Consider the following 44,961-nt stretch of genomic DNA (forward strand, 5'->3'; position numbering starts at 1 on the left):
GCGTCCGCTCGGGATACGTCTCACCAGCTATGTGCCCGCTCGCCACAAGATCAGGACCCTACCCGACCAAGATCACACTACGGAAGCGACGTTGGCCCTCGGCCAGAGACCGGCTGGCCACGATGATGGCCGCCCCGCTGATGACCTGCTCGGCCCGGTTGCCGGTCTATGTGCTGCTCATCGGCCTGCTGGTGGACCCGTCCGACCGGATCGGGCCGTTCGGTGCCCAGGGCCTGATCATGTTCGGCCTCTACTTCCTCGGCGCCGTCTCCGCGATGGTGGCCGCCTGGGCCTTCAAGAGGTTCGGCGACCGTCACGGCCCGGCGATGCCCTTCTTCATGGAGATGCCGCCCTACCGGCTGCCCGCCCCCCGCGCGGTGCTGGTGGCGGTGTGGTCCTCCGCGCGCGCCTTCCTGCGCAAGTGCTCGACCGTCATCGTCGCCACCAGCGTCGTCCTGTGGATGCTGCTGAACCTGCCCCTGCACACGGACAGCGGCCTGCGCGCGGCCGGTGTCGACCCCACCGACTCCGTCGCCGTGTCCGCCTACACCGTCGATCACAGCTACGCCGCCGGCCTGGGACGCACGGTCGCCCCCGTCTTCGAGCCGCTCGGCTTCGACTGGCGTGTCAACGTCGGTGTGCTCTCGGCGCAGGGGGCCCGCGAGACCTTCGTCGCGACCCTCGGACAGGTCGCCTCCGCCGAGGACCCCGAACAACCGGCCCGAGCGCTGCGGGAGATGACCCACTCCGACGGTCCCCGCGCCGGTGAGCCGGTGTTCACCCCGCCCACCGTCGCCGCGCTGCTGGTCTACTTCGTCTACGCACTGCAGTGCATGGCCACCGTCGCGGTCCTGCGCCGCGAGACCGGCACCTGGCGGTGGCCGGCCATCGCCCTCGCCTATCTGACCGCGCTGGCCTGGCTGATGGCCTACCTGGCCCGCACCGTCACCGCCCTGCTGAGCGGGTGACGGCCGCCATGATCCCCACGCACCCCCAGACGGTTCCCGGCCGGCCCGGCCGGCTGCGCTGGATCGTCCCCACCGGGACCCTCAGCGGTACGGGTCCGCTCGTGGACGTGCCCGCGCCGCTGGCCGCACTGCTCGCCGACGGCACCCTCGCCCGGATCACGCTGGAGCCCACGGCCGTCGTCACCTGCCTCGCCCCGGACCGCACCTGGGCCGCCGAGGGCGCCAGGGTCCGCACCGCCCTGCACACCGCGCTGGAGGACCCCGCCGCCTGGACGACCGCCCCGGACCCCGGCGGCCTCGGCGAGGACGCGCTGCTGTACGCCGCGGCCCAGGAGGTCCTCGACGGGGAAGTGGGCGCCTTCGCCCGCTCGCACGGCGGCACGATCGACCTCGTCGACGTGACGGACGGCGTCGTCACCGTCCGCCTCGGCGGTACCTGCCACGGCTGCCCCGCCTCCTGGTTCACACTGCACCAGCGACTGGAGCACCGGCTGCGCCGGCGCCACCCGGCCCTGCGGGCGGTGCGCAACGTCACCTCCTCGGCCGCCTCCGGCTGAACGCCCCACACCACGGCCGGGCGGCTCCGGAGAACCCGGAGCCGCCCGGTCGGACGGGACAGCGCGCACACGCGATCGTGCCGGGCGCGCCGGGACGGGATTCAGCCCGCCCCACGACCGCTGTCGGCCTCACGGGCCCAGCGGGCGGCGAGGCCACCGGCGCGGCGGGCCGCGTCGGCCACCGTCTGCGGGCCACCGCCCGCGCGGCCCGCCGCGTACCCGACCAGGAAGGTGGTCAGCGGCGCCGCGGGCCGGGCGACACCGTGGGCGGCGTCGCCCGCGAGGGCGAGCAGGAGGTCGCGGTCGACCTCGACGTCGACACCCAGCTCGTCCCGCACCGCTGCCGTCCAGGCCGCCAGTACGTCGTCCATTCGCGTCTCCTTCACCTGATTCTTGTGAGGATGCTCCGGCGTTCACGCCGGGGAGGAATCGCATCCGGGTATGGCGACGCGGAGCGTCGCCGGCGTCGGGTTCCGGGCGCGGAGCGCGGGTACTGCTGCCACCACAGCAGAGGTGATGCGAACGTGTGTGCATGGTGTCGCTGGTCGGGGTGGGGGTTGCGGGATCGGCGGGTGTGTGTGCGGCTGTCGTACATATGGTCCTGCACAGGGCTCGGGACGGCACGTGCCTGGCCGCGAACCGTGGAAAGGGGAGAGTGGGATGGCGCGGGTGGGGACGGAGGAGAAGGCCGGGCATGCCCGGTACACCTACCGGTTGCGTGTATCGTCCACGGCCCGTGCCCTGCTGGTGGCGGAGTGGGACCGGTGCCGCTGGGTCTGGAACGAGGCCGTGGCCAAGTCCCGCCAGGTGCACGCCCACAACAAGGCGCACCCCGAGGACACGTTGACGTGCGGCCCTGCCCAGCTCGACAGGATGCTGACCGAGGCCCGCGCCGCGACGCCGTGGCTGCGCGACGGTGCCTCGGTGGCTCAGCAGCAGACCATCCGGGACTTCGCCACCTCCCGCTCCAAGGCCCTGAAGGACATCGGCAAGCGGCTGCCCATGCGGCAGCGCGCCGGGATGCCCAAGCCGAAAAAGAAGCGGGACGCGCTCCCCACACTGAACTACACCGTGCGGGGATTCCGGCTGAAGGACGGCCGCCTCCACCTCGCGGGCGGCATCGTCCTGACGGTGGTGTGGTCCCGCGAGCTGCCCTGCGCGCCGTCCTCGGTGCGCGTCCACCGCGACGCGGTGGGGCACTGGTACGCCTCCTTCGTCGTCGCCGCGCAGGTGCAGCCGCTCCCCGCCACGGGCCGTGTCCTCGGTGTCGACTGGGGCGTCAGGGAAACCGCCACCACCACATCCGACGCGCACGACCTCCCGCACGCCCAGCCTGGCCGTAAGGCGCAGGCGAAGCTGACCGGCTACCAGCGGATGATGGCCCGCCGCCGCCCGGCCAGGGGGCAGGCCGCGTCCCAGGGCTACCGCGAAGCGCAGCGGCAGACCGCCAGGCTGCACAAGAAGGTCGCCCGGCAGCGGCAGGACACCGCCCGCAAGTGGGCCAAGCGCGTCGTGACCGACCACGACGTGATCGCCGTCGAGGACTTCCGGCCGCGCTTCCTCGCCAGGACCACCATGGCCCGCAAAGCCGCGGACGCAGCGATCGGCGCAACCAAACAGGCCCTGATCGAGATGGGCCGCAAACACGGGCGGGACATCCGCCTCGTGCATCCCGCGCACACCACCATGGACTGTGCGCAGTGCGGAGCGAGAACCAAGCACGCACTCCCCCTCTCCGAACGTACCTACACCTGCACCGCCTGCACAGCCGCATCCCCACGGGACAAGAACTCCGCACGCGTCATGCTCGTCCGGGCTGGTCTCAACCCGGCTGGCGTCGAGGGCACAAGACCCCCGGGAGCGCCGCTCCAGGTGGCAGCCTGAGCCAGGAATCCCCTTCCCTTCAGGGAGGGGAGGATTCAAAGCAGGCTGCTCCAGTAGTCCCAGAAACGGGTGAGCACGAGCAGCGCGATCACCGCGTACCAGGCGGCGAGCAGCATCCAGTGGGTGTCCCGGACGATGTCGTGGACACCCCGGGGCAGCCGCAGCACACCCTTTTCCAGGCAGTGCAGGATGAGGAACCAGAACAGGGCGATGGTCACGATCCAGACGACGACGCAGTACGGGCAGAGCTTGTTGAGCTCGTAGAGCGACTGCACGATCAGCCAGTGGACGAACACCACCCCGGCGAACGCGCCGGCGGCCAGCGCGAGCCACAGCCGGTGGTGCAGCCGCGCCCCCGAGAGCACGGCGACGCCCAGGGCCGCCACGGCGGCGAACGCCCCCAGCCCCACCAGCATGTTGGGAAAGCCGAACAGGCTGCCCTGCGGGCTGGACATGACGCTGCCGCAGCTGACGACCGGACTGAGATTGCAGGCCGGTACGTACGACGGGTCCTGGAGCGTCCGCCAGTCGTCCAGGGTGAGCTGGAACGAGGCCAGCCAGCCGATGATCCCGGTGACCAGCATGGCCCAGCCGGCCCGCCGGCCCGTGCCGGGGGGCCCGGCCGGGCCGGTGGACACCGCCGGTGCGGCGGTGTCCGGTTCGCGGTTCACGCCTTGCGCCCCGAGGCCCGGGTGCGGGACGGCCCGGTGCCCGGAGCCACGGTGGCCACCGGCCGATGGGTGCGGCGGCGGTAGACCACGTACGGGCGGGCGAGGTAGCCGACCGGCGCGCTCCACACGTGCACCAGGCGGGTGAACGGCCAGACCGCGAAGAGCAGGCAGGCGGTCAGCGCGTGGAGCTGGAACAGCAGCGGGGCACCGGCGATCGCCGCGGGCTCGGGGCTGAGGCTGAACAGGCCGCGGAACCACACGGAGACGGTGGAGCGGTAGTCGTAGCCGGCGCCGAAGACGTAGTGTGCGGCGGTGGCGACGATGCCCAGCAGGACCGTCGCCGACAGCAGCGGGAAGAGCACCTTGTCGCTGCTGTCGGTGGTGCGGCGGATGCGTGGGGCCAGCAGCCGGCGGGCGGACAGCATGCCGAGACCGGTGACCATGGCGATCCCGGCAACCGAACCCGCCCATACGGCGGTGGTGTGGTACGTGTGCTCGTCGATGCCCACCGCCTCGGTCCAGGAGGCCGGCACCGCGAGACCGACGGCATGTCCGCCGATCACCATGAACGCGCCGAGGTGGAACAGCGGGCTGCCCCAGCGCAGCCAGCGGTGCTCCAGGAGCTGGCTGGTGCGGGAGGTCCAGCCGAACTGGTCCTGCCGGTACCGCCAGACGTGTCCCACGGCGAACACCGCGAGGCAGATGTAGGGGACGGCGACCCAGAGGAGCAGGTCGGCTCCGGAGGTGTTCATCGACGGCCTTCCTGAGGGTGCGCGGCGGAGGGTGGGGCGAGGGTGGGCGGTGCCTGCTCGGGCGGGACGAAGGCGCCCGGAGGAGCGAACTCGCCCTCGCCGTACGGGTCGAGCCCGACGTCCTCGTTCGGCGGGCCCTGGGCGGCCAGTTCGGCCACCGCCCGCTGGTCGGCCGCGGTCGCCGGCGGCAGCAGCTCGATCAGCGCGGCGAGGACGTGCCGGTAGGGGGAGTCCGCGTCGGTCAGGGCGTGGTGGATCAGTTCGATGCCGCGCCGGTGCTGGCGCAACGGGGCCTCGCCCTTGCCGGGGCCGGTCAGTGCGGCGAACTCGAGCACGACCGGGAGGTGGTCGGGCAGTTCGCTGCCGTCGGTGTCCCAGCCGGCCGCCCGGTAACGCTGGGCGAGGGTGAGCAGCGCCATGCCGCGGCGGCGGGTGTCGCCGTGCAGGTAGTAGGTGAGGTAGAGGCCGCTGCGGCGGCGCAGGTCGAACGTCTCGACGTAGTGCCGCTCCAGGGTGTCCGGGTCCTGCCCGGTGAACCAGGCGGTGAACTCGGCCAGATGGCCGGCCGCGGGCGATGCCGGCAGTGCCTCGACGGTGCTGGCGATCACCCGGCGGGCGGCGGCGAGTTCGGCGTCGGGGTACTGCAGCAGCAGGGACATCAGCCGCAGCAGCAGCGCCCGCTGTTCCGCCTCCTCGGGGGTGAGCGGGGTGGTGCGGGAGGCCCGGTCCGGGCGGCGCAGCGCGGCCCGGACCTTGGTGCGGACGAGGCCGGGCACGGTGGTCGGCAGGGGGGTCACAGGTGGCCTCCGGCGGGTGTGTCGGTCGTACGGCGGCGCAGGGTGGGGATGCCGAGCATGACGCGGCGGCCGTCACCGGCCTCCGCCTCGCCCGAGGTCTCCACGGGGCAGCGGTCCTCCATGGCGGAGAGCGCCGCGGCGTCCTCCTTGTGGGCGGCGGGAACGACGTAGCGGTCCTCGTACTTGGCGACGGCCAGCAGCCGGTGCAGGTCCTCCGCCTCCCGTGCGGTGAGCCCGACGGCCTTGAGCGCCGCCTCGTCGCCCTCCTCACCGAGGGTGCGCTCCCGCATGTACGAGCGCAGCGCGGTGAGCTTCATCAGCACGCCGGCGACCACATCGGTGTCCCCGGCGCTGAACAGCTCCGCCAGGTACTCCAGCGGGATGCGCAGCCGGGTGACGGCGGCGAACACATGGTCGGGGTCGTCCTGGTTGCCGCCGGCCGCGTCCACCGCGTCGAGCACGGGGGAGAGCGGCGGCACGTACCAGACCATCGGCAGGGTGCGGTACTCCGGGTGCAGCGGCAGCGCCACCTTGTACTTCGACACCAGCGCGTGGATCGGGGAGCGGCGGGCCGCGTCCAGCCAGTCCTCGGGAATGCCACAGGCGCGGGCGGCCGCGATCACCTCGGGGTCGAACGGGTCCAGGAACACGGCACGCTGGGCGTCCAGCAGGTCCTGCTCGTCCGGGGTGGCCGCGGCCTCACCGACGCGGTCGGCGTCGTACAGCACCAGACCGAGGTAGCGCAGCCGGCCGACGCAGGTCTCGGAGCAGACGGTGGGCTGTCCGGCCTCGATGCGCGGGAAGCAGAAGGTGCACTTCTCGGCCTTGCCGGTGGCGTGGTTGACGTACACCTTCTTGTACGGGCACGCCGTCACGCACATCCGCCAGCCGCGGCACTTGTCCTGGTCGACGAGGACGATGCCGTCCTCGACCCGCTTGTACATGGCGCCCGACGGGCAGGCGGAGACACAGGCGGGGTTGAGGCAGTGCTCGCACAGCCGGGGCAGGTGGAAGAGGAAGGTCTGCTCGAACTCGAACTTGACCTTCTCGGCCCACTCGCCCGACAGGTTGGGGTCGGCGCCGGCGTTCTCCGGGGCGCCGCCGAGGCCGTCCTCCCAGTTGGCGCCCCAGGTGATCTCGGTGGGCTTGCCGGTGAGGACCGAGCGGGGCCGGGCGACGGGCATGTCCGGTCCGGCGGGGGCGCTGATGAGGTTGTCGTAGTCGTAGGTGACCGGTTCGTAGTAGTCCTCGAGGGACGGCAGGTCGGGGTTGGAGAACAGCGACAGCAGCCGCTTGACCCGGCCCCCGGAGCGCAGCACCAGCCGGCCGCGCTTGTCGAGCATCCAGCCGCCCTTCCACTGCTCCTGGTCCTCGTAGCGGCGGGGGTAGCCGACACCGGGCTTGGTCTCGACGTTGTTGAACCAGGCGTACTCGACACCGGTGCGGTTGGTCCACGTCTGCTTGCAGGTGACCGAGCAGGTGTGGCAGCCGATGCACTTGTCGAGGTTCATCACCATCGCCATCTGTGCCATGACCCTCATGTCAGTACTCCACTCGCTGGCCGCGGCGCCGGATGACCGTGACCTCGTCACGCTGGTTGCCGGTCGGGCCGTAGTAGTTGAAGGCGTAGGTGAACTGCGCGTAGCCGCCGGCCAGATGGGTCGGCTTCAGCAGCAGTCGGGTCAGCGAGTTGTGCATGCCGCCCCGCTTGCCGCTGACCTCGGTCTTCGGCACATTGATGTTGCGGTCCTGGGCGTGGTACATGTACACGGTTCCCTCGGGCATGCGGTGGGTCACCACGGCCCGGCAGGCGACGACACCGTTGCGGTTGTACGCCTCGATCCACTCGTTGTCCTTGACGCCGATCTTCTCGGCGTCCTCCAGCGACATCCAGATGACCGGGCCGCCGCGGGACAGGTCGAGCATGTACTTGTTGTCCTGGTAGTTCGAGTGGATGGACCACTTCGAGTGCGGGGTCAGGTAGCGGACCGTGACCTCGGCCCGGCCGTCCTCGTGCAACTGCTCGTCGCCGTAGTGCCGAGGAGTGTTCAACGGCGGCCGGTAGACGGGAAGTTGCTCACCCAGCTCGGTCATCCAGTCGTGCTGGACGAAGAAGTGCTGGCGTCCGGTGAGGGTGTGCCAGGGCTTCTTGTGCTCGGTGTTGATGACGAACGGGGAGTAGCGGCGCCCGCCGGTCTCCGAGCCCGACCACTCGTAGGAGGTCATCACCGAGCGCGGCTGGGTGCGGGTGTCGGCGAACGTGATCCGCTCGGCCTCGCGTTCGGAGGCGAGCTCCACCAGGCCCTTGCTGCCGGTCTGGCGCTCGAGCTCGCGGAAGCCCTCGGTGGCCAGGCGGCCGTTGGTGGTGCCGGACAGGGCCAGGATCGCCTCGCACATGTCGGAGGCGGTGGCCAGCGACGGCCGGCCGGCGGCCACTCCCTCACGGACGGTGCCGCAGCGGTGGCGCAGGTCCTCGATCTCCCGGTCGGGGTGGACGGTGACGCCCTTGGTGGTGGTGCCCAGGGTGTCCAGCAGCGGGCCGATGGCCCGCATCTTCTGTGCGACGGCCGCGTAGTCCCGCTCGACGACCACCAGCTTGGGCATGGTCCGCCCGGGGACCGGCTCGCACTCGCCGGTCTTCCAGTCCCGTACCACCCCGCCCGGCTGGGCGAGTTCGTCGGGGGTGTCGTGCAGCAGGGGCACGGTCATGACGTCGGTCCGTGTGCCCAGGTGTTCGGCGGCCAGGTCGCTGAACCTGTCGGCGATGGCGAGGAAGGTGTCGTAGTCGGTGCGGGCCTGCCAGGGAGGGGCGATGGCCGGGGTGAAGGCGTGCACGAAGGGGTGCATGTCCGTGCTGGACAGGTCGTCCTTCTCGTACCAGGTCGCGGCCGGCAGGACGACGTCGGAGAGCAGACCGGTGGAGGTCATCCGGAAGTCCATGGTGACCAGCAGGTCGAGCTTGCCCTCCGGCGCCTCGTCGTGCCAGACCACTTCCCGCGGACGTCCCTCGGGCGGGGTCTCCTCGGAGCGGACATCCGCGTCCGCGCCCAGCAGGTGCCGCAGGAAGTACTCGTTGCCCTTGCCGGAGGACCCCAGCAGGTTGGCCCGCCACACCGTCAGCACGCGCGGGAAGTTCTCGGGAGCGTCCGGGTCCTCGGTGGCGAACCGCAGCCGTCCCGACTTCAGTTCGTCCACGATGTGCTCGGTGACCGGCCGGCCCCGCTCCGCCGCCTCGTCGGCCAGGTCGAGGGGGTTGCGGTTGAAGCCGGGGTGACCGGGTGTCCAGCCCAGCCGCACGGCCTGCGCCAGGCAGTCCGCGAACGTCTTTCCGGTGAGCTTGCCCTTGCCCAGCGGGGAGGCCAGCTCGTCCGCCCCGAACGCCTCGTAGCGCCACTGGTCGGAGTTGAGGTACCAGTACGAGGTGCCCGTCATGTGCCGGGTGGGCCGCTGCCAGTCGAAGGCGAACGCGAGATGCTGGAACCCGGTCAGGGGACGGACCTTCTCCTGGCCGACGTAGTGCGCCCAGCCGCCGCCGTTGACGCCCTGGCAGCCGGTCATCGTGGTCAGCGCCAGGAACGCCCGGTAGATGGTGTCGGAGTGGAACCAGTGGTTGGTGCCGGCCCCCAGCGCGATCATGGAACGGCCGTTCGTGCGCTCCGCGTTGCGGGCGAACTCCCGGGCGATCCGGGCCGCCTGCTCGGCGGGGACCGAGGTGACCGTCTCCTGCCAGGCCGGGGTGTACGGCTGGGAGGCGTCGTCGTACGAGGACGGCCACTCGCCGGGCAGCCCCGGCCGCTCGACGCCGTACTGGGCCAGCATCAGGTCGAACACGGTGGTGACCGCACGTCCGCCGACGTGGCGCACGGGCACTCCGCGCACCATGGTCGAACCACCCTCGGTGGGGCCCTCGTCGAAGCGGGGGAGCATCACGGTGGCGGTCTCCCCGGCCCGCTGCAGCAGGCTGAGTTCGGGGACGACGTCACCGAGGTCGAGGTTCCAGCTGCCCGCGCCGGACTTCGCCCAGCGGAAGCCGAGGGAGCCGTTCGGGACGACGGGCTCGCCCGTGACCGAGTCCAGCAGAACCGTCTTGGAGTCCGCGTTCTCGTCCTTCCGCCCCAGGTCCGCGGCGGTCAGGAAGCCGTCGGGCACCAGGGCGTCGCCGTGCTCCCGCAACGTCACCAGGAACGGCGCGTCGGTGAACTTCCGCAGATAGTCCTGGAAGTACGGGACCTCGCGGTCCACCAGGAACTCGCGCAGGATGACATGTCCCATCGCCATCGCCAGGGCACCGTCGGTGCCCGGGTGCGGGGACACCCACTCGTCGGCGTGCTTGACGTTGTCGGCGTAGTCCGGGCTGACGGCGACGACCTTGGTGCCGTTGTAGCGGGTCTCGGTCAGGAAGTGGGCGTCGGGCGTACGGGTGACGGGGATGTTGGATCCCCACATGATCAGATAGCCGGCGTTCCACCAGTCCGCGGCCTCCGGCACGTCGGTCTGGTCACCGAAGACCTGCGGCGACGCCACCGGCAGGTCGGCGTACCAGTCGTAGAACGACAGCAGGGTGCCGCCGATCAGCGACATGAACCGCGAGCCGGCCGCGAACGAGGCCATCGACATCGCCGGGATCGGTGAGAAGCCGACCACACGGTCCGGACCGTACTGCTTGACGGTGTGCACATGGGCGGCGGCGACCAGCTCGGCCACCTCGTCCCAGTCGGCCCGTACCAGACCGCCCTTGCCGCGGGCCCGCTTGTAGGCGCGGGCCTTCGCCGGATCACCGGTGATCTCCGCCCAGGCCGCCACCGGGTCGCCCAGCCTGCGGCGCGCCTCCCGCCACATCTTCAGCAGCGTGCCCCTGACATACGGGTAGCGCACCCGGCTGGGCGAATAGGTGTACCAGGAGAACGACGCACCGCGGGGGCAGCCGCGCGGCTCGTACTCGGGGCAGTCGTTGCCGATGGACGGGTAGTCCGTGGCCTGGTGCTCCCAGGTGATGAGGCCGTCCTTGACGTACACCATCCAGGAACAGGAACCGGTGCAGTTCACACCGTGCGTGGAGCGCACCACCTTGTCGTGGGACCAGCGGTCCCGGTAGAAGCCCTCCCACTTCGGGTCGCCCTCGCCGAAGACCGCACGTCCGTCGGACGAGACCTCCCGGCGGTTCAGCAGTCTGCGCGCGGCCAGTGGCCAGGTCCCCTGAGCGGACTTCGGCCCCCGGCGTGCGCTCTGATCGTTCTCCATGGTCAGAAACCTAGGTTTCCACCGGGGCGGTGACCTTGGGCCGAACGGCCCTGGTCACCCGGCCTTCCGGCCCCGGCCTGGCCGGCCGCGGGTCCGGGTCCTCGGGTCCTCGGAGGCGCCGGGGACCCGGGGACCCGGGGACCCGGGGACCCGGGCCGCGGATCAGGTGAACAGGTCCGTGCTCAGATACCGTTCCCCGGTGTCGGGCAGGACGACCACGAACAGCGCGCCCCGGTGCCGCGGTGAACGCGCGAGGGCGGTGGCGGCGTGGAGGGCGGCACCGCCCGAGACACCGGCGAGGATGCCCTCGGTGCGGGCCAGGAGCCGGGCCGCCTCCTGGGCCTGGGGCAGCGACACGCGGCAGACGTCGTCGTAGACGGAGGTGTCCAGGACCTCGGGGACGAACCCGGCGCCCAGACCCTGGATGCGGTGCGGGCCGGGGGTGCCGCCGGAGAGCACCGCCGACTCGGCCGGCTCCACGGCCACCACCGTGACGTCCGGCTTCTTCTCCTTCAGTACCCGGCCGACGCCCGTGACGGTGCCGCCGGTGCCGACCCCGGCCACCAGGACGTCGACCTGCCCGTCGGTGTCCTGCCAGATCTCCTCGGCGGTGGTACGGCGGTGGGCATCGGGGTTGGCCGGGTTGGTGAACTGCTGCGGCATGAACCAGCCGTTTTGTTCCGCCAGTTCGGCGGCGCGGGCGACGGCACCGCGCATGCCCTCGGCGGCGGGGGTGAGGATCAGCTCGGCGCCGTAGGCGCGCAGCAGGGCCCGCCGCTCGAGGCTCATGCTCTCCGGCATGGTGAAGGTGACCGGGTGGCCTCCGGCGGCGGCCACCATGGCCAGGCCGATGCCGGTGTTGCCGCTGGTCGGCTCGACGATGTGGCCTCCGGGCCGGAGCGCTCCGCCGGCCAGGGCGTCCTCGATCATCGCCAGGGCGATGCGGTCCTTGACGCTGCCACCCGGATTGGCGGACTCCAGCTTGACCACCAGGCGAGCCGGCAGGCCGTCACCGTAGCGGTGCAGGGCCACCAGGGGAGTGCGGCCGATGAGTGAGGTGATCGAGGGATGTATCGCCGACATGGTGGTCCTTCGTGTTCGGTGCCGGCCGTGACACGGATTCCGGCGGGGTGGAGTACTGCGTGCCCGTGGCCCGGACACACGAGTGGGCGGGGACGTCGTGCAGGACGAGGGAGTGCGCGCTGACGAGCGTGTCGTGGCCGATCCGTACGGGGCCGAGGACACTCGCGCCGACGCCGAGGACGACCCGGTCGCCGATGGTGGGGTGCCGCCTGGCCGCCGGGGTGTCGGTCCACCAGCCGGTGCCGCCCAGGGTGACCCGGTGGTAGAGCATCACGTCGTCGCCGAGGACGGCGGTCTCGCCGATCACCACGCCCATGCCGTGGTCGATGAAGCAGCGACGGCCGATCACGGCGCCGGGATGGATCTCGATGCCGGTCAGGGCGCGACTGAGCTGGGACAGGGCCCGGGGGAGAAGCGGCAGGCCCAGCCGGTGCAGGCGGTGGGCCAGCCGGTGCGACCAGATCGCCCACAGCCCCGGGTACAGCAGCACCTCGACGATATGGACGCCGTGCAGGGCGGGGTCCTTGCGGCAGGCCGTCCGGAGGTCTTCCAGGATCATCGGGGTCCTTGTACGGGCGTGGTCCGCCGGTCCCCGGCGGACGGATGAGAGGCGGCCACGACGGCGGGGCTGCGGGGAAGCGAAGGAGGCGGCGGACAGGGACAGCGGGCGCGAGGAGGCCCCGGTGACGTGCGCCGGGCGAAACGACCGTACGGAACGGGATACGGGATGCCGGCGCTCGGCGCCTCAGGGGCGCTCCGCGCGCAGCCGGGGCGACCGTGGGACGGTCCCCCGGGCGTTCCGGGAGGTGCGTCGACCGGTCCGCCGCAGCGGTACCGCGACGTCCCGGTCCGAGGGGGACGGTGCGGGGTCGCCGACCGGGTTCGGCGTCAGCCCGTGTGACATCGGCGCCGCGCCCCCCGGAGGGGGAACGGGCGGGCTTGCCGGTCGTACCGACGCGCCCCGTCGGGGTGGCTGCCGTGGTCCATGAGAGCGGACACTAGAGGGCGCCGGACCCGCCCGCATGGGTCGAAGTACCCCCTCGGGACCAACCGTTCGGCCCTGTTCCGGGACCGTGGACGGGGGCCGGTCGGACACCGCCGCGGGCCCGCCCGGCCCAGGCGGCACCGCGACGGGCCGGGCGATTCTGTGGCGTGACCGACCGGAAAGCGACACGGACCGCCACGTCACCCTGCACGGCCACGTCTTCTCGTGTGCCACGGGCCGGGCAGCAGGCGGGGCGAGCTCCCGGACCGGTCATGGTCCGGCCGTTCCTCAGTCACGGCCGGACGGCGGTCCACCACGTCCCCGACCGGTGCCCCCGCGCCGGCCGCCCTGTGATCGGGTTGCGTCAGGGACGTGGCGGGCCGCGTTCTCCGCGGCGGCCGGGCCGCCCGGCCGTCCACCGCCGGTGACCTCTCGCTTTCCGGAGCGCGGCCCCGGATCCCGGCGGCTTCGGACCGGCCACCGCTGACACCCACCCTCCGTCTCCGAGACCGAAGGACGACTCACCATGAACGCTGCGCCCCGCCGGGCCCGCGCCCTGATCGGACTGGCCGGCCTCGCGCTGGGAGCCGCCGGGCCGGTGATGCTGCTGCGCGGCCGCGGTGGCCGCACGGAGATACGGGCGGAGCTGGCCGCGCAGCGGATCACCTTCCCGGACCACGGCCTGCCCGCGCACCTCGCGCGCTTCGCGGGCCGTCCCGTGGAGACCGGCGGCGAGGCCCACGCCTACGCCGAACTCATCAAGGACCATCTCGCCAAGGCCACCGGGGGCCGTACCTACGCGGAGATCTCCGAGGAACTGCACGCCGGTGGGGACGACACCGGGAAGCTCGCCGAGCTGCGTCAGACCGCCTTCATGGGCGAAACCCTGCGCGCCTCCCTGATGTCCGCGTACCAGGCGTGGCACCTCACCACCCTCGTCACCGGCCTCGGTGCCCTGCTGACCGGCACCGGCGCCGCTCTCGTCGCCACGGCGAACGCCCTGGGAGCGGACCGGAACCACTGCTGAACGCGACCGCCGGCTCACCGCGCCGCCCCCGACCGCCGCCCGCGGCCGGGGGCGGCGTACGCGTGGCGAGAGGCCGTCCGGCCCTGTGCGCAACACCGGAGCAGGGGACCAACGGCCCACCGGTTCAGGACTGGTCGGCCGCGGCGGGGCCCGGCCCGGTGGGACAGGCTGACACCGACCGAACCGGAGGTGTCCCGTGTACAACCGTCAACCGCATCCGTGCGGCTGTGTCCCCCGCCGATCCCCGTCACGGAGGCTGCGCACGGTCCGGGGCGGTCACCGGTCGGCCGCCCGGACCGTCTGTCCCGACTCCCGGACGGCCGGGCGAACGGTGCGCACGAGCCGCACCGGGGGCACCCGGTGAGCGGCGCACGGGCCATCCGGCGGCAGCACCAGGACGTCGCCGACCGGCCGTTCATCGTGATCTGGGAATCCACCCGGGCCTGCCCACTGGCCTGCCTGCACTGCCGGGCCGAGGCGGTACCCGACCGCGACCCGCGCGAACTGGACACGGCCGCGGCCAAGGACCTGCTGCGCCAGGTCGCCGCGTTCGGACAGCCCGCCCCGCTGTTCGTGATCACCGGTGGAGACCCGTTCCAGCGACCGGACCTCAACGAACTGATCGCCCACGGAAAGGAGGTGGGGGTCCGCGTCGCGGTATCGCCGTCCGGCACTCCCACGCTCACCCCGCAGCGGCTGCGGGAGGTGCACGCGGCGGGCGCGGTCGGCCTCTCCCTCAGCCTGGACGGCTCCACCGCCGAGCTGCACGACGGCTTCCGCGGTGTGCCCGGAGTGTTCCGGTGGACGCTCGACGCCTGGGACACCGCCCGCGCGATGGGCATGAAGGTACAGATCAACACCACCGTCGCCCGGCACAACCTGCACGACCTGCCGGACATCGTCCGTCTGGTCCGCGACCACGGGGCGATGCTGTGGAGCGCCTTCTTCCTGGTGCCCACAGGACGCGGCCGGCAGCTCGGTGAACTCACCCCCGCCGAGACCGAGGACGTACTGAACTTCGTGTACGACGTGGGACTGACCGTGCCCGCCAAGACCACCGAGGCCCACCACTTCCGCCGCGTCGCGCTCCAGCGCAAGATCCTCGCGGACACGGGTGACGACCATGTGGCCGTGCTGGGACTCGGGCCGCTGTACCGGGAGTTGTCGGAACGCTCCATCGGACTGGGCCTGTCCGAGGGAAACAGGCGGGCCCGGCGCCCTCCGCTGGACGTGAACGCCGCCCGCGGCTTCGCCTTCGTGTCGCACACCGGCACCGTGCACCCCAGTGGTTTCCTGCCGCTGGGTGCAGGCAACGTGCGGACCCGGCCGCTGGCCGAGATCTACCGTTCCTCGGAGCTGTTCACCGGACTGCGGGACGCCGACGGCCTGGGCGGCCGGTGCGGCCGGTGCGAGTTCCGTCAGGTCTGCGGAGGATCCCGGTCCCGCGCGTACGGCGTCACCGGCGATCCGTACGCCGAGGAACCCTGGTGCGGCTACCAGCCCGGATCCTTCCCCTACCAGCGGGAACTGTCGGCCCTGCTGCCCGGTGCGGGCCGGCCGCACCTGCCCGGTGCCCCGGAACCCGACGCTCCCGTCGTTCCGCGTCCCCCGGTGGGTGCACCCAGAAGTGCGGTGATCCAGGCAAGCGGGACGAGCCCGGCCGGCACAGCGGCAGGGGAGAGCGGCCGGGCCTGACGTCCCGTCACCTGCGCGCCCGCATCCGGGTGGTGCCGCCGACGTCCGTACCGCCCCGTACCGCCCCGGTCCCGGGGCGGTACGGACGTCGGCGGCCCTGTCATGCGCCGTGCCGGGGCCGGGGCGCACGGCACCGCGGAGGTGAGGCCCGGCGGGGGGACACCGCGGGGCCGTGGTCCCCGGTGATCCCGCCGCTGGCCGGCGCCTGCTCGCCCGAGGCCGAGGACCGTTTCTCCACCGGGGCGGGTCACCGCTTCGGACGCTCGCCGGCACGCCGTTCCTGCCCGTGCGGCTCGGCACGGGCATCGTCCCGGCCCGGCACCAGGGCGTCACGCGGACGAACGCCGCGGCCCCACACGGCGTCGTCCCTCGTGCCACCGCACCCGGTTCGCCCGCACCCCGCCGCCGGTTCCCCGGGCGTCGTCCTCCTCGCCCTCGCTCTCCCCCGCGATGTAGGTCACTCGGCGCCGGGCGAGGGGCCGAGTGGCCCTCGTCACGCTCCCGGCGGTCACCGAAGGTGGGGAATCAAGGGCAGTTCTCCTCCACACCGGAGGTTCCCGGACGGCGAGGGAGCCATGACGCACACCGACAAGATCAACGCTCTCGCGCTGGAGACGCTGCTGACCGCCGCGGTGGCGGCGCCGTCGATCCACAACACGCAGCCCTGGCGCTTCGGCTTCGACCTGGGCACCCGGTCGGTCACCGTCCACGCCGACCGCAGCCGGTCCCTGGCGCTGGCCGACCCGGACGGGCGTGCCCAGTACCTGTCCGCCGGTTCGGCGGTGTTCAACCTGCGGGTCGCCGCGGCCCATCTCGGCTGGCAGCCCGTTCCGCACCTACTTCCGGATCCGTACGATCCGGACCTGCTCGCCACCGTGCAGCTGACGGTGCCCACCGCGGCGGCCCCGCCGGACCTCCGCACGCTGTACCCGGCGGTGGCCCGGCGCCACTCCAGCCGGATGCCGTTCACAGGCCGCCCGGTGCCCGAGCCGGTCGTCGCCGAGATGGTCGCCGGCGCGCGGGCCGAGGGTGCGCACCTGTACGTCCCGGACATCCTCCGGACACGTCGGCTGCTGCGCGTGACGTCGGCGGCCGAGCTGCGCAACGCCACGGACAAGGCACGTACGGCCGAGAGCCGAGCCTGGATCGCGCCGCCCGGAGCGAGCCCCTACGGCATACCGTTCACCACCGCCCGCCCGCTCGACGCCGCGGGGCGGATGCCGATGCGGGACTTCACGGGCCGGCCGCCGGCCCCCGGACGGCCGCGGATGCGGTTCGAACGGCACGCCCAGGTCGCCCTGCTGTGGACCGTCGGCGACCGGCCGCGTGACTGGCTGCAGGCGGGCCAGGCACTCGAGCGCGCGCTGCTGGTGGCCACCGTGCACGGGGTGCGGACCTCGCTGCTCCACCAGGCCATGGAATGGCCGGACCTGCGGGAGGCGATGCGGGCACCCTCCACCCGATGGTGCAGCCCTCAGGTGCTGATCCGCTTCGGTTACGGCCCCGAGGCCGGGGGAACTCTCACCCCGCGGGCCGAGGCACCCCCGGCCGACCGGCGGGTGGGGCATGCCGTTCGGACCTCGAACCCGGGACCGCCGGTCCCGGGTGACGGGGACCGCCGGTCCCCGTCACCGGGGACCGACGGCCCGCGCATCACCGCGCACCGCGGCCGATAGTGGTCGTGGGACGCCGGAACAAGCCCCGGTACCCGCGGGCCGACTCGAACGGGCCGCACCGCGAACAGGGAGGACGGACGGCATGCTCCAGCCGTCGAGCACTTCGAATCGAGCACCGGAACCCGGTGCGGCCGTGACCGGCCGGGCCTGGCTGATGCTGGCCCTGGCCACCGTCGGCTTCGCCTTGAACTTCTGGGCCTGGGCACTGCTCAGCCCTCTCGCCCCCCGGCTGCAGGACTCCCTGGGACTGTCGTCCTTCCAGCAGTCGCTGCTGGTGGCCGTACCGGTGATCGTGGGTTCGCTGGGCCGCATCCCGGTCGGCGCGCTCACCGACCGGTTCGGCGGGCGGGTGATGTTCCCGCTGGTCTCGCTGGCCACCGTCGTACCCGTGCTGTACCTGGGCCTGGCGGGGCACTCCTCGTTCGCCGCGCTGCTGGCCGGCGGCTTCTTCCTGGGGATCGGCGGCACCGCCTTCGCCATCGGCGTGCCCTTCGTCAGCGCATGGTTCCCGCCCGAGCGCCGGGGCCTGGCCATTGGCGTCTTCGGGGCCGGTATGGGCGGCACCGCGATCAGCGCCCTCACCACGGTGAAGCTGGTCGAAGCGAACGGCATGGCCAACCCCTTCCTGATCACCGCCGGGGTACTGGTCGTGTACGCGGCGGTCGCCTACCTGGTGCTGCGCGACGCACCCGGACGCACCGTGCCCACCGAACCGCTGGCCCGCCGGCTGGGTGCCACCTTCAAGCTGAGCGTCACCTGGCAGGCGTCCGCCCTGTACGCGGTGGTCTTCGGCGGCTACGTCGCCTTCTCGGTGTACCTGCCCACCTACCTCAAGACCGGCTACGGCCTCACCCAGGCGGACGCGGCCAACCGCATGGCGGGGTTCGTGCTGCTGGCCGTGGCCATGCGGCCGGTCGGCGGCTGGCTGTCGGACCGCCTCGGTCCCGTACAGGTGCTCACCGGCTCCCTGGGCCTGGTCGCCGTCGGCGCGCTCGCGCAGTCGTTCACCCCGTCCCTGGCGCCCGTCGGCACCATCGCGTTCCTGGCCATGGCCGCGGCGCTCGGTGCGGGCAGCGGCGCCGTGTTCGCTCTGGTGGCCCTGCTGGCCCCGGCGAACAAGGTCGGATCGGTCACCGGAATCGTCGGCGCGGCGGGTGGCCTCGGCGGCTTCCTGCCCCCGCTGGTGATGGGCGCCCTGTACGGCGCGTACGGCTCCTACGCCCTGGGCCTGGTCCTGCTGGCCCTGGTGGCGGCCGCCGCACTGGCCTACACCGCGACCGGCGTCCGCCGCGGACTGGAGCGCCGCGTTCCCGCCACCCAGTCACACTGATCCGGCACAGCGCCCGTAAGGAGGCAACACCGTGTGCGAGTACTGCGGCTGCCAGTCCCTCACCTCGATCGACGAACTCACCCGCGAGCACGACGAGGTGGTGCAGCTGATCAGCCACGTCCGGGACGCCCACCGCGCCGGCGACACCGCTCGGATGGCCGAACTCGCCCGTCGGATCGGCGAGGTGCTCGAGCCCCACACGGAGGTGGAGGAGCACGGGCTGTTCCCCGCGCTCGCCGACGACTTCCCCGACCAGCTGGCGGCGCTCGAACAGGAGCACCGGCAGGTCGAGTCCGTGCTGGCGGAGGCCGCGGCCGGCACACCGCGGGACACGACCTGGCCCGACCGGCTGATCGGCGTGCTCGACCTGCTGCGCCTGCACATCCTCAAGGAACAGGACGGTGTCTTCCCCGCCGCGCTGGCGGCGCTGTCCACCGAGCAGTGGGAGGCGGTCGAAGCGGTGCGCGCCCGCGCCGGCACCCGTATGGAGCAGCCGGCAGGCTGAAACGGAACCGGGCCCGACCGGCCCGGTTCACCTCCCGGCCGGAGTGAAAGGAGGGTACAAAGGGACTCGCGGCCAAAAAAGATGCTCTGGTTCCGCATATCTGTCCGATGGTCAGGTAAGACGATCATGTGCGTACGATGGCCGGGACCCAGCGAGCGTTCCACGGACGTGTGAAGCCGTCCGGGAAGGAGCAGCGCAGTGAGCACCGAGGCGAGCCCGACACCGGGAAGGACCGGCCGGGGGACGAAACCCCCGGGCATGGACGGTGAGGTGGCTCAGGCACTGGTCGGCTCACGCCGCTTCTTCACCCGGGCCGAGGTCTCCGAGGACCTGCGCTCCCTGCACCGCAAGGGCGGCCGTCAGGCGGACGAGTTCTACCGTGACCGCTGGTCCCACGACAAGGTGGTGCGCTCCACCCACGGCGTGAACTGCACCGGCTCCTGCTCGTGGAAGGTGTACGTCAAGGACGGCATCATCACCTGGGAGGCCCAGCAGACGGACTATCCGTCGGTCGGCCCGGACCGTCCCGAGTACGAGCCGCGCGGCTGCCCCCGGGGCGCCGCCTTCTCCTGGTACACCTACTCGCCGACCCGGGTCCGCTACCCGTATGTGCGCGGCGTGCTGCTGTCGATGTACCGGGAGGCCAAGGCCCGCCTCGGCGACCCGGTGGCGGCCTGGGCGGACATCGTCGACGACCCCGAGCGCTCGCGCCGCTACAAGCGGGCACGCGGCAAGGGCGGTCTGGTACGGGCGACGTGGGCCGAGGCGGCGGAGATGGCCGCCGCCGCGCATGTGCACACCATCAAGCGCTACGGCCCGGACCGGCTGGCCGGGTTCTCCCCGATTCCCGCCATGTCGATGGTCTCCCACGCCGCGGGAGCGCGCTTCTACTCCCTGCTCGGCGGGGTGATGCTCTCCTTCTACGACTGGTACGCCGATCTGCCCGTCGCCTCTCCGCAGGTGTTCGGCGACCAGACCGACGTACCGGAGTCCGGCGACTGGTGGGACGCCGGGTATCTGATCATGTGGGGCTCCAACATCCCCGTCACCCGCACCCCCGACGCCCACTGGATGGCCGAGGCCCGGTACCGGGGGCAGAAGGTCGTCGCGGTCTCCCCGGACTACGCGGACAACGTGAAGTTCGCCGACGAGTGGCTGGCCGCCCAGCCCGGCACCGACGGCGCGCTGGCGATGGCCATGGGTCATGTGGTCCTCAAGGAGTTCTTCGTCGACCGCGCGACGCCCTACTTCACCGACTACGTCCAGCGGTTCACCGACCTCCCCTTCCTGGTCACGCTCGACGAGAGCGAGGACGCACCGGGCACCTGCACGCCCGGGAAGTTCCTCACCGCGTCCGACCTGGGCGGCGACCACGCCGGCACCGAGAACGCCGAGTTCAGGACCGTGCTGCTGGACGAGGCCACCGGCCTGCCCGTGGTGCCGAACGGCACCCTCGGCGACCGCTTCGGCGAGTCCGGCGCCGGTAAATGGAACCTCGACCTCGGCGAGATCCGCCCCCTGCTGTCCGCCGAGGGCGGCGAGGAGGCGGCGGCCGTCGTCGAACTGCCCCGCTTCGACGCCCCGGACGGCGCCGCCGCACGGCTGCGGCGAGGAGTGCCGGTGCGCCGGGTCGCGGGTCGGCTGGTCACCACGGTGTACGACCTGCTGCTCGCCCAGTACGGCGTGGCCCGCGACGGGCTGCCGGGAAACTGGCCCACCGGCTACGACGACGCGAGTGAGCCGTACACCCCGGCCTGGCAGGCCGCGATCACCGGTGTGGACGCGGACCGGGCGGCGCGGATCGCCCGCGAGTTCGCCGCCAACGCGGAGGACTCCAAGGGCCGTTCGATGATCGTCATGGGGGCGGGAACCAACCACTGGTTCCACTCCGACACCATCTACCGGGCGTTCTTGACCCTGACCACCCTCACCGGCTGCCAGGGCGTCAACGGCGGCGGCTGGGCGCACTACGTCGGCCAGGAGAAGGTCCGTCCGATCACCGGCTACTCGACGATCGCCACCGCCTCCGACTGGAACCGTCCCGCCCGGCAGATGATCCAGACCGCCTACTGGTATCTGCACAGCGACCAGTTCCGCTACGACCCGTTCTCCGCGGACACCCTCGCGGCGGCCGGTGCGGGGGGTACGTTCGCCGGGAAGTCCACGGCGGACGTGATCGCGGCCTCGGCGCGGATGGGCTGGATGCCGTCGTATCCGACCTTCGACCGCAACCCCCTGGACCTGTCCGACGAGGCCGATGCCGCGGGCCGCCCCGCCGCCGACCACGTGGTGGACGAACTCAAGGCGGGACGTCTGAAGTTCGCGGGCGAGGACCCGGACGCGCCGGAGAACTTCCCCCGGGTGCTCACCATCTGGCGGGCCAACCTGCTGGGTTCGTCGGCCAAGGGCAACGAGTACTTCCTCAAGCACCTGCTGGGCACCGACTCCTCGGTGCGTGCCACCGAGGCCCCGCCCGACGCCCGCCCCCGGGACGTGGTGTGGCACGACGAGGCCCCGGAGGGCAAGCTCGACCTGCTGCTCACCCTCGACTTCCGCATGACCAGCACCACCGTCTTCTCCGACATCGTGCTGCCCGCGGCGACCTGGTACGAGAAGTACGACCTGTCCAGCACGGACATGCACCCCTTCGTGCACTCCTTCAACCCGGCGATCGCCCCGCCCTGGCAGACCCGTACCGACTTCGACATCTTCCACACCCTCGCCAAGGAGTTCAGCCGCCAGGCCGGCGAGCATCTCGGTGTGCGCAAGGACCTGGTGGCCGCGCCGCTGCTGCACGACACCCCCGACGCGATGGCCACCCCGCACGGCAGGGTGCGGGACTGGAAGGCGGGGGAGTGCGAGCCGGTACCGGGCCGCACCATGCCGAAACTGATCACCGTCGAACGCGACTACGGCGCCGTCGCCGACAAGATGGCCGCCCTCGGTCCGCTGCTGGACTCCCTGGGTGCCACCACCAAGGGCGTCACCTTCAAGGTCGACCGCGAACTCGAGTACCTGCGGCACAAGAACGGCACCGTGCGCGGCGGCGCCGCCGACGGCCGCCCCTCGATCGCCCGCGACGCACAGGCCTGCGAGGCGATCCTCGCCCTGTCCGGCACCACCAACGGCCATCTCGCCACCCAGGGATTCCACACCCTGGAAGCCCGCACCGGCACCCGCCTCGCCGATCTGGCCGCCGAGCACGAGGGCAAGCAGATCACCTTCGCCGACACCCAGGCCGCCCCGGTCCCGGTCATCACCTCACCCGAGTGGTCCGGCTCGGAGACCGGCGGGCGGCGCTACTCACCGTTCACCGTCAACGTCGAGCGGTCCAAGCCCTGGCACACCCTCACCGGCCGCCAGCACTTCTACCTCGACCACGACTGGATGACCGCCCTCGGCGAGCAACTACCCGTGTACCGCCCCCCGTTGAACATGCACGCACTCTTCGATGAACCCCGTCTCGGCGAGACGGGCGAACTCGGCGTGACCGTGCGCTACCTGACCCCGCACAGCAAGTGGTCGATCCACTCCGAGTACCAGGACAACCTCTTCATGCTGTCCCTGTCCCGGGGCGGCCCGCACATCTGGATGAGCACCCAGGACGCGGCGAAGGTGGGGGTGCGGGACAACGACTGGATCGAGGCCGTGAACCGCAACGGCGTCGTCGCCGCACGCGCCATCGTCTCGCACCGTATGCCCGAGGGCACCGTGTACATGTACCACGCCCAGGACCGGCTCATCGACGTCCCCCGCACCGAGACCACCGGACGGCGCGGCGGCATCCACAACTCCCTGACCCGCCTGCTGATCAAACCCAGCCATCTCATCGGCGGCTACGCCCAGTTGAGCTTTGCCTTCAACTACCTGGGCCCGACCGGCAACCAGCGCGACGAGGTGACCGTCATCCGGCGCCGTGCCAACCAGGAGGTGGAGTACTGACATGCGCGTCATGGCCCAGATGGCGATGGTGATGAACCTCGACAAGTGCATCGGGTGCCACACCTGCTCGGTCACCTGCAAGCAGGCGTGGACCAACCGCACCGGCGTCGAGTACGTGTGGTTCAACAATGTCGAGACCAGGCCCGGACAGGGCTACCCGCGCCGCTACGAGGACCAGGAGAAGTGGCGCGGCGGCTGGGAACTCAACAAGAAGGGCCGGCTCGCGCTCAAGGCGGGCGGCCGCTTCAAGAAGCTGATCACCATCTTCGCCAACCCCGTACTGCCGTCCCTGGACGACTACTACGAGCCCTGGACGTACGACTACGAGACCCTGACCAACGCCCCGCTGCAGGAGCACACCCCGGTCGCCCGCCCCAAGTCCCTGATCACCGGCAAGGACATGAAGATCTCCTGGTCGGCGAACTGGGACGACGACCTCGGCGGATCCTCCGAGCACGGCGAGAAGGACGTCCTGCTCAACCAGGTCTCGGAGAAGATCAAGCTCGAGTTCGAGCAGACCTTCATGTTCTATCTGCCGCGCATCTGCGAGCACTGCCTCAACCCGTCCTGCGCGGCCTCCTGTCCCTCCGGCGCCATCTACAAGCGCGAGGAGGACGGCATCGTCCTGGTCGACCAGGACAAGTGCCGCGGCTGGCGGATGTGCGTCACCGGATGCCCGTACAAGAAGGTGTACTTCAACCACCGCACCGGCAAGGCCGAGAAGTGCACCTTCTGCTTCCCGCGCGTCGAGGTCGGCCTGCCCACCGTCTGCTCCGAGACCTGCGTCGGCCGGCTGCGCTACATCGGGCTCGTCCTCTACGACGCGGACAAGGTGCTGGAGGCCGCCTCCACCCCCGACGACACCGGCCTGTACGAGGCCCAGCGGCAGGTCTTCCTCGACCCGAACGACCCGCAGGTGATCGCCGAGGCGGAGAAGGCGGACATCCCCCGCGACTGGATCGACGCCGCCCAGCGCTCCCCGATCCACGCCCTGATCAACACCTACAAGGTCGCCCTGCCGCTGCACCCGGAGTACCGCACCATGCCCATGGTCTGGTACATCCCGCCGCTGTCCCCGGTCGTCGACGCGGTGCGAGACACCGGCCAGGACGCCGAGGACCACGGCAACCTCTTCGCCGCTGTCGACGCCCTGCGCATCCCCGTCGACTACCTGGCCCAGCTGTTCACCGCCGGCGACCCGGCGCCCGTGGACGCGGTGCTGCGCCGGCTGGCCGCCATGCGCGCCTACATGCGTGACATCAACCTCGGCCGCGAACCCGACGCCTCCATCCCCGAGTCCGTCGGCATGGGCGAGGAGCAGATGTACGACATGTACCGGCTGCTCGCCCTCGCCAAGTACGACGAGCGGTACGTCATCCCGCCCGCCCACGCCGAACAGGCCCACAGCCTCGAGGAACTGGCCACCGAGTGCAGCCTCGACTACGAGGGCGGCCCCGGCATGGGAGGCTCCGGTCCCTTCGGCGAGACGTCCGGCGGCGCGGCACCCATCGCGGTGGAGAGCTACCGGGCCCTGCGTGACCGCCAGCTCTCGGACACCTCGGCGGCCCCGGACGGCAAGGAGACCCGCGTCAACCTTCTCAACTGGGACGGCAAGGGCAGTCCGCCCGGCCTCTTCCCGCCCGGCAACGGCGATCGCCCGGACAGCCCGGACAGCGGTGGGGAGGTCGAACCGAAGCCATGAGGAACAAGCTCCGGCTCAGGCCCGCGCAGCGGGTTCACCCCTGGCACGGCTACGCCTGGCAGATCCAGTCCCTGCTCCTGGGCTATCCCGGCGAGGAGTACACCGGCCATCTGTCCCTGGCCCGGCGGACGGCCCCCGCGCTGCCCGCCGAGGTGGGCGAACCCCTGCTGCGTTTCGTCGGCCGCGCCGAGGAGGCCGGCACCGAAGCCCTGGCCGCCGCCTATGTCGCCACCTTCGACCACCGCAAACGCTGCTGCCCGTACCTCACCTACTACGCCCACGGCGACACCCGCAAGCGGGGCCTGGCCCTGGTGCGCCTGAAGCAGACCTACGCCAGGGCGGGCTGGCGGCTCACCGACGACGAACTGCCCGACCACCTCGCCGTCGTCCTGGAGTTCGCCGCCGCCGACCCGGCAACCGGCCTGCGCCTGCTCACCGAGCACCGGGCCGGCCTGGAACTGCTGCGCCTCGCCCTCCACGACGACCACGCCCCCTGGGCCGACCTGCTGAGCTCCGTCTCCGCGACCCTGCCCGCGCTCGCCGGCGACGAACGCGACGCGGTCGCCCGGCTCGCCGCGGAGGGCCCGCCCGAGGAACAGGTGGGCCTCGACCCCTACGCGCCGCCGCAGTACATGCCCGCCCCGTCGGCTGGAGGCCCCCGATGACCGCATCGCAGCAGAACCTCACCCTGGCGGTGGAGTCCGGCACCGGCGGCATCCTGCTGTGGATCGCGCTGCCGTACGTCAGCCTCGCGGTGTTCGTGCTCGGCCACATCTGGCGCTACCGCTACGACAAGTTCGGCTGGACCACCCGCTCCTCCCAACTCTACGAACGCCGTCTGCTGCGCATCGGCAGCCCGCTGTTCCACTTCGGCATCCTCTTCGTGCTGCTCGGCCACATCGGCGGCCTGCTCATCCCCGAGAGCTGGACGGACGCCGTCGGCATCAGCGAGCACACCTACCACGTTCTCGCGGTCGTCGTCGGCACCATCGCAGGCGTCTGCACCGTCGGTGGACTGGCCATCCTGATCTACCGGCGGCGCACCGTCGGCCCGGTCTTCTCGGCCACCACCCGCAACGACAAGGCCATGTACCTCTCCCTGGCCGTCACCATCGGGCTGGGCCTGGCCGCGACCGTGGCGGCGAACATCGTGGGCGGCGGCTACAACTACCGGGAGACCATCTCCCCCTGGTTCCGCTCCGTCTTCTACCTGCAACCCGACGCGGACCTGATGACCGGCATCCCGGTCCTCTTCCAGCTCCATGCCCTGAGCGCCCTGGTGCTCTTCGCGGCCTGGCCCTTCACCCGGCTGGTCCACATGCTCACAGCGCCCCTGGGCTACCTCACCCGCCCCTACATCGTCTACCGCAGCCGCGACACGCAACTCGGCTCCCGCGCCCCGCACCGGGGCTGGGAACGCATCCGTTAGTGCCGGCCGCCGTCAGGACCGTCCGGCGCGGTAGAGGCCGCGCCCGGTCCGCCGGACCCGCGAGGTGCCGACGAGCCGGTCGAGGGTGCTGCGCACGGCGTTGATGGCGCCGCTGTCGGTGTCACGGCCCAGCGCCGCCGCCACGTCTCGGGCCCGCACATCCACGTCCCCCACGGTGGCGAAGTAGTCGAGGATCTGCTCGGTGAGCCTGCCGTACTTCGTCGGCCCCTCGGTGCCGGCGGGCGGGCCGGGGGCAGGGACCGGGTCGGGGGTAGGGACCGGTGTCCTCGCCGTGTGGTCCGGGTCCGGGGCGGACGACGTCTCCGCCACGGGGGCCGGCACCCGCCGCGGCTCCGCGGGGCCGGCGGGTACCGGGTCGGCTGCCGGTGCCGGGCGGGCCGCCGGGGCGCGCAGGAGGACGCGCAGCGCGCCCAGGGCCCGTTGGACGGAGTCCACATGGGCCACGACAGCGGCCAGTTCCCGCTCCAGCGCCTGCTTCTGCAACTCCAGACGGGCCAGATCGTCCTGAAGGGCCTCGGCGGTGATCTCGACGTCGTGCGCCGCAGGGGTCGCAGCGACCATGTGGTGTCCCCCTCGTCCTCGGACCGTCGGGCCGCATCCTATCGCCGGGCGACCGTTGTGTACCACGGGTGCGACAACGGATCACACCGAGTCGGTGGTGAGTGGGGGACGGTGTGCGAAGGGCGGGCCGTCCGTGCGGTGGCCCGCCCCCCGTTCGGTGTTACTTGCTGAGCCAGAGGTCGGGGCCGAACACCTCGTAGTGGATGTCCTTCGGGCTGAGCCCCTGGGCGAGCAGGTCACCGCGGACGGCCCGCATGAAGGGCAGCGGGCCGCACAGGAAGGCGGTGACGTCCGCGGCCGGCCGCAGCCGTGAGACGTCGGCCAGACCTTCGCTGACGTGCGGCGCGTCCTGTTCGTCCGGCTGCTCGTACCACAGGTGCAGCGTGCCGCCGGGAAGCCGGCTGACGAGGTCCTCCAGTTCGAGACGGTGTGCGTGGTGGGCGGGGGAGCGGTCGGCGTGAACGACGGTGACCCGACGCTCGGACGAGGTGGTGGCCAGATGGTCCAGCATGGACAGCATGGGGGTGATGCCGATGCCGGCCGAGGCGAGAAGGAGCGGGCCGTCGCCCTCGGGGAGAACGAGGTCGCCGAAGGGCAGGGACACCTTCACGAGGTCGCCCGGGCGGGCGTGGGCGTGCAGCCAGGTCGACACCTCCCCGTCGGGGACCAGGCCGTCGGTGGAGCGTTCGCGCTTGACGGTGATCCGCCAGGTCTTGCGGTCGGGTGCCGTGGAGAGGCTGTACTGACGTATCTGCCGGGCTCCGTCGGGCAGTTCGACCCGCACACTGACGTACTGGCCGGGGGTGAACGGCTCGGTGGGCAGCCCGTCGGGCCGGCGCAGTTCGAAGGAGGCGGTGTCCAGGGACTCCTCGACACGTTCGGCGATCTCCATGTCGTGCCAGACGGCGCCGTTGTCGACCCCCGCCGCGGCGTACAGCCGTGCCTCCATGGCGATGAGGGCGTTGGCCATGAGCCAGTACACCTCGTTCCAGGCGGCCGCCACCTCGGGCGTCACGGCGTCGCCCAGGACCTCGCCCACGGCGCCCATCAGGTGCCGCCCCACCAGGGTGTACTGCTCGGGCGTGATGCCCAGCGAGGCATGTTTGTGGGCGATGCGCCCGAGGAGGGCGTCGGGCCGCTCGCCGGGCTGGTCGAGCAGGCTGGTGGCGAAGGCCGCGACGGCCCCGGCGAGGGCTTCACGCTGGGCGCCGCTGGCCTGGTTCCCGCGGTTGAAGAGGTCGCGCAGGAGCTCGGGGCGCTCCTCGAACATGCGGCGGTAGAACAGCTCGGTGATGGAGCCGAGGGAGGCTCCGACGGCCGGGAGGGTGGCCCGGACGACGGGGACCGACTGGGGGGAGAGCATGCGCCGACTCCTTGACTGAATGCTTCGTTGGTCGCACACAGCATCCTAGATAATTTGCATTCTGAGTTCATATTTAGGTGGGTGTGATCTTTGTGACGTCGCCGGCGACCCTGTGGTCGACCCGGTAGTGACGTGCTCCGGCGGCCCTGCGGGGAGCCGCCTCCGGCCACAGACAGTCCAGGACCGAGGCGGACGGGGCGAACAGCGCGGAGGGCAGTGACTCGCGCGCGAACCACTCCCAGCGCACGATCTTCTCCGGTTCCGTCGCCCGGGGTGTGCCCACCGCTCCGTCGGTCACCGCCGCGGCGGTGACACGGGTCAGATCCTGGAGGGCGTCGACGACAACGGCCAGTACTCGTACGGCGGTTACGGAAACCGTGAGGCCTGTCTCCTCGGTCAGCTCCCGTGCGGCGGCGGACTCGAAGTCCTCACCGGCGTCCACCTTGCCGCCCGGCAGCTCCCACCGGCCGTCGTGTCCGAGGCCGAGCAGCACACGACCGCTCCGGTCGAGGACGGCCAGGCCGACTCCGGTCAGGCTCTGAGGTGCGGGGCGGGCTCGTTCGGGGCGCTCCGCGCCGTACTGGTTCGTGTTCACCGGGCCATTCCACACCGAACGGGGGGTTCAACACAGTGGCAGACGGTGTGACCCGCCCGGCACGTGCACGATTGACGCGCGCGGTCCCTGAAAATATCTTTCACATCGAGTGATCCAGTCGAAAGGAAATTTCCGGACCGCCGGGAGGTGAGAGTCCCGTGCGCAGGGCCGTCGAAACCGGCCGCCTGACGTACCGGCCCCACCTCACAGCAAGGCATGACCGCACCATGAGCGAAGAGAACAAGCATCGCGCCACCGCTGCCGCCCTTTTGCCCCTGGTCGGAGGCGCGGACAACGTGACGTCGGTGGCCCACTGCATGACCCGGCTGAGGCTGGGACTGCGGGACCGGTCCCTCGTGCGGGACGAGCGGCTCAAGGCGCTGCCGGCGGTCCTGGGGGTCGTCGAGGACGACACCTACCAGATCGTGCTGGGGCCGGGCACGGTGGCCCGGGTGACCCCGGAATTCGAGTCCTTGGTCGAGGCTGAGCGGGGCGGGACCGCGCCGGCCGCGCCGGCCGCGCCGACCGCTCCGGCCGCGCCGACCGCTCCGGACGCGGAGGCCGAGCCCGTGACGGCCGGAGCGCTCGCGGCGCGGGGAGCGGCGCTGCGGGCGGAGCGGAAGGCGAGGAACACCACGCCGTTCAAACTGTTCCTGCGCCGGATCGCGAACATCTTCGTGCCGCTGATCCCCGCGCTCATCGGCTGCGGCATCGTCGCGGGCCTGAACGGCCTCCTCGTCAACCTGCACTGGCTGCCCGGTGTGACCCCGGCCCTGGCCGCCACGGCCTCCGGGTTCATGGCACTGATCGCGGTGTTCGTCGGCCACAACACGGCCAGGGAGTTCGGCGGCACGCCGATTCTCGGTGGTGCCGTCGCGTCGATCGTCGTCTATGCCGGGGTGGCCGACGTGGAGGCGTTCGGGCAGCACCTGTCCCCGGGGCAGGGCGGTGTGCTGGGCGCGCTTGCTGCCGCGTGGGTCGGTGTGTCGGTGGAGAAGTGGTGCCGTCGCCGGGTTCCCGAGTCCGTCGACGTACTGGTGACGCCCACCGTCACCGTGCTGGTGGCCGGTCTGGCCACCCTGTTCGGACTGATGTTCCTTGCCGGCGAGGTGTCCACCCGGATCGGTGACGCCGCGGACTGGCTGCTGACCCATGGCGGCGCGGGCGCCGGCTTCCTGCTCGGTGGTCTTTTCCTGCCGCTGGTCATGCTGGGACTGCACCAGGCCCTGATTCCCCTTCACACGACCCTCATCGAGGGGGCGGGCTTCACCGTTCTCCTGCCGGTCCTCGCGATGGCGGGCGCGGGACAGGTGGGTGCCGCGATCGCGATCTACCTGCGCCTGCCCCGCAACACCTCCATCCGCACCACCGTCAAGTCGGCGCTGTGGCCCGGATTCCTCGGCGTCGGGGAGCCTCTCATCTACGGCGTGTCGCTGCCCCTGGGGCGCCCCTTCGTCACCGCCTGCACGGGTGGTGCCTTCGGCGGCGCGTTCGTCGGCCTCCTCAACCAGCTGGGCACGGACGTGGGTTCCACCGCGATCGGCCCATCGGGCTGGGCGCTCTTCCCGCTCCTCGACGGCAGCCACGGCCCGGGGCGGACGGTCGCCGTCTACGCCGCCGGTCTGCTGGTCGGCTACGGGGCGGGCTTCCTCGCCACCTACTGGTTCGGCTTCACGAAGGACATGCTCGCGGAGCTGAACGCGGCGCCGGACGCTCCGGCCCACGCACGGCCGCCCGCTCGTGCGGGCCGGGAGACCGAGAAGGCCCGACCGGCAGCGCGGGGAGCCGGTCACCCGGGTGAGTGGATCGGGGCGCGGACATGGTGGCGCCGGACCCTGTGACGCGGGCCCGGAGCGGCTTTCGGCAGGGGTGCCCGGGAGCCGGAAGGGACGCCGGCATCGCCCACCGGGTGCACGGCAGCACCGTGGAGGCGGAGGACGTCCCTCAGGAGACCTGGGTGCGGTGGCAGAGAACCGGGCGGGATGTCGCGGGAACCGGTGGTGCGGGAGGGGCCTGACGGGCCGTCCGGCAGCCTCTTCCCGGGGTGACGTCATCGGGAACGGCGGAGGAACACGGGTCGGGGGTCTCGGCGGCCGTCGTGAACCTGTGCTTCCATATCTCCCGTTCGTGCCGGTCCCCCCACGTGACCTGGAGAAGGCCCGATGCCCGGATTAAGACGTCCCGTCCGCACCGGCCGTGCCGCCGCCGTACTCGCCGCCGTACTGCTGGCCACGGCGGCGCCGGCGACGGCAGCCGGCACCGGTTCGCATGTCCCGCCGGTCCCGCTCCGGGTGGCGACGTTCAACATCCACGCGGGGGCCGGCCAGGACCAGGTGTTCGACCTCGACCGCACCGCCGCAGCCCTGCGCGGACTACGCGCCGATGTGATCGGCCTCCAGGAGGTCGATGTGCACTGGGGGGCCCGGAGCGACTTCGTCGACGAGGCACGGGCGTTGGCTCAGAAGCTGCGCATGCGTGTGTTCTTCGCACCGATCTACGATCTGGAGCCGGCCGGCCCGGACGCCGAGCGCCGGCGGTTCGGTGTCGCCGTGCTGAGCCGCTATCCGGTACTCCATGCCGAGAACCACGAGATCACCCGGCTCTCCACCCAGACGCCCGCACCGGTGCCGGCACCGGCGCCCGGTTTCGCCGAGGTGGTGGTCGATGTGCGGGGTGCGCGGGTGCACGTCTACTCCACGCATCTGGACCACCGGGCCGACCCGTCGGTCCGCGCGGCCCAGGTGGCGGACATGCTGGCCGTGCTGGCCGCCGACCGGGGACCGAAGATCCTCGTCGGCGACTTCAACGCCGAAGCCGGCGCACCCGAGCTGGCGCCCCTGTGGCATACGCTGCGCGACGCGGGCCCGGACGGCGGCGGCACGTACCCGGCGGCCGACCCGGTCAAGCGCATCGACCTGGTCACCGTCTCGCACGGCGTCAGGGTCACCGCGGCCCGCACGGTGGCCACGGAGGCGTCCGACCACCGGCCGGTGGTCACGGACCTGACGGTGCGCCGGCGCGGCCGCTGAGGCGGTTGTGTCCTGAAGGTCTTCGGACTCCTCTCTCACCCCGGACCCGGTCCCGCGCCACCCTGGAGGCGTTCCAGGTCGGAAGGGCGTACCTGGATGGCGAGAACGGCGATCAGCGCGGCGAGCGCGGCGAATGCCGCCGCGGTGACGAACGCCGCGGAGACCCCGGCGGTGAGGACCTCCTCGCCCCATGGCGCCGGCAGCTCTCCGGTGCGCTGGAAGCGCATGCGTTCGGCAGGGGTGGCCTGCTGAAGGAAGCGCGGTATCTGTTGCTCCGCCTCGTTGCCGCTCGCCGTGCCGAACACCGTGACCAGGATGGACAGACCGAGCGAACCGCCGACCTGCTGGGTGGCGTTGAGCAGGCCGGAGGCGGCGCCCGTCTCCCGGACGGCGACGTCGGACAGCGCCATGAGCGTCAGTGACACGAACTCCATGCCCATACCGAGGCTGAAGACCAGCATCGGACCGAGAACACTGCCCGCATAGGTGGAGTGGACATCGGTCAGGGTCAGCCAGCCCAGCCCCGCCGCGGCGAGGACACCGCCCAGCACCATGAAGGGTTTGGGCCCGTACACGGGCAGGAAACGAGAGGCCAGCCCCGCACCGATCGCGATGACCGCGCTGACCGGCAGGAAGGCGAGCCCGGCCCGGAGCGGAGTGAAATCCAGCACGTTCTGCACGAACAGCGTCAGGAAGAAGAACATGCCGAACATCGCCGCCGCGAGGCACAGCATGATGCCGTACGTCCCCGCACGGTTGCGGTCCGCGAACATGTGCAGCGGGGTGATCGGCTGCCGGGACCTTCTCTCGACCAGCACGAAGGCCGCGAGGACGACGACCGCGGCGGCGAACGAGACCAGGGTGAGCGTGTCCCGCCAGCCGTCCTGCGCGGCCCGGATGAATCCGTAGACCAGCAGCACCATCCCCGCGGTGGAGGTCAGGGCGCCGGTGATGTCGAAGTGGCCCGGATGGCGTTCCGACTCCTTGATCCACCGTGGGGTGGCTAGGGCGATGAGGAGTCCGATCGGGACGTTGACGAAGAGCACCCACCGCCAGTTCAGCCACTCGACGAGCATGCCCCCGGCGAGCAGCCCGATCGCCCCGCCGCCCGCCGACACCGCGGCGAACACCCCGAAGGCCCGGTTGCGTTCGGGCCCTTCGCGGAAGGTGGTGCTGATGAGCGCGAGGGCCGTCGGCGAGGCGATGGCACCTCCGACGCCCTGCAGGGCGCGGGCGCCCAGCAGTTGGCCGGAGTTCTGGGCCAGCCCGCCGAGCAGGGACGCCAGCACGAAGAGCAGCACACCGAAGATGAAGACGCGACGTCTGCCGAGGATGTCACCGGCGCGTCCGCCGAGCAGCAACAGCCCGCCGAAGGTGAGCGTGTAGGCGTTGACCACCCAGGACAGGCTGGTGGTCGAGAAGTCCAGGGAGCGCTGGATGTGCGGCAGCGCGATGTTCACGATGGTGATGTCCAGTACCACCATCAGCTGACAGGACGCGATGACCAGCAGGGCCATTGCGTTCCCGCCGCCGGTGTCACCGGCGGTGCGCCGCTGCGCGGATGCGGGTCGCGGTCCATTGGTCATGCCGGGTCGCCCTTTCGGGAGTCCACCGTTCGACCGTACGCGCGCGTACGGACCCCCACCACTCGATCACCGCGGCACCGTCCCGGCCCGGTGCCGGGGTGATCGATCGGCCCGTCACCGGGAGGCATCGGCTTCCTGCGCACGGGTGTTCACGGGGGTGGGAGAGGGCCGACGGGGACCCGTCAAGTCCTGCGCGCCCGGGTCCGTAGCACAACCTTGAGGATCTCGCCCACCACGAGGACGGCCGAGCCGACCGCCGCGCACACCAGCCACTGGCCGGCGGTCAGGTCCTGCGTGGTGAAGAAACCGTGCACCGCGTCCATCTCGACGACCACGGCCAGCAGCAGGACCACGGCGCCGGTGGCGACGAAGGCCGAAGTGTTGGACAGCGTCTCGCGGCTGAGCACACTGCGGGTGGGGTGACGCACGTTGAGCAGATTGAACGCCTGGAAGAACACGAAGGTCACGAACGCCATGGTGCCGGCGGTGGTCGGTTCCCCCAGCTTCGGCTCGGGTCCCGGAGCCAGCACCAGCACGGCCAGGGTCCCGGCCGCCATCACCGCGCTCGCCAGGAGGATCCGCCGGAGCCGCTCGCGGGTCAGGATGCGCTCCCGTGCCGGGCGCGGCGACCGGCTCATCGCGTCGTGACTGACGGGGTCGACACCCAGGGACATCGCGGGCGGCCCGTCCATCACGAGATTGACGAAGAGGATCTGCAGCGCGGTGAACGGCGCACCGCCCGCGATCCCGGTCAGCGAGGCGATCAGGAAGACGAGGACGAAGCCGAGGGCGGTCGACAGCTGGAACCGGGTGAACTTCACGATGTTGTCGTAGATGCCCCGGCCCTCGCGGACGGCGCTGACGATGGTGGCGAAGTTGTCGTCGGTGAGGACCATCGTGGAGGCTTCCTTGGTCACCTCCGTGCCGCTGCGCCCCATGGCGACGCCGATGTCGGCCTTGCGCAGCGCCGGTGCGTCGTTCACCCCGTCGCCGGTCATCGCGACCACGTCGCCCCGCGCCTGGAGCGCCCGCACGATACGGATCTTGTGGGCGGGGGAGACCCGGGCGACGACGCCGGTGTCGTCGAGGCGGCGGGCGAGCTCGGCGTCGTCCTCGATCCGGTCCAGGTCGTCACCGGTCACGGCGCCGCCGGGGATGCCCAGTTCCCCGGCGATGGCCGCGGCCGTGACCGCGTGGTCCCCGGTGATCATGCGCACCCGGATGCCCGCGTCCCGGCACTCGGCGATCGCCTGCTTCGCCTCCGGACGCGGCGGGTCGACAATGCCCACCAGCGCCATCAGCACGAGCCCGTCGAGCACCTCCTTGAGGTCCCCGGCCGCTCGCACGTCCGCGGCCGGGAAGTCCGCCATGCCCACGGCGAGCACACGCAGTCCCTCCCCGGCCAGCGCCGCGTTCGCCCGGTCGTACCGCTCGCGCTCCGCCTCGTCCAAGGGCACGACACCGTCGTCCCCGACGTAGCGGTCGGCCCGTGCGGCCAGCACATCGGGGGCACCCTTGACGAAGCAGCGCACGACGTCGCGGCCCGCCTCGTCCGTCCAGTGATGGAACGTCGCCATGAACTTGTGGTCGGAGTCGAACGGGATCTCGCGCATCCGGGGCCGCTCGGAGCGCAACGCGGAGACGTCGACACCGCCCTTCTCCGCCAGCACGACCAGGGCACCCTCGGTGGGGTCGCCGACCACGTCCCCGTCCCGCAGCTCCGCGTCCGTGCACAGCGCCATCGCGATCAGCGCCTCGTCGACCGAGCCGGGCAGCGGCTGACCGTCGGTCGTCCTGATCCGCCCGTCCGTCGCGTATCCCTCGCCCGAGACCGTGAACCTGCGGCCCGCGAACCTCAGCTCCCGGGCGGTCATCTGGTTGAGTGTCAGGGTGCCCGTCTTGTCGGTGCAGATCTGCGACGTGCTGCCGAGCGTCTCGACCGACGCGAGCCGCTTGACGACCGCGCCGCGGGCCGCCATCCGGCCGGTACCCATGGCCAGGGTGAAGGCGACGACCGCGGGCAACCCTTCGGGGATGGCGGCGACCGCCAGCGAGACGGCGCTGATGAACAGATCGCCGAAGTCCTGGCCGCGGACGAGCCCCAGAACGAAGACGACCACGATGACGGCGCCCGCGATGAGGGCGAGCGTGCGGCCGAGGGCCGCGATCTGCCGCTGCAGCGGGGTCGGTTCCGGCTCCGCCTCGTGCAGCATGTGGGCGATCCGCCCGGTCTCGGTGTCCATCCCCGTCGCGGTGACCAGGGCCTCGCCGCGGCCCCGGGTGACCGTGGTGTTCATGAACACGGCCGTCGTGCGGTCGCCGAGGGCCGCGTGCGGGGCCACCTCGGCATGCGCCGACTTCGCCACGGACTGCGCCTCACCGGTGAGCGAGGACTCCTGGACCTCCAGCGCCGTGGCGGACAGCAGCCGTCCGTCCGCCGGAACCCGGTCCCCGGCCTCCAGCACCACCACGTCCCCGGGCACGAGTTCGGCGGCGTCCAGCCGCACCAGACGGCCGTCACGCCGCACGGCGGCCGTGGTGATGAGCATCTTCCTCAGCGCTTCCAGCGACGCCTCCGCACGCGACTCCTGGACGAAGCCGATGGTCGCGTTGAGCAGCACCACCAGGGCGATGACCAGCGGGGTCTCCCACTCCCCGGTCACCACCAGGCTGACCACGGCGGCGACCAGGAGGATGACGATCAGCAGATCCTGGAACTGCCGCAGGAACGCACGCCACCGCGGCTCACGCGGCGGCTCCGCCAGCCGGTTGGGCCCGTACCGCTCCTCGCGGCGGCCCACCTCCGCCGAGGAGAGCCCGGCGGCCGGCTCCACGGCGAGACGCTCCAGTGCCTCGGAGGGAGGGAGGGCGTACCAGGGCGGGGGCTCTGCTGAGTCGGTCACGGGTTCGAGCATGGGGTCATGATCCCCCGGAAGCGGTCCTCCGTGGAAGTCGCCACGGGCGACGTCACACCCACGACCCGTCACCACCGGCGGATCCGCGCCACCGGGTGTCCCGCCACCGGCCCCGCCACCACCGCGGGCCGCACAACCGCCTCTGCCGCGCCCGACGGTGGTGCCTGCACCACCACTGCCCGGTCGCTGGCTGGATGGGCCCGGGGTCCCGCGCCTTCTACCGTCGAGAGGTCCCGCACAGAGCTCCGCCCGGAAGGCGCCCCACCATGTCAGTGACCCCGGCCGACGTCGCCGTCAGCCTCGACCATGTACACAAGACGTACGGCGGTGACCAGTCGGTGACGGCGCTGGACGACGTCAGCGCGGTGTTCATGCGTGGCACGGCGACGGCCGTGATGGGACCGTCCGGATCCGGCAAGAGCACGCTGCTGCACTGCGCGGCGGGCCTGGACCGGCCGGACTCCGGGCGGGTGCGGATCGGCGCCACGGACCTGTCGTCGATGTCCGAGAAGCGGCTAACCGAACTGCGCCGCAGCCGGGTCGGGTTCGTGTTCCAGGCGTTCAATCTGGTGGGCGCGCTGAACGTGGAGCAGAACATCACGCTGCCCTCGCGGCTGTCGGGCCGCCGGCCGGATCCGGCATGGGTGGCCGAGGTGATCGGCAGGGTCGGACTGGGCGACCGGCTGAGTCACCGGCCGGCCCAGCTCTCCGGCGGCCAGCAGCAGCGCGTCGCGATCGCCCGGGCCCTCGTCACCCGCCCGGAGGTGATCTTCTGCGACGAACCCACCGGGGCACTGGACACCCGGACCGCGGCCGACGTCCTCGCTCTGCTGCGGTCGGCGGTCGACCAGACCGGGCAGACGGTCGTCATGGTGACCCACGATCCGGTCGCCGCGTCCTACGCCGACCGCGTGATGGTCCTCGCCGACGGGCGGATCGTGCGGGACATGGCTCAGCCCGGGGCCGAACGGATCGCCGAACACCTGGCACTGCTGGGCCGCCGCCAGTCCGTCGCGACCCGGGAAGGCTGAACCGTGCTGCACCTCGCCGCGCAGATGGTGCGCTTCCGCAAAGGCGGTTTCGCCGCCACCTACCTCGCCCTCACCGCGGGTGTGGCCATCCTGATGACCTGCGCCCTGCTCGTGGAGTCGGGCCGGCACCACCAGGGCCGGCCACAGCGCTACGAGGCCACTCTCGCCGTCGTCGCCGACCGGGAGATGAGGGTGGCCGGCCCGACGGTGTTCGGCGAGACCGAGTACACCACCGTCACCCTTCCCGAACGCGGCAGTGTGCACGAGAAGCTGACCGGTGAACTCGCCGCGGTGCCCGGTGTGACGCACGCGGTGGGCGACCGCTCGATCGTGGTCACCGCAGCCGCCGCCCCGGACGTGCCCACGACGGGCCACGGCTGGGCGAGTGCCGCACTGGCCCCGTACCGGCTGGTGTCCGGCGAACCGCCCCGCTCCGGCGGGGAGATCGCCGTCGACGCCCGGCTGGCCGGCCGTGCGGGACTCGCGCCCGGCGACACCACGGACATCGTCACCGCGGGGGAGAGCCGACCGTACCGGGTGAGCGGGGTGGTCGAGACCGACGGGGCGGCCGGGGAACGGGCGGCGCTGTTCTTCACCGACGCGCGGGCCGCCGCGCTCGACCCACGGCAGGGGCGCTTCGACGCCATCGGTGTCCTGGCCGCCCCGGACGCCGACCGCTCCGCCGTACTGGAAGCGGTGCGCCGGATCGCGGACCGGGCGGACGCGAAGGCGTACACCGGTGACGAGCGCGGCCTGGCCGAACAGCCCGAAGCCGCCGCCGCGCGGGCGTTCACCCTTCAGGCCGGAAGCGCCTTCGGCGCATACGCCGCGATGATCATCGTCTTCGTCGTCGCCGGGACCGTGGGCCTGTCGGTACGGCACCGGCGCCGCGACCTCGCCCTGCTGCGTGCCGTCGCCGCCACCCCGGGTCAGGTGCGGCGGATGATCCTTGCCGAGGTGGGCCTGCTCGGTCTCCTCGCCGCCGTCGTGGGTGTCCCGGCCGGACTGTTCGCCACGGGACTCATCCGGGACGAACTGGTGTCCCGGGAGTTCGTGCCCGACGGCTTCACCGTCCAGGGCGGGCCGCTGTCCGCCGCGGCCGTGACCGTGGCCGTCGGCGCCACGGCACTGACGGCGGCCTGGATCGCGGCGCTGCGTGTCACCCGGATCCGGCCCACCGAGGCCCTCGGCGAGGTGGCCGTCGAGCGCGGCCTCGGCAGCAGGGCCCGTGTGGTGACCGGCCTGGTGTGCATCGCCGCCGCGCTGTCCCTGACCGGCCTGACCGGTGCCACCGACGGCCAGACCGCGCTGGGGGCGGCGATGGGCATGCTGTACGCGTTCGTGCTGGGGGTCGCGCTCCTCGCGCCCTGGATCAACCAGGCCGCGGCCCGGCTGCTCGGACCCGTCCTGCGCGCGGTGTGGGGCGACAGCGGCTACCTCGCCGCGGCGAATCTGAGGGCCAACGCCCGGGGCATGGTCGCCGTGCTCACCGCCCTGGTGCTCTCCGTGGGATTCGGCGGCACCGTCTGGTTCCTGCAGGACAACCTCCAGCGGCAGACCGTGGTCCAGAGCCGTGACGGCATCCTCGCCCAGCACGTTCTGACCGGCGGCGCCGGGCTGCCCGCCTCCGCCACCGCCGAGGCCCGCCGGATCCCCGGAGTGGTCGCCGCGACCGGGGTGCGCCGCACCTCCGTCGTCGTGCCGGGTGAGCTCGGGGCGCAGACCGTCGTCGCCCAGGGCATCGATCCGGTGGGCGTGGAACGGACGCTGGATCCGAAGGTCCGCTCGGGCCGTCTCGCCGAGCTGGGCGAGGACACCGTGGCCGTGTCCACCACACAGGCGGATGCCGCCGGCTGGGAGCTCGGTGAGAAGGCCGAACTGTGGCTCGGGGACGGCACGCCCGTCGCGCTGCGCGTCGTCGCCCTGTACGAACGCGGCTGGGGCTTCGGCGACGTCACCCTCCACACCCGGACGCTGACCGGGCACACCGTCACCGGACTCGACGACCGGGTGCTGATCCGCACCGGGCCGGAGGCCGGCACCGAGGCCGCCCTGGCCGATCTCGCCGGCCGGTATCCGGACGCCGCCGTGGTGGACGCCGACCGGCTCACCGGCGAACTCGCCCAGGACCTGGCCATCAGCGGCTGGCTGAACAAGCTGCTCATCACCGTCCTGGTGGGATACGCGGTACTCGCCGCCGCCAACACGCTCGTCATGGCCGCGCTGGCCCGCACCCGGGAGCTGTCCCTGCTGCGCCTCGTCGGCGTCACCCGCGGCCAGGTGAAGCGGATGGTGCACGCCGAACAGGCCGGGCTGCTGGGCGTGGCGCTCGTCATCGGCGGCGCGATCGCGGCCGTCACCCTCACCACGATCGTCCACGCGGTGTCCGGGCAGAGCGTCCCCCACGTCCCGGTCGCCGGTCCGGTGGCCGTCGTCGGCGGGACCACGGTGCTGGCACTCGTCGCCACGATGCTTCCCGTCGGCCGGCTGCTGCGCACCGAGCCGGTCGAAGGCATCGGCATCCGAGAGTGAGCACGGCGGGCCGTTCCCGGGCCCGGAGCGCTTCCGGCCGTTCCCGGGCCCGGAGTGCTTCCGGCCGTTCCCGGGCCCGGAGCGGGACGGTGCGCGTACCACTGGGCGGATGGCCGGGCGGGCCCGGGACCCGGCGTTCTATCCTCCGTGCCGGGGAGGTACGGATGGTGGTGACCGAGGACCGCCCGGCGGACAGCCGGCCGGCGTGGGCGCGGGCCGGGTCGGCGCGTGCCCGGGCGGTGCTGGACGCCCTGGAGCACCTCATCGGCGGTATGGGCACCGGCGTGCTGGCCCTGCTCGCGACGCTGTGGCTGCTGCTGACCGCCGTGGCCTGTCCGGTCGGGGTGGGTCTGTGGCTGCTGCCGTCCGCCCTGCACGCGGTGCGGGCCGTCGCCGACCGGGAGCGGACCAGGCTGTCCCGCTGGGGCCCGGAGATCATCGGCCCGGCGCCCCTGCCGGCCGGGCTGCGGGCCACGCTCCGCGACCGCGCCGTCCACCGGGAGGTGCGCTGGGTGTGCACGCACGGGGTCCTCGGCCTGTTCCTCGGGCTGGTCGGCGCGACCATGCCGCTGAACGCCGCCCACGACATCGCCTTCCCGCTGTACTGGCGCCTCCTGCCGGCGAGCGAGGCCACCGCGACCGTGGGCTGGTGGACGGTACGCGACTGGCCCGGCGCCCTCTTCATCACGCTGCTCGGGGTGCTGTGGGTGGGTGTCATCATGCTGTGCGCACCCGCCCTCGCACGGCTGCAGGCCTGGCCCGGACGGCGGCTGCTGACCCCGGACGCCGGGACCGACCTCGTGCTGCGGGTCGCCGAGCTCACCGCCACCAGGGCCGCCGCTCTCGACGCCCACGCCACCGAACTGCGCCGCGTCGAACGCGCGCTGCACGACGGCACACAGAACCGGATCGTCGCGGTCACCGTGCTGCTCGGCGCGGCCCGCCGCGCCCTGACCCGGGACCCCCGCGAGGCCGAGGCCGTCCTGGCACGCGCCCAGGACGCCGCCGAGCAGGCGCTCGCCGAACTGCGGGGCGTCGTCCGCAGCATCCTCCCGCCGGTCCTCGCCGACCGCAGCCTGCCCGACGCCCTCACCGCCCTGGCGGCCGACTGCCCGGTGCCCTGTCACCTCGACGCCGACGTGCCCGGCCGGTGCGCCGCGGCGGTGGAGGCGACGGCGTACTTCGTGGTCGCCGAGGCCCTCACCAACATCGCCAAGCACAGCGGCGCCCGGACGGCCGGAGTCGTGCTGCGCCGCCTGGACGACCGGCTGTACGTGGAGATCCACGACGACGGCCACGGAGGCGCCGACGAGCGCGGCGGGTCCGGTCTCACCGGGATCCGCCGCCGCACCGAGGCGCACGACGGAACACTCGAGCTGGCCAGCCCGCCCGGCGGCCCGACCACCCTGAAGGTGACCCTGCCATGCGGATCGTGATCGCCGAGGACGACGCACTGCTGCGCGAAGGGCTCGCGCTGCTGCTGCGCGCCGAGTCCCTGGACGTGGTGGCCACGGCCGAGAACCCCGACGCCTTCCTGGACGCCGTGGACGCGCAGGAGCCGGATGTCGCCATCGTCGACGTACGGATGCCGCCCACCCACACCGACGAGGGGATCACGGCGGCCGTGGAGGCCCGGCGGCGCCGTCCCGGGCTCGCCGTCCTCGTCCTGTCCGCGTACGTCGAACAGGCCTTCGCGACGGATCTGCTCGCCCGGGGCAGCGCCCGGATCGGCTACCTGCTGAAGGAACGGGTCGGACGGGTCGACGAGTTCCTCGACGCGTTGCACCGGGTGGCCGGTGGCGGCACCGCCATCGATCCCGAGGTCGTCGCCCAGCTCCTCACCCGCAGCCGGCCCGACGCCCGGCTGCAGCGGCTCAGCCCTCGTGAGCGGGACGTGCTGGCCCTGATGGCCGAGGGACTGGGCAACACGGCCATCGCCGAACGGCTCGTCGTCTCCGACGGTGCCGTGCACAAACACATCCGCAACATCTTCGCCAAGCTCGATCTGGCACCCACCGACCGCACGGACCGCCGCGTCGCCGCCGTGCTGCACTACCTGGACGACGCCCGGCGCCGGGACTGATCCCGGGGCGCCGGGCGGGCCCGCCGGACGTTTGTGGGGTACCGGTGAGCCCGGTGCCGCGGTGCCGCGGTGCCGCGGTGCCGCGGTGACCGGCGCGACCGCGCCCCGCGGAGCGCGGCCGCCGGGTTCCCGCGGGCCGGAGCGGACAGCCGGCCGCACGGGACCGCGGGGGTCCTCGGCCCCGGACCCGCGCACTCCCGCCGGGCCGGCGCTACCCGCCGAGTGAGCGGCGGGTGAGCCCGTCCAGGTGGCGGGTGAGGACCTCGCGGGCGTCGGGGGTGAGCGTGCGCAGCGCCACCAGTGCGGTGACGGCGACATCGCACAGTTCGGACCGGACGTCGTCCCACGTGTTATCTCTAGTAAGTCCTGAAGTTCAGTTACCTAAGTGACGTTTGCGCGTTCTCTACGTGACAGACAACTATCTTGGGGGACTTCAGTGACGTCAGCCAGACCCTCTTCCAAGCCCCGCGCCTACCGGGCCGAGAAGGCCATCAGGCCCTCCGACGGGGCAATGACGTGGATCGTCATCAGCAAGGACTACGAGATCCACCCTGAGGCGACTTCGTACCTGACCGCGCTGGCCTCCCAGGAAGACGCATCCGTCAATACCCTGCGCAGCTACGCGGGTCGGGTGGCGCTGTACCTGTCCTACTGTGCGGAGTTCGGTATCTGTTGGGCGGCACCCACCGTCGTTCAGCTTGCTCAGTTCCTGCATTGGCTGGTTGACGAACCCCTGCCGGCCCGGAGTCAGAGGGTGCTCGCCGAGCCCCGGCACCGCAGCAAGAAGACCGCGAACGCGATCATGACCACCACATGCCAGTTCCTCAGGCACTGCTCCCTGCACGGGTGGGTCGCCGCAGACTTGATCGCTCTGCTGACCGAGCCGAGGCTCCTCCACCACATGCCGACCGGTTACAACGCCGGTGAGGACGATCAGTACCGCACTGTGCGTGCACGGAAGCTGAAGTTCAAAGTCGCCATCTCCGGCTACGAGTACCTGACCGACGAGCAGATCCTCCGCATCATCGACCTCACATGCCACTCTCGCGACCGGTTCCTGGTGACGCTCCTGGCAGAAACAGGTGTGCGCATCGGGGAAGCCCTGGGTCTGCGACGGGAGGACATGCATCTGCTGTCGAACTCGGCGACGCTCGGGTGCCGCACGGTCGGTCCTCACATCCATGTGCGCCGTCGCCAGAACTCCAACGGAGCCCTGGCCAAGTCGCGGCAGCCTCGGTCGGTCCCGGTCAGCGACAGCCTGGTCGGTCTCTACGCCGACTACCAGTGGGAACGGGAGGCCGTGCCCGAGGCCGCGTCCTGCGACATGACATTCGTCAACCTGTTCCGTGGGCCTTTGGGTTCGCCGATGAAGTACCAAGCCACGCACGACCTGTTCGCGCGGCTTGCCAAACGGGCGGGCTTCGCCACACGGCCGCACATGTTCCGGCACTCGGCCGCGACGCGGTGGATTCGCCAGGGCAAGCAGCGTCATGTGGTGCAGGACCTGCTCGGGCATGTCAGCGAGCAGTCGATGGAGATCTACCTGCACGCCAGCGACCAGGAAAAGCGGGACGCTGTGACGGCGGTCTCGGAGATGCGAAGGGCCGCACAGCGGTGAATGACAGGGCCAAGTCGGCGAGGAACGTAGGCGTCGCGGCTCTGCCGACTGATGATCACCTGCTCCGGTCCTGGAACACCTGGCTTCAGCACGCCATCGACATGTGCTGGAGGCCCGGTGAATGGAATCCTCACGATCTGCTGTTCGTCGGAGACCCGGACAACCCGCTCACTGGATCTCGACGCTGCCGTCATCCTCTCTGCGACTCCCCGACCGAGGGGCCGACGTACTGCGGAAGCTGCAACATCGATTACCGCGCGTCCAAACTGACGGAAACAGAGTTCGACCAGACCTTTGTCCCGCGACGCAACCGGAGGTTCCACGCCAGGCCTGAGCGATGCGTCGTCCCCGCTTGCGGACGTGACGGGATCAAAGGGCAGCTCTGCCACAGCCACTACTCGGTCTGGCGCAGCCATGTACGCAGGACTTACGGCCACGATGCCAGGATCAGCCGTTACGCGGCTGAGCGTGAGGCATGGGCAACCGCACAAGAGCCGTTCCCCGGGCTGCCTCTGTGCGCGGTCCGAGGGTGCCGAAGCGAGGAGAGCCTTCCGACGCACCTCTGCTATGCGCACCGCAACTTGTGGGCGGCGTGCGCCCGCGAGAGCGGCCGGGACAGCAGCGAGGACCTGGCCAGGTGGACCAAGACCCGGGTGCCGTTCCTCCTCCAGAACGAGTTCAGCCTCGTCCCTCTTGAGGAGACGACGCGCCTGGAACTGCTTTACGCCCTCCAGAAGAGGGACGCGCGGGGCCAGGTTCTCCGTCCGACTCAGGTCAGGAAGATCGTCAAGCTGTTCGCCGGCATTCCCTCTGTGGCTCTCGCGGTTGGCGCCACGCCTGGCCCCTCCGACACCACATGCACGGCGACTCAGTCTCTGATCAAGGAGGTCAAGCGGGACATCACCAGGGGCCTCGACGCGTACCGCGGTATCGACGAGACCACCAAACCGGTGTGGGACCTGCGGGCGCTGGATACCCCTCTACCGGCGCGCACGCGGACCGGGTTCCGCGTGCGTGAGGGCGAGATCGACTTCACCCCCATCCTCCAGCCATGGCTAAGGGAAGTAGCGATGCACTGGGCTCGCACGACGAGTCCGGGGTCCTCGGCCCTTCGTGACCGGCTCCTGGCCTGCACGATCGCCTCTCGGGCCCTCGCTACCCGGCGTGCTGGTTCCGACCCAGCCGGACTGGGTTTCGCGGACATGACGGCGGTCGTCAACGAGTTCAGGGTGTCCGTTCGCAGAGACGGGAAGCCCCGCAGCAACGACTCCCGGGCCCGGCTACTGAACCCGGATCCACCGGCTGATGTTTCGGAGGTCCGATTTCTCGCCGGGGGCTGATGGTGGTGTGGGGCACGGGTTCGAGGGCGTGCAGCGCCTGCCG

At 71.8% G+C, this 44,961-nt stretch carries 32 protein-coding genes and 1 pseudogene; 20 read left to right on the top strand and 13 right to left on the bottom strand.

Annotation, left to right across the window (positions count from 1 at the left end):
- Together ACIF9R_RS34220 and ACIF9R_RS34225 are read left to right on the top strand one after the other, a co-directional pair.
- Positions 1–968: nucleoside recognition domain-containing protein (locus ACIF9R_RS34220; protein ID WP_399986347.1), on the top strand; the 968-nt coding region annotated here is incomplete at its 5' end.
- A gap of 8 nt (positions 969–976) precedes the next feature.
- Positions 977–1,525, top strand: a complete 549-nt coding sequence (locus ACIF9R_RS34225) for a NifU family protein (RefSeq protein WP_399986349.1) — start codon at positions 977–979, stop codon at positions 1,523–1,525.
- A gap of 101 nt (positions 1,526–1,626) precedes the next feature.
- Here the strand turns inward: ACIF9R_RS34225 and ACIF9R_RS34230 are convergent.
- Positions 1,627–1,887 (bottom strand): annotated as a pseudogene (locus ACIF9R_RS34230) (DUF6457 domain-containing protein); the annotation flags it as partial.
- A gap of 298 nt (positions 1,888–2,185) precedes the next feature.
- On the opposite strand from ACIF9R_RS34230, the gene ACIF9R_RS34235 reads away from it, so the two are divergent.
- The gene (locus ACIF9R_RS34235; protein WP_399986351.1) at positions 2,186–3,409 is read left to right on the top strand and encodes an RNA-guided endonuclease InsQ/TnpB family protein; all 1,224 of its coding nucleotides are present in this window, start codon (positions 2,186–2,188) and stop codon (positions 3,407–3,409) included.
- 35 nt (positions 3,410–3,444) lie between these two features.
- On the opposite strand, the gene ACIF9R_RS34240 is transcribed toward ACIF9R_RS34235, so the two are convergent.
- From ACIF9R_RS34240 to epsC, 7 genes are all read right to left on the bottom strand, one after another.
- Entirely contained in the window at positions 3,445–4,080 is a 636-nt protein-coding gene (locus tag ACIF9R_RS34240) for a vitamin K epoxide reductase family protein (RefSeq protein ID WP_399986353.1), read from the bottom strand.
- Positions 4,077–4,832 carry a respiratory nitrate reductase subunit gamma gene (narI, locus tag ACIF9R_RS34245; protein ID WP_399986355.1) on the bottom strand — a complete coding sequence of 252 codons (756 nt, stop codon included), beginning with the start codon at positions 4,830–4,832 and terminating at the stop codon, positions 4,077–4,079. The genes ACIF9R_RS34240 and narI (ACIF9R_RS34245) overlap by 4 nt, the downstream gene beginning before the upstream one ends.
- Complete coding sequence (narJ, locus tag ACIF9R_RS34250; RefSeq protein WP_399986357.1) at positions 4,829–5,629, bottom strand: nitrate reductase molybdenum cofactor assembly chaperone; 801 nt, start codon at positions 5,627–5,629, stop codon at positions 4,829–4,831. Before narJ (ACIF9R_RS34250) ends, narI (ACIF9R_RS34245) begins: the two co-directional genes overlap by 4 nt.
- Positions 5,626–7,170, bottom strand: coding sequence for a nitrate reductase subunit beta (gene narH / locus ACIF9R_RS34255; RefSeq protein WP_399986359.1), 1,545 nt, complete (start codon positions 7,168–7,170; stop codon positions 5,626–5,628). Before narH (ACIF9R_RS34255) ends, narJ (ACIF9R_RS34250) begins: the two co-directional genes overlap by 4 nt.
- Before the next feature lies 1 nt (position 7,171).
- Positions 7,172–10,870 (bottom strand): nitrate reductase subunit alpha, encoded by a 3,699-nt coding sequence (locus ACIF9R_RS34260; protein ID WP_399986361.1) that lies wholly within the window; start codon positions 10,868–10,870, stop codon positions 7,172–7,174.
- Positions 10,871–11,032: 162 nt separating this feature from the next.
- The gene (cysK, locus tag ACIF9R_RS34265; protein ID WP_399986363.1) at positions 11,033–11,953 is read right to left on the bottom strand and encodes a cysteine synthase A; all 921 of its coding nucleotides are present in this window, start codon (positions 11,951–11,953) and stop codon (positions 11,033–11,035) included.
- On the bottom strand, positions 11,880–12,512 hold the full coding sequence (gene epsC, locus ACIF9R_RS34270) for a serine O-acetyltransferase EpsC (RefSeq protein ID WP_399986365.1): 633 nt from the start codon (positions 12,510–12,512) through the stop codon (positions 11,880–11,882). The genes cysK and epsC overlap by 74 nt, the downstream gene beginning before the upstream one ends.
- Positions 12,513–13,464: 952 nt before the next feature.
- Between epsC and ACIF9R_RS34275 the strand changes: the two genes are divergently transcribed.
- From ACIF9R_RS34275 to narI (ACIF9R_RS34315), 9 genes are all read left to right on the top strand, one after another.
- A complete protein-coding gene (locus ACIF9R_RS34275) occupies positions 13,465–13,965 on the top strand; it encodes a hypothetical protein (RefSeq protein WP_399986367.1) in 501 nt (166 codons plus the stop codon).
- Between the two features lie 360 nt (positions 13,966–14,325).
- Entirely contained in the window at positions 14,326–15,660 is a 1,335-nt protein-coding gene (locus ACIF9R_RS34280; RefSeq protein WP_399986369.1) for a TIGR04053 family radical SAM/SPASM domain-containing protein, read from the top strand.
- Positions 15,661–16,235: 575 nt separating this feature from the next.
- Positions 16,236–17,336: an Acg family FMN-binding oxidoreductase gene (locus tag ACIF9R_RS34285; protein ID WP_399986371.1), complete on the top strand. Its 1,101-nt coding sequence runs from the start codon at positions 16,236–16,238 to the stop codon at positions 17,334–17,336.
- A gap of 82 nt (positions 17,337–17,418) precedes the next feature.
- Entirely contained in the window at positions 17,419–18,666 is a 1,248-nt protein-coding gene (locus ACIF9R_RS34290) for a nitrate/nitrite transporter (RefSeq protein WP_399986373.1), read from the top strand.
- Positions 18,667–18,697: 31 nt separating this feature from the next.
- Entirely contained in the window at positions 18,698–19,171 is a 474-nt protein-coding gene (locus ACIF9R_RS34295) for a hemerythrin domain-containing protein (RefSeq protein ID WP_399986375.1), read from the top strand.
- 258 nt (positions 19,172–19,429) lie between these two features.
- On the top strand, positions 19,430–23,113 hold the full coding sequence (locus tag ACIF9R_RS34300; protein ID WP_399986405.1) for a nitrate reductase subunit alpha: 3,684 nt from the start codon (positions 19,430–19,432) through the stop codon (positions 23,111–23,113).
- Position 23,114: 1 nt separating this feature from the next.
- A complete protein-coding gene (gene narH / locus ACIF9R_RS34305; protein ID WP_399986377.1) occupies positions 23,115–24,815 on the top strand; it encodes a nitrate reductase subunit beta in 1,701 nt (566 codons plus the stop codon).
- Complete coding sequence (gene narJ / locus ACIF9R_RS34310; protein ID WP_399986379.1) at positions 24,812–25,480, top strand: nitrate reductase molybdenum cofactor assembly chaperone; 669 nt, start codon at positions 24,812–24,814, stop codon at positions 25,478–25,480. Before narH (ACIF9R_RS34305) ends, narJ (ACIF9R_RS34310) begins: the two co-directional genes overlap by 4 nt.
- Positions 25,477–26,244, top strand: a complete 768-nt coding sequence (gene narI / locus ACIF9R_RS34315) for a respiratory nitrate reductase subunit gamma (protein WP_399986381.1) — start codon at positions 25,477–25,479, stop codon at positions 26,242–26,244. The genes narJ (ACIF9R_RS34310) and narI (ACIF9R_RS34315) overlap by 4 nt, the downstream gene beginning before the upstream one ends.
- 12 nt (positions 26,245–26,256) lie before the next feature.
- Here the strand turns inward: narI (ACIF9R_RS34315) and ACIF9R_RS34320 are convergent, their stop codons facing one another.
- From ACIF9R_RS34320 to ACIF9R_RS34330, 3 genes are all read right to left on the bottom strand, one after another.
- Entirely contained in the window at positions 26,257–26,826 is a 570-nt protein-coding gene (locus tag ACIF9R_RS34320) for a hypothetical protein (protein ID WP_399986383.1), read from the bottom strand.
- Positions 26,827–26,986: 160 nt separating this feature from the next.
- Positions 26,987–28,189: a globin domain-containing protein gene (locus ACIF9R_RS34325; RefSeq protein ID WP_399986385.1), complete on the bottom strand. Its 1,203-nt coding sequence runs from the start codon at positions 28,187–28,189 to the stop codon at positions 26,987–26,989.
- A gap of 73 nt (positions 28,190–28,262) precedes the next feature.
- Complete coding sequence (locus tag ACIF9R_RS34330) at positions 28,263–28,784, bottom strand: NUDIX hydrolase (RefSeq protein WP_399986387.1); 522 nt, start codon at positions 28,782–28,784, stop codon at positions 28,263–28,265.
- A gap of 227 nt (positions 28,785–29,011) precedes the next feature.
- Between ACIF9R_RS34330 and ACIF9R_RS34335 the strand changes: the two genes are divergently transcribed.
- Positions 29,012–30,625, top strand: a complete 1,614-nt coding sequence (locus ACIF9R_RS34335) for a PTS transporter subunit EIIC (protein ID WP_399986389.1) — start codon at positions 29,012–29,014, stop codon at positions 30,623–30,625.
- Positions 30,626–30,946: 321 nt separating this feature from the next.
- Entirely contained in the window at positions 30,947–31,813 is an 867-nt protein-coding gene (locus ACIF9R_RS34340) for an endonuclease/exonuclease/phosphatase family protein (protein WP_399986390.1), read from the top strand.
- Between the two features lie 35 nt (positions 31,814–31,848).
- On the opposite strand, the gene ACIF9R_RS34345 is transcribed toward ACIF9R_RS34340, so the two are convergent.
- Together ACIF9R_RS34345 and ACIF9R_RS34350 are read right to left on the bottom strand one after the other, a co-directional pair.
- A complete protein-coding gene (locus ACIF9R_RS34345; protein WP_399986407.1) occupies positions 31,849–33,330 on the bottom strand; it encodes an MFS transporter in 1,482 nt (493 codons plus the stop codon).
- 251 nt (positions 33,331–33,581) lie between these two features.
- Complete coding sequence (locus tag ACIF9R_RS34350; protein WP_399986392.1) at positions 33,582–36,302, bottom strand: cation-translocating P-type ATPase; 2,721 nt, start codon at positions 36,300–36,302, stop codon at positions 33,582–33,584.
- A gap of 278 nt (positions 36,303–36,580) precedes the next feature.
- Here ACIF9R_RS34350 and ACIF9R_RS34355 point away from each other — a divergent pair, with 278 nt between their 5' ends.
- The 6 genes from ACIF9R_RS34355 to ACIF9R_RS34380 all read left to right on the top strand — a co-directional run bounded on the left by ACIF9R_RS34355 (position 36,581) and on the right by ACIF9R_RS34380 (position 44,918).
- On the top strand, positions 36,581–37,345 hold the full coding sequence (locus ACIF9R_RS34355) for an ABC transporter ATP-binding protein (RefSeq protein WP_399986394.1): 765 nt from the start codon (positions 36,581–36,583) through the stop codon (positions 37,343–37,345).
- Between the two features lie 3 nt (positions 37,346–37,348).
- On the top strand, positions 37,349–39,877 hold the full coding sequence (locus tag ACIF9R_RS34360; RefSeq protein ID WP_399986396.1) for an FtsX-like permease family protein: 2,529 nt from the start codon (positions 37,349–37,351) through the stop codon (positions 39,875–39,877).
- A 164-nt stretch (positions 39,878–40,041) separates the two neighbouring features.
- Positions 40,042–41,313: a sensor histidine kinase gene (locus tag ACIF9R_RS34365; RefSeq protein ID WP_399986398.1), complete on the top strand. Its 1,272-nt coding sequence runs from the start codon at positions 40,042–40,044 to the stop codon at positions 41,311–41,313.
- Positions 41,301–41,960 (top strand): response regulator, encoded by a 660-nt coding sequence (locus ACIF9R_RS34370; RefSeq protein ID WP_399986399.1) that lies wholly within the window; start codon positions 41,301–41,303, stop codon positions 41,958–41,960. Before ACIF9R_RS34365 ends, ACIF9R_RS34370 begins: the two co-directional genes overlap by 13 nt.
- 511 nt (positions 41,961–42,471) lie before the next feature.
- Positions 42,472–43,578, top strand: a complete 1,107-nt coding sequence (locus ACIF9R_RS34375; protein ID WP_399986401.1) for a tyrosine-type recombinase/integrase — start codon at positions 42,472–42,474, stop codon at positions 43,576–43,578.
- Between the two features lie 653 nt (positions 43,579–44,231).
- On the top strand, positions 44,232–44,918 hold the full coding sequence (locus ACIF9R_RS34380; protein ID WP_399986403.1) for a hypothetical protein: 687 nt from the start codon (positions 44,232–44,234) through the stop codon (positions 44,916–44,918).
- Positions 44,919–44,961 lie beyond the last annotated feature (43 nt).

The organism is Streptomyces sp. NPDC086080, from assembly GCF_044540255.1.
Classification (GTDB): domain Bacteria; phylum Actinomycetota; class Actinomycetes; order Streptomycetales; family Streptomycetaceae; genus Streptomyces.

What these genes read in the sequence shown, in the direction of transcription:
- ACIF9R_RS34225 (WP_399986349.1), top strand. Translation starts at nt 977, where the DNA reads ATGATCCCCACGCACCCCCAGACGGTTCCCGGCCGGCCCGGCCGGCTG.
- ACIF9R_RS34235 (WP_399986351.1), top strand. Translation starts at nt 2,186, where the DNA reads ATGGCGCGGGTGGGGACGGAGGAGAAGGCCGGGCATGCCCGGTACACC.
- narI (WP_399986355.1), bottom strand. Translation starts at nt 4,832, where the DNA reads ATGAACACCTCCGGAGCCGACCTGCTCCTCTGGGTCGCCGTCCCCTAC.
- narH (WP_399986359.1), bottom strand. Translation starts at nt 7,170, where the DNA reads ATGAGGGTCATGGCACAGATGGCGATGGTGATGAACCTCGACAAGTGC.
- ACIF9R_RS34260 (WP_399986361.1), bottom strand. Translation starts at nt 10,870, where the DNA reads ATGGAGAACGATCAGAGCGCACGCCGGGGGCCGAAGTCCGCTCAGGGG.
- cysK (WP_399986363.1), bottom strand. Translation starts at nt 11,953, where the DNA reads ATGTCGGCGATACATCCCTCGATCACCTCACTCATCGGCCGCACTCCC.
- epsC (WP_399986365.1), bottom strand. Translation starts at nt 12,512, where the DNA reads ATGATCCTGGAAGACCTCCGGACGGCCTGCCGCAAGGACCCCGCCCTG.
- ACIF9R_RS34275 (WP_399986367.1), top strand. Translation starts at nt 13,465, where the DNA reads ATGAACGCTGCGCCCCGCCGGGCCCGCGCCCTGATCGGACTGGCCGGC.
- ACIF9R_RS34285 (WP_399986371.1), top strand. Translation starts at nt 16,236, where the DNA reads ATGACGCACACCGACAAGATCAACGCTCTCGCGCTGGAGACGCTGCTG.
- ACIF9R_RS34290 (WP_399986373.1), top strand. Translation starts at nt 17,419, where the DNA reads ATGCTCCAGCCGTCGAGCACTTCGAATCGAGCACCGGAACCCGGTGCG.
- ACIF9R_RS34300 (WP_399986405.1), top strand. Translation starts at nt 19,430, where the DNA reads ATGGACGGTGAGGTGGCTCAGGCACTGGTCGGCTCACGCCGCTTCTTC.
- narH (WP_399986377.1), top strand. Translation starts at nt 23,115, where the DNA reads ATGCGCGTCATGGCCCAGATGGCGATGGTGATGAACCTCGACAAGTGC.
- narJ (WP_399986379.1), top strand. Translation starts at nt 24,812, where the DNA reads ATGAGGAACAAGCTCCGGCTCAGGCCCGCGCAGCGGGTTCACCCCTGG.
- narI (WP_399986381.1), top strand. Translation starts at nt 25,477, where the DNA reads ATGACCGCATCGCAGCAGAACCTCACCCTGGCGGTGGAGTCCGGCACC.
- ACIF9R_RS34320 (WP_399986383.1), bottom strand. Translation starts at nt 26,826, where the DNA reads ATGGTCGCTGCGACCCCTGCGGCGCACGACGTCGAGATCACCGCCGAG.
- ACIF9R_RS34325 (WP_399986385.1), bottom strand. Translation starts at nt 28,189, where the DNA reads ATGCTCTCCCCCCAGTCGGTCCCCGTCGTCCGGGCCACCCTCCCGGCC.
- ACIF9R_RS34335 (WP_399986389.1), top strand. Translation starts at nt 29,012, where the DNA reads ATGAGCGAAGAGAACAAGCATCGCGCCACCGCTGCCGCCCTTTTGCCC.
- ACIF9R_RS34340 (WP_399986390.1), top strand. Translation starts at nt 30,947, where the DNA reads ATGCCCGGATTAAGACGTCCCGTCCGCACCGGCCGTGCCGCCGCCGTA.
- ACIF9R_RS34345 (WP_399986407.1), bottom strand. Translation starts at nt 33,330, where the DNA reads ATGGCCCTGCTGGTCATCGCGTCCTGTCAGCTGATGGTGGTACTGGAC.
- ACIF9R_RS34355 (WP_399986394.1), top strand. Translation starts at nt 36,581, where the DNA reads ATGTCAGTGACCCCGGCCGACGTCGCCGTCAGCCTCGACCATGTACAC.
- ACIF9R_RS34365 (WP_399986398.1), top strand. Translation starts at nt 40,042, where the DNA reads ATGGTGGTGACCGAGGACCGCCCGGCGGACAGCCGGCCGGCGTGGGCG.
- ACIF9R_RS34370 (WP_399986399.1), top strand. Translation starts at nt 41,301, where the DNA reads ATGCGGATCGTGATCGCCGAGGACGACGCACTGCTGCGCGAAGGGCTC.
- ACIF9R_RS34375 (WP_399986401.1), top strand. Translation starts at nt 42,472, where the DNA reads ATGACGTGGATCGTCATCAGCAAGGACTACGAGATCCACCCTGAGGCG.